This is a genomic window from Corallibacter vietnamensis (assembly GCF_039537875.1).
Taxonomy (GTDB): Bacteria; Bacteroidota; Bacteroidia; order Flavobacteriales; family Flavobacteriaceae; genus Corallibacter; species Corallibacter vietnamensis.
Genome location: NZ_BAABBI010000007.1, coordinates 1 through 54,869, shown reverse-complemented (window position 1 = coordinate 54,869; position 54,869 = coordinate 1). Strand labels below are relative to the sequence as shown.

The 54,869-nt window shown below is 32.2% G+C and carries 56 protein-coding genes and 1 other RNA gene; 31 read left to right on the top strand and 26 right to left on the bottom strand.

Annotated features, from left to right (window positions below; translation table 11 throughout):
• The 3 genes from ABD690_RS13175 to ABD690_RS13165 form a co-directional block, all read left to right on the top strand.
• Nucleotides 1-935: T9SS type B sorting domain-containing protein (locus tag ABD690_RS13175; RefSeq protein WP_344731065.1), on the top strand; the 935-nt coding region annotated here is incomplete at its 5' end.
• Nucleotides 936-946: 11 nt separating this feature from the next.
• Nucleotides 947-1,879 (top strand): PorP/SprF family type IX secretion system membrane protein, encoded by a 933-nt coding sequence (locus tag ABD690_RS13170; RefSeq protein WP_344731064.1) that lies wholly within the window; start codon nt 947-949, stop codon nt 1,877-1,879.
• Between the two features lie 12 nt (nt 1,880-1,891).
• The gene (locus ABD690_RS13165) at nt 1,892-3,805 is read left to right on the top strand and encodes an OmpA family protein (protein WP_344731063.1); all 1,914 of its coding nucleotides are present in this window, start codon (nt 1,892-1,894) and stop codon (nt 3,803-3,805) included.
• 125 nt (nt 3,806-3,930) lie between these two features.
• Here the strand turns inward: ABD690_RS13165 and ABD690_RS13160 are convergent, their stop codons facing one another.
• The 3 genes from ABD690_RS13160 to pdxH all read right to left on the bottom strand — a co-directional run bounded on the left by ABD690_RS13160 (nt 3,931) and on the right by pdxH (nt 5,856).
• Nucleotides 3,931-4,452 (bottom strand): CAP domain-containing protein, encoded by a 522-nt coding sequence (locus tag ABD690_RS13160; RefSeq protein ID WP_344731062.1) that lies wholly within the window; start codon nt 4,450-4,452, stop codon nt 3,931-3,933.
• Nucleotides 4,453-4,536: 84 nt separating this feature from the next.
• Nucleotides 4,537-5,043 carry a CAP domain-containing protein gene (locus ABD690_RS13155; RefSeq protein ID WP_344731061.1) on the bottom strand — a complete coding sequence of 169 codons (507 nt, stop codon included), beginning with the start codon at nt 5,041-5,043 and terminating at the stop codon, nt 4,537-4,539.
• A gap of 165 nt (nt 5,044-5,208) precedes the next feature.
• Nucleotides 5,209-5,856 carry a pyridoxamine 5'-phosphate oxidase gene (gene pdxH, locus ABD690_RS13150; RefSeq protein ID WP_344731060.1) on the bottom strand — a complete coding sequence of 216 codons (648 nt, stop codon included), beginning with the start codon at nt 5,854-5,856 and terminating at the stop codon, nt 5,209-5,211.
• A 94-nt stretch (nt 5,857-5,950) separates the two neighbouring features.
• On the opposite strand from pdxH, the gene ABD690_RS13145 reads away from it, so the two are divergent.
• The gene (locus ABD690_RS13145; RefSeq protein ID WP_344731059.1) at nt 5,951-6,364 is read left to right on the top strand and encodes a hypothetical protein; all 414 of its coding nucleotides are present in this window, start codon (nt 5,951-5,953) and stop codon (nt 6,362-6,364) included.
• On the opposite strand, the gene ABD690_RS13140 is transcribed toward ABD690_RS13145, so the two are convergent.
• The 8 genes from ABD690_RS13140 to lon all read right to left on the bottom strand — a co-directional run bounded on the left by ABD690_RS13140 (nt 6,357) and on the right by lon (nt 15,783).
• Nucleotides 6,357-7,265, bottom strand: coding sequence for a ribonuclease Z (locus tag ABD690_RS13140; RefSeq protein ID WP_344731056.1), 909 nt, complete (start codon nt 7,263-7,265; stop codon nt 6,357-6,359). The two genes, ABD690_RS13145 and ABD690_RS13140, sit on opposite strands and share 8 nt — an antisense overlap.
• Nucleotides 7,266-7,268: 3 nt before the next feature.
• Nucleotides 7,269-7,601 (bottom strand): ribonuclease Z, encoded by a 333-nt coding sequence (locus ABD690_RS13135; RefSeq protein WP_344731054.1) that lies wholly within the window; start codon nt 7,599-7,601, stop codon nt 7,269-7,271.
• A 12-nt stretch (nt 7,602-7,613) separates the two neighbouring features.
• Complete coding sequence (locus ABD690_RS13130) at nt 7,614-8,543, bottom strand: aspartate carbamoyltransferase catalytic subunit (protein WP_344731052.1); 930 nt, start codon at nt 8,541-8,543, stop codon at nt 7,614-7,616.
• A 10-nt stretch (nt 8,544-8,553) separates the two neighbouring features.
• Nucleotides 8,554-9,093, bottom strand: coding sequence for a bifunctional pyr operon transcriptional regulator/uracil phosphoribosyltransferase PyrR (pyrR, locus tag ABD690_RS13125; RefSeq protein ID WP_344731051.1), 540 nt, complete (start codon nt 9,091-9,093; stop codon nt 8,554-8,556).
• A 362-nt stretch (nt 9,094-9,455) separates the two neighbouring features.
• The gene (rpsA, locus tag ABD690_RS13120; RefSeq protein ID WP_344731050.1) at nt 9,456-11,285 is read right to left on the bottom strand and encodes a 30S ribosomal protein S1; all 1,830 of its coding nucleotides are present in this window, start codon (nt 11,283-11,285) and stop codon (nt 9,456-9,458) included.
• Between the two features lie 216 nt (nt 11,286-11,501).
• On the bottom strand, nt 11,502-12,197 hold the full coding sequence (gene cmk / locus ABD690_RS13115) for a (d)CMP kinase (protein WP_344731049.1): 696 nt from the start codon (nt 12,195-12,197) through the stop codon (nt 11,502-11,504).
• A complete protein-coding gene (gene porQ, locus ABD690_RS13110) occupies nt 12,198-13,217 on the bottom strand; it encodes a type IX secretion system protein PorQ (RefSeq protein ID WP_344731048.1) in 1,020 nt (339 codons plus the stop codon).
• A gap of 115 nt (nt 13,218-13,332) precedes the next feature.
• Nucleotides 13,333-15,783, bottom strand: a complete 2,451-nt coding sequence (lon, locus tag ABD690_RS13105) for an endopeptidase La (RefSeq protein ID WP_344731047.1) — start codon at nt 15,781-15,783, stop codon at nt 13,333-13,335.
• Nucleotides 15,784-16,025: 242 nt separating this feature from the next.
• Here lon and ABD690_RS13100 point away from each other — a divergent pair, with 242 nt between their 5' ends.
• Genes ABD690_RS13100 through ABD690_RS13085 form a run of 4 tightly spaced genes read left to right on the top strand, consistent with a single transcriptional unit; the run spans nt 16,026 to nt 18,989 of the window.
• Complete coding sequence (locus ABD690_RS13100) at nt 16,026-16,589, top strand: RNA polymerase sigma factor (protein ID WP_344731045.1); 564 nt, start codon at nt 16,026-16,028, stop codon at nt 16,587-16,589.
• 11 nt (nt 16,590-16,600) lie between these two features.
• Nucleotides 16,601-17,164 (top strand): hypothetical protein, encoded by a 564-nt coding sequence (locus ABD690_RS13095; RefSeq protein ID WP_344731044.1) that lies wholly within the window; start codon nt 16,601-16,603, stop codon nt 17,162-17,164.
• Complete coding sequence (locus tag ABD690_RS13090; RefSeq protein ID WP_344731043.1) at nt 17,142-18,239, top strand: hypothetical protein; 1,098 nt, start codon at nt 17,142-17,144, stop codon at nt 18,237-18,239. The genes ABD690_RS13095 and ABD690_RS13090 overlap by 23 nt, the downstream gene beginning before the upstream one ends.
• 24 nt (nt 18,240-18,263) lie before the next feature.
• Nucleotides 18,264-18,989 (top strand): head GIN domain-containing protein, encoded by a 726-nt coding sequence (locus ABD690_RS13085; protein ID WP_344731042.1) that lies wholly within the window; start codon nt 18,264-18,266, stop codon nt 18,987-18,989.
• Nucleotides 18,990-19,197: 208 nt separating this feature from the next.
• On the opposite strand, the gene ABD690_RS13080 is transcribed toward ABD690_RS13085, so the two are convergent.
• Both ABD690_RS13080 and ABD690_RS13075 read right to left on the bottom strand, forming a co-directional pair.
• Entirely contained in the window at nt 19,198-20,496 is a 1,299-nt protein-coding gene (locus ABD690_RS13080) for an MFS transporter (protein ID WP_344731041.1), read from the bottom strand.
• 76 nt (nt 20,497-20,572) lie between these two features.
• Nucleotides 20,573-21,406 carry a M48 family metallopeptidase gene (locus ABD690_RS13075; RefSeq protein WP_344731066.1) on the bottom strand — a complete coding sequence of 278 codons (834 nt, stop codon included), beginning with the start codon at nt 21,404-21,406 and terminating at the stop codon, nt 20,573-20,575.
• Nucleotides 21,407-21,555: 149 nt separating this feature from the next.
• Here ABD690_RS13075 and msrB point away from each other — a divergent pair, with 149 nt between their 5' ends.
• The 4 genes from msrB (at nt 21,556) to ABD690_RS13055 (ending at nt 24,775) form a co-directional block, all read left to right on the top strand.
• Complete coding sequence (msrB, locus tag ABD690_RS13070) at nt 21,556-22,032, top strand: peptide-methionine (R)-S-oxide reductase MsrB (protein ID WP_344731040.1); 477 nt, start codon at nt 21,556-21,558, stop codon at nt 22,030-22,032.
• Nucleotides 22,033-22,070: 38 nt separating this feature from the next.
• Nucleotides 22,071-22,625 (top strand): DUF1572 family protein, encoded by a 555-nt coding sequence (locus tag ABD690_RS13065; protein ID WP_344731039.1) that lies wholly within the window; start codon nt 22,071-22,073, stop codon nt 22,623-22,625.
• Between the two features lie 82 nt (nt 22,626-22,707).
• Nucleotides 22,708-24,084, top strand: coding sequence for a dihydrolipoyl dehydrogenase (gene lpdA / locus ABD690_RS13060; protein WP_344731038.1), 1,377 nt, complete (start codon nt 22,708-22,710; stop codon nt 24,082-24,084).
• A 58-nt stretch (nt 24,085-24,142) separates the two neighbouring features.
• The gene (locus ABD690_RS13055) at nt 24,143-24,775 is read left to right on the top strand and encodes a hypothetical protein (RefSeq protein ID WP_344731037.1); all 633 of its coding nucleotides are present in this window, start codon (nt 24,143-24,145) and stop codon (nt 24,773-24,775) included.
• A 14-nt stretch (nt 24,776-24,789) separates the two neighbouring features.
• On the opposite strand, the gene aroQ is transcribed toward ABD690_RS13055, so the two are convergent.
• The 3 genes from aroQ to ABD690_RS13040 all read right to left on the bottom strand — a co-directional run bounded on the left by aroQ (nt 24,790) and on the right by ABD690_RS13040 (nt 26,637).
• Complete coding sequence (aroQ, locus tag ABD690_RS13050; protein WP_344731036.1) at nt 24,790-25,206, bottom strand: type II 3-dehydroquinate dehydratase; 417 nt, start codon at nt 25,204-25,206, stop codon at nt 24,790-24,792.
• 62 nt (nt 25,207-25,268) lie between these two features.
• On the bottom strand, nt 25,269-25,820 hold the full coding sequence (locus ABD690_RS13045) for a hypothetical protein (RefSeq protein ID WP_344731035.1): 552 nt from the start codon (nt 25,818-25,820) through the stop codon (nt 25,269-25,271).
• 178 nt (nt 25,821-25,998) lie between these two features.
• Complete coding sequence (locus ABD690_RS13040; protein WP_344731034.1) at nt 25,999-26,637, bottom strand: porin family protein; 639 nt, start codon at nt 26,635-26,637, stop codon at nt 25,999-26,001.
• Nucleotides 26,638-26,807: 170 nt separating this feature from the next.
• Here ABD690_RS13040 and xerD point away from each other — a divergent pair, with 170 nt between their 5' ends.
• The gene (gene xerD, locus ABD690_RS13035) at nt 26,808-27,704 is read left to right on the top strand and encodes a site-specific tyrosine recombinase XerD (RefSeq protein WP_344731033.1); all 897 of its coding nucleotides are present in this window, start codon (nt 26,808-26,810) and stop codon (nt 27,702-27,704) included.
• A gap of 51 nt (nt 27,705-27,755) precedes the next feature.
• Here the strand turns inward: xerD and rny are convergent, their stop codons facing one another.
• The 4 genes from rny to ABD690_RS13015 form a co-directional block, all read right to left on the bottom strand.
• Nucleotides 27,756-29,330: a ribonuclease Y gene (gene rny / locus ABD690_RS13030; RefSeq protein WP_344731032.1), complete on the bottom strand. Its 1,575-nt coding sequence runs from the start codon at nt 29,328-29,330 to the stop codon at nt 27,756-27,758.
• Nucleotides 29,331-29,383: 53 nt separating this feature from the next.
• Nucleotides 29,384-29,492, bottom strand: a non-coding RNA gene (gene ssrS / locus ABD690_RS13025) — 6S RNA.
• Between the two features lie 54 nt (nt 29,493-29,546).
• Nucleotides 29,547-29,840: a cell division protein ZapA gene (locus ABD690_RS13020; protein WP_344731031.1), complete on the bottom strand. Its 294-nt coding sequence runs from the start codon at nt 29,838-29,840 to the stop codon at nt 29,547-29,549.
• A gap of 15 nt (nt 29,841-29,855) precedes the next feature.
• Complete coding sequence (locus tag ABD690_RS13015; protein ID WP_344731030.1) at nt 29,856-30,146, bottom strand: hypothetical protein; 291 nt, start codon at nt 30,144-30,146, stop codon at nt 29,856-29,858.
• Between the two features lie 170 nt (nt 30,147-30,316).
• Between ABD690_RS13015 and ABD690_RS13010 the strand changes: the two genes are divergently transcribed.
• Both ABD690_RS13010 and ABD690_RS13005 read left to right on the top strand, forming a co-directional pair.
• A complete protein-coding gene (locus tag ABD690_RS13010; RefSeq protein ID WP_344731029.1) occupies nt 30,317-32,008 on the top strand; it encodes a M23 family metallopeptidase in 1,692 nt (563 codons plus the stop codon).
• A 12-nt stretch (nt 32,009-32,020) separates the two neighbouring features.
• On the top strand, nt 32,021-34,483 hold the full coding sequence (locus ABD690_RS13005) for a TonB-dependent receptor (protein ID WP_344731028.1): 2,463 nt from the start codon (nt 32,021-32,023) through the stop codon (nt 34,481-34,483).
• Nucleotides 34,484-34,489: 6 nt separating this feature from the next.
• On the opposite strand, the gene ABD690_RS13000 is transcribed toward ABD690_RS13005, so the two are convergent.
• Nucleotides 34,490-35,929: a cell wall anchor protein gene (locus ABD690_RS13000; protein ID WP_344731027.1), complete on the bottom strand. Its 1,440-nt coding sequence runs from the start codon at nt 35,927-35,929 to the stop codon at nt 34,490-34,492.
• Between the two features lie 130 nt (nt 35,930-36,059).
• Nucleotides 36,060-37,205, bottom strand: a complete 1,146-nt coding sequence (locus ABD690_RS12995; RefSeq protein ID WP_344731026.1) for a cysteine desulfurase family protein — start codon at nt 37,203-37,205, stop codon at nt 36,060-36,062.
• A gap of 121 nt (nt 37,206-37,326) precedes the next feature.
• On the opposite strand from ABD690_RS12995, the gene ABD690_RS12990 reads away from it, so the two are divergent.
• Nucleotides 37,327-38,298, top strand: coding sequence for a hypothetical protein (locus ABD690_RS12990; RefSeq protein ID WP_344731025.1), 972 nt, complete (start codon nt 37,327-37,329; stop codon nt 38,296-38,298).
• On the opposite strand, the gene ABD690_RS12985 is transcribed toward ABD690_RS12990, so the two are convergent.
• Entirely contained in the window at nt 38,295-38,840 is a 546-nt protein-coding gene (locus ABD690_RS12985) for a Smr/MutS family protein (protein ID WP_344731024.1), read from the bottom strand. The genes ABD690_RS12990 and ABD690_RS12985 overlap by 4 nt on opposite strands.
• Nucleotides 38,833-39,036 (bottom strand): hypothetical protein, encoded by a 204-nt coding sequence (locus ABD690_RS12980; RefSeq protein WP_344731023.1) that lies wholly within the window; start codon nt 39,034-39,036, stop codon nt 38,833-38,835. The genes ABD690_RS12985 and ABD690_RS12980 overlap by 8 nt, the downstream gene beginning before the upstream one ends.
• Nucleotides 39,037-39,177: 141 nt before the next feature.
• Between ABD690_RS12980 and ABD690_RS12975 the strand changes: the two genes are divergently transcribed.
• From ABD690_RS12975 to ABD690_RS12965, 3 genes are all read left to right on the top strand, one after another.
• Entirely contained in the window at nt 39,178-41,061 is a 1,884-nt protein-coding gene (locus tag ABD690_RS12975; protein ID WP_344731022.1) for a T9SS type A sorting domain-containing protein, read from the top strand.
• A gap of 66 nt (nt 41,062-41,127) precedes the next feature.
• Nucleotides 41,128-41,403 (top strand): DUF2752 domain-containing protein, encoded by a 276-nt coding sequence (locus ABD690_RS12970; protein ID WP_344731021.1) that lies wholly within the window; start codon nt 41,128-41,130, stop codon nt 41,401-41,403.
• Between the two features lie 16 nt (nt 41,404-41,419).
• On the top strand, nt 41,420-41,758 hold the full coding sequence (locus ABD690_RS12965) for a CCC motif membrane protein (RefSeq protein WP_344731020.1): 339 nt from the start codon (nt 41,420-41,422) through the stop codon (nt 41,756-41,758).
• Between the two features lie 68 nt (nt 41,759-41,826).
• Here the strand turns inward: ABD690_RS12965 and rocD are convergent, their stop codons facing one another.
• Complete coding sequence (rocD, locus tag ABD690_RS12960; protein WP_344731019.1) at nt 41,827-43,071, bottom strand: ornithine--oxo-acid transaminase; 1,245 nt, start codon at nt 43,069-43,071, stop codon at nt 41,827-41,829.
• A 230-nt stretch (nt 43,072-43,301) separates the two neighbouring features.
• On the opposite strand from rocD, the gene rlmD reads away from it, so the two are divergent.
• Genes rlmD through ABD690_RS12945 form a run of 3 tightly spaced genes read left to right on the top strand, consistent with a single transcriptional unit; the run spans nt 43,302 to nt 46,027 of the window.
• On the top strand, nt 43,302-44,756 hold the full coding sequence (gene rlmD, locus ABD690_RS12955; protein WP_344731018.1) for a 23S rRNA (uracil(1939)-C(5))-methyltransferase RlmD: 1,455 nt from the start codon (nt 43,302-43,304) through the stop codon (nt 44,754-44,756).
• Between the two features lie 4 nt (nt 44,757-44,760).
• Nucleotides 44,761-45,321: a DUF6452 family protein gene (locus ABD690_RS12950; RefSeq protein WP_344731017.1), complete on the top strand. Its 561-nt coding sequence runs from the start codon at nt 44,761-44,763 to the stop codon at nt 45,319-45,321.
• Nucleotides 45,287-46,027 (top strand): DUF6048 family protein, encoded by a 741-nt coding sequence (locus tag ABD690_RS12945; protein WP_344731016.1) that lies wholly within the window; start codon nt 45,287-45,289, stop codon nt 46,025-46,027. The genes ABD690_RS12950 and ABD690_RS12945 overlap by 35 nt, the downstream gene beginning before the upstream one ends.
• A 10-nt stretch (nt 46,028-46,037) precedes the next feature.
• Here ABD690_RS12945 and ABD690_RS12940 read toward each other — a convergent pair whose 3' ends face one another.
• Nucleotides 46,038-47,195 carry a THUMP domain-containing class I SAM-dependent RNA methyltransferase gene (locus ABD690_RS12940; protein ID WP_344731015.1) on the bottom strand — a complete coding sequence of 386 codons (1,158 nt, stop codon included), beginning with the start codon at nt 47,193-47,195 and terminating at the stop codon, nt 46,038-46,040.
• A 207-nt stretch (nt 47,196-47,402) separates the two neighbouring features.
• On the opposite strand from ABD690_RS12940, the gene ABD690_RS12935 reads away from it, so the two are divergent.
• The 9 genes from ABD690_RS12935 to ABD690_RS12895 all read left to right on the top strand — a co-directional run bounded on the left by ABD690_RS12935 (nt 47,403) and on the right by ABD690_RS12895 (nt 54,568).
• Nucleotides 47,403-48,134, top strand: coding sequence for a class I SAM-dependent methyltransferase (locus tag ABD690_RS12935; protein ID WP_344731014.1), 732 nt, complete (start codon nt 47,403-47,405; stop codon nt 48,132-48,134).
• The gene (locus ABD690_RS12930) at nt 48,135-48,806 is read left to right on the top strand and encodes a ZIP family metal transporter (RefSeq protein ID WP_344731013.1); all 672 of its coding nucleotides are present in this window, start codon (nt 48,135-48,137) and stop codon (nt 48,804-48,806) included.
• A 5-nt stretch (nt 48,807-48,811) separates the two neighbouring features.
• Nucleotides 48,812-49,240, top strand: coding sequence for a DUF4268 domain-containing protein (locus ABD690_RS12925; RefSeq protein ID WP_344731012.1), 429 nt, complete (start codon nt 48,812-48,814; stop codon nt 49,238-49,240).
• A 39-nt stretch (nt 49,241-49,279) separates the two neighbouring features.
• The gene (locus tag ABD690_RS12920) at nt 49,280-49,831 is read left to right on the top strand and encodes a DUF4833 domain-containing protein (RefSeq protein WP_344731011.1); all 552 of its coding nucleotides are present in this window, start codon (nt 49,280-49,282) and stop codon (nt 49,829-49,831) included.
• A 709-nt stretch (nt 49,832-50,540) separates the two neighbouring features.
• Nucleotides 50,541-51,077: a hypothetical protein gene (locus ABD690_RS12915; protein WP_344731010.1), complete on the top strand. Its 537-nt coding sequence runs from the start codon at nt 50,541-50,543 to the stop codon at nt 51,075-51,077.
• Nucleotides 51,078-51,292: 215 nt separating this feature from the next.
• Nucleotides 51,293-51,889, top strand: a complete 597-nt coding sequence (locus ABD690_RS12910; RefSeq protein WP_344731009.1) for a hypothetical protein — start codon at nt 51,293-51,295, stop codon at nt 51,887-51,889.
• Nucleotides 51,890-52,598: 709 nt separating this feature from the next.
• Nucleotides 52,599-53,141: a hypothetical protein gene (locus tag ABD690_RS12905; protein WP_344731008.1), complete on the top strand. Its 543-nt coding sequence runs from the start codon at nt 52,599-52,601 to the stop codon at nt 53,139-53,141.
• A 419-nt stretch (nt 53,142-53,560) separates the two neighbouring features.
• Nucleotides 53,561-53,809: a hypothetical protein gene (locus ABD690_RS12900; protein ID WP_027127313.1), complete on the top strand. Its 249-nt coding sequence runs from the start codon at nt 53,561-53,563 to the stop codon at nt 53,807-53,809.
• A 201-nt stretch (nt 53,810-54,010) separates the two neighbouring features.
• Complete coding sequence (locus tag ABD690_RS12895) at nt 54,011-54,568, top strand: STM3941 family protein (RefSeq protein ID WP_344731007.1); 558 nt, start codon at nt 54,011-54,013, stop codon at nt 54,566-54,568.
• Nucleotides 54,569-54,869 lie beyond the last annotated feature (301 nt).

Below are 54,869 nucleotides of genomic sequence, written 5' to 3'. Positions count from 1 at the left end.
TTGGTACGGTAGAAGATATTACTGACGATACAAATCCTTGTAATGTCACTATTACACGTACTTGGACTTTTACTGATGCGTGCGATAATGCGTCGTCTGTTTCTCAAACGATTACTATTCAAGATACAACTGCGCCTGTTGTTACTAATGATTTATCTGATATTTTTGTTACTTGTAGTGAAGTTCCTGAAGCACCAACTTTAGTATTTGATGAGTGCTCTATTGGTGAACCTGAGGTTAACTTTACAGAAACAAGTTCTTTTGATGGCAGTAACAATGATTATGAAATTATTTGGAGTTGGGATATAACAGATAGCTGTGGAAATAGCACAACTGTAGAACAACATGTTTTTGTTTCAATTCTAAATTCTACTTCTGAAGTAAACACTGAAAAATGTTCAAATGATGGGTTGGTTGATTTATTTGACTATTATGATGGTTCAGATCTTAATGGAACTTGGGAAGTGATTTATGGAGACGCAACACTTGACGATGGAATTTTTGATCCTTCATTAGTTGATTTAGGAGACTACACATTTAGTTACACTTCTGTTGAAGGTAGTTGCCTTAACACGGTTGAAGTAAATATTAATGTAAACGATGACTGTATTGTATTACCAGCACCACAACCTTGTAGCAGAGAAAGTATTACTATTTCAAATGCTGTTACTCCAAATGGAGATCAATGGAATGAATTCTTTGAAATAAAAGGTGACGAAACATGTGGGTTTGTAAAAGAAATTAAAATATTTAACCGTTGGGGCGCTAAAATTTATGAGTCTAACAACTATACAAACAATTGGAATGGTACTTCTCATAAATCGTCTGTTGGTAATTCTGATAAAGTACCAAATGGAACATATTATTATATCATAAATTTAAAAAATAGTGGATTTGAACCTATAACTGGTTATTTCTACGTAGGAACCAAATAAATCTTTAACCTATGAAATCTATGAAACATTACATAGTTGTAGTAATTACATGCTTGAGCTTTACTTTTGGGGTTGCTCAACAATTACCTCAATTTACGCAATATATGTATAATACCATCTCTATAAACCCTGCTTATGCAGGAAGTAGAGAAACATTAAGCATTGTTGGACTGCACAGAAGTCAATGGGTTGGCTTTGATGGTGGACCAAGAACACAAACATTATCAATTCATTCACCTCTACGTAATGAAAAGATAGGTTTAGGAATGTCTTTTATAAATGACAAACTAGGTGATGAACGCTTTTCTTACCTCTATGCAGATGCATCTTATACGATTCAAACAGGAGAAAAAACAAAGCTTGCATTTGGTATAAAAGCAGGTTTTACGAGTTACAGCCTAGATGCTGACTTTAGAAATTCTCAAAGTGCTGACCCAAGTATTTACGGTATTGAAGATAGATGGTCTCCCAATATTGGAGCTGGACTGTTCTGGCATTCAAATAAATGGTATTTGGGACTATCTGCTCCAAGAATTTTAACAAATGACTATAACGAGAAAAGTCCAACTGGGCAAGATTATCAAGCGTTAGAGCGCGTTAGCTATTACTTTACTGGAGGTTATGTGTTTACTTTAAGTGATAACACAAAACTTAAACCAGCATTTTTAGTCAAAGCTACAAATGGAGCGCCTTTATCATATGATATTACCGCTAATTTTCTATTCTACGAAAAATTTTGGTTAGGAGGTGGCTATAGAATTAATGAATCTACTTCTGCCCTAGCTGGTATTGCCGATTTTCAAGTATCAAAACAACTACGAATTGGATATGCATACGAATATCCGCTTTCAGAAATTAATGATTACACAGGAGGTACTCATGAAATTCTACTGATGTTTGAAATATTTAAAGCTAAACGTATAAAATCTCCTAGATACTTCTAAAAATACTATCTTATGAAAACAAGAGTAATTTTTACATTAATTGCATTATATAGCTCCTTGATTTTTTCTCAAGAAAAAGTTGCTGATAAATTCTTTGAAAATTATGCTTACCTAAAAGCTGCTGAATTATATCAAGAGGCTGTAAAAAAAGGAAATGATAGTGAGCATGTGCTTACACGACTTGGAGACTGCTATTACAACAACTCTAACCCTAAACAAGCTGCTGTATGGTACAACAAAGCTTTAGAAAAATATGGAAATGATATAAGTCCCGAATATATTTATAAGTACATACAAACACAGCGTAGTTTACAAAACTTTACAGAAGCTGATAAATGGTTTGAAAAATTTAAATCAATACAAAATGATGATAGTAGAGCAAAAGAGTTTGAAGAAAGCAATATAGCGCTTTATGAAAAATTAGCATCTACAAGTGGTATGAATACCGTAATTGAGAATCTTTCTATTAACTCAAAATATTCTGACTTTGGTTCTTTTGTTTACGAAAACACATTATACTTTGCTTCATCTAGAAATACTGAAAATGATATTTATAAATGGAATAATGAACCGTATTTAGATATCTTTAAAGGAGAAATAAAGACTACTGAAGATAACGTTAAGCAAATAACAAATGTTACGCCTTTGGCTTTTGATGGCGTTGAGAGAAAAGATATTCATGATGCTAATGCCGTTCTTACAAAAGATGGAAAAACCATGTATTTCACAAGAGATAACGTTGGCAAAAGAAATAAACCACAATACGACAAAAAAGGAACAACACACTTAAAAATTTATAAAGCGACACTTGTAGATACTATTTGGTCTAACATTGTAGAACTTCCTTTTAATGATAATGTATTTTCAACTGGTCATCCTGCATTAAGCCCAGACAACAAAACGCTATATTTTGTTTCTGATAGAGATGGTGGTTATGGACAAACAGATATTTATAAAGTTGCTATAAATGACAACGGTTCCTATGGAGATCCTGTAAATTTAGGTGATAAAATAAATACTGAAGGACGTGAGGTATTCCCGTTTGTATCTCAAGATAGTACATTATACTTCTCTTCTGATGGATTTTTAAATTTAGGATTACTAGACATATTCAAATCTAACATTATAAAAGATGAAAATGCAGATCCTGAAAACCTTGGAGCTCCTTACAACAGTGGCTATGATGACTTTGCATACTTTATAGATCCAAAAGATAATTCTGGATATTTTTCATCTAATCGTCCAGACGGAAAAGGTAGTGATGACATTTATGGTTTTAACATAACTACATGTAAACAAACCATTTCAGGCGTTGTAAAAAACAATAAAACATTAGAAATTTTACCAGAAGCAACTGTTCAACTTATAGATGAATCGGGTAAAATTATAGAAGAAATTACAAGTGATAAGGATGGTGCATACTCTTTTGAAGTTGATTGTGATAAAAACTATAAAGTGCTCGCCTTTAAACCCGACTATAAAGATGATTGGAAAGAATTAGAAACTGATAATGAAAATGAAAAAGATAATACAGCTGATTTAAATCTTGTACCTCTTATTAACGATAACGAAATTGTTATTAACCCAATTTTCTTTGATTTTGATAAATGGAATATTAGACCAGATGCAGCTTATGAACTAGAAAATATAGTTGCTGTAATGAGAGCACACCCTGATATGGTTATTAAAATAGAATCACATACAGATAGTCGTGGTAGCGATAAATACAATATGAAATTATCTGACAGACGAGCAAAGTCTACAAGAGACTATTTATACTCTAGAAATATTGCCAAAGAAAGAATAGAAAGTGCTATAGGATACGGAGAAACGCAGTTACTTAACAAGTGCTCTAATGGTGTAAAATGCTCTAAAGAAGAACATCAGTTAAATAGACGTTCTAAATTTATAATCTTAAAACAATAGTTTTACTACCAACAATAAATGAGTGGTAAGATTTATTTTGATTTAATTATGCTTACACATATTTAAAACCTTCCTAACAATAATCTTATTTACTTAAAAAGCCACTTTTACAAGTGGCTTTTGTTTTATTGTATCTTTACAAAGATATTTGTGTAATACCAAATTCCATTTTCATCCTTTTTTGCTGTTATTTGAAAATGGGTAAAATTACCTTCAATGTTTCTTCTATGCCCTGGACTGTTTAGCCAAGCATTTACAACTGTTTCAGCATAAGAATAGCCGTAAGCTACATTTTCAGCAACAGAAACGGCCCCAGTAAAAGACTCTAAAAAAAACTGTCTATTTATAAAATTATCATGAGAAATCTTTTTATGATCTATCATATAGTTGGTATGAGTACTTGTTTGCGACTTGATAATATCCAAACTAGTATCTAATGCTTTCAAACCAATTTCTATTCTGTGATTGTTAATTAGTGAGAGAATCTCTGCTTCTATTGGTTTAGACTCGGGGATATTCACTTGAGTCTCAATAAAAGTTTGGTTTATATCTGTATTTAACTTTTCTGAATCTTGAGAACAAGACAAAGTTATGCATACAAAAATTGGCACCCACAAAAGTGAGTGCCACTTAAAAGTTAATTTCATTTTAGTTCTATTAGGGGCCGCAAAAATACGATTGAATACCTAATAAATTCTTAAAATAAAGTTAATGATAATTTAATTTAATAATTATCTAACAAAAATATTCGTGTAGTACCAATCTCCTTGAGAGTTTTGCTCTGCAGAAATATCAAAATATGCGTAATTACCTTCAATATTTTCTCTGTGAGCATCGCTATTTATCCATGCATTAACTACTGTTTCTGCCGAAGTAAAACCATAAGCTACATTTTCAGAAACGTAACTTGCTCCTGCATTATTAATTAAATAAGCTCTACGTTGGTTAAAATTGTCATGAGACACATTGTTAGTGTTTACCATATATTCTGTATGACTAAAAGCTTGAGATTTAATAATGTTTCTCTTATTCAACGGATTTAGTCCTTTTCCTATTCTATAATCATTAATTAAATCTAGAATATCATTTTCAATTGCTTTTGCTTCAGGAGCAACAACATTATCGTTTACAGTTGTTTGTGCTGCTTGATTCATATTATCATCAGAACTATCTGATGAACAAGATACTGTTAAGAAAGTAAGAATTACCACTAAAAATAAAATTGTAGGCTTTTTCATTGTTAGGTTGTATTAGATTTGGGATTGTAAATTTAAAACCTAATCTAAAAAACAATGTTAACAAAATGTTAAAATCGATAAAAAACATGTATTTCATCGATTTTAAATGTTTTTAAACGGTAAAAACAGCGTAAAACTGTTAAAATGATGTATTTAGTCGGTTATTTAGGGAGATAATCGATTTTTAATCCATAAACCCTCACTATCAGCAGCATACCTAACTCTATCATGCAGTCTATTAGGCCTTCCTTGCCAAAATTCAACCTCAAAAGGCTTTACAATATAACCTCCCCAAAATTGTGGGCGATCTATCTCTTTTCCTTCGTGTTTCTTTTCAAGCTTATTTAATTCCTCTTCTAAAAAAGCTCTATTTGGTATCACAGAACTCTGTTTTGACACTAGAGCGCCAAGCTGACTGCCTCTTGGTCTAGATTCAAAATAACCGTCACTTAAATTTTCTGCAATTTTTTCTGCTTTACCTTTAATAATGATTTGGCGCTCGGCACCTGCCCAAAAAAAAGATAGACAAACATTTGGATTGTTTGCAATAGCAATTCCTTTTTCACTATCATAATTGGTAAAAAAAATAAAGCCTTCGTAGGTAAACCTTTTTAATAAAACGATTCTACTTTTTGGGTAACCATCTAGACCTATTGTTGAAACGGTCATAGCATTTGTTTCATCTTCAGGAAAATTTTTATCTACGTCATGAAACCAATTTCTGAATAGCTCCATTGGGTTGTCTGGAGAATCTTTTAATGTTAATTCATCTTTACTATAAGATTTTCTGTAATTGCTTAAGTCTGTATTCATTATAAACAAATAGGTAAAAATTAATTTCTTTTTTCTAAAATTTTCTTTCTATCAACAACAATTTAACATAAATTTAGGCAATAATATATATATAATGAGATTTGAAGACAGTAAATATAGTACCATTTTAGACTATACTAAGGTAAGTTTTTCTTTTGGTTCATTTTACCTTTTAGATAAGTTTATTATATCAGAAATGAAAGAAGGAGTTCATTTTGATTGGCACAAAATACAACAGGTTATTACTGTTTTATTAGAACATTATGGGAACACAATAAAAATTGCTCATATCTCTAATAGGATTAACTCTTATTCTATTGAGCCACAATTATGGATTAAGTTTAATAAAGATTTTGGTTTTGTTATAGCAAGTGCTATTGTTTTTTACAGCGAAATTAACTATGTAAATGCAACTATTGAGAAGAGGTTTTCTGAAAATAGTATAAAAAGATGTCTCAATCTTGATGAGGCAATAAATTGGGTTTTAAACCTTAAAGAATTTAATTAATCTCGATGGTTTTTCCGTCTTTTGCTAATTCTACATCATTAAATATAGATTCGGCTTCAGTTTTGAAGGCTTTTAAGTCATCATAACGCGTTGAATAATGCCCTAATACTAATTTACCTACATTGGCAAGTTTTGCAATAGTAGCAGCTTGTTTTGCTGTACTATGCTTGGTAGGTGCTGCTAAACTTATGTGTTTTTCTAGAAATGTAGATTCGTGATATAATAAACTTACATGCTCTATTATAGGAATAATACGTTCGTTATACATGGTATCACTACAAAAAGCATAACTTTTAGGGTTTATTGGTGGCTTGGTTACTGTTTCATTTTTTATAAGTTTCCCTTTTTCATTAACAACATCAAATCCTTGTTTTAATTTTCTGTAATAAGAGACATCTATGTCAGCATTTAATACTGCATTCATATCTAGTTTTCTCTCTCCTTCTTTTTCTTTAAACAAAAATCCGTTTGTATAAATTCTATGATCTAAAGGAATAGTGTGCACTTCTACTTTATCATCCTCATAAATAAGTTCTGATTCTTTTGAGGTAAGCTCATGAAAAATAAGCTTATAATTTGTCCAAGAATCGGCCAATTTCATTTGTAATGTTATGACTTCTTTTAATCCTTTAGGACCGTAAATATGAAGATCGGTTTCTCTTGTAAGCAACCTAAATGTAGATATTAATCCTACTAAACCAAAGTAATGATCACCATGCAAGTGTGAGATAAATATGTGCTTTATCCTAGAAAACTTTACTTTATTTCTGCGTAACTCTACTTGCGTACCTTCTCCACAATCTATCAAAAACACATGGTTGTTTATTTCTAAAACTTGTGATGTGGGATTGGTATTAGTACGCGGTGTTGCACTATAGCAGCCTAAAATAGTTAGTTTCATAGTTTAAAACCCTAAATCACGCTCCATTTCTTCCATTTCTATAATATCATAGGCTTCTTGCATAGTTGGTACTACAACCAACTCATCTGGCATTTCATTAAGATTTACTTTGTCAGATACTATGACAAAAGAATGTTTTGCTTTTCTATGCGTATTTGAAATTTTAAGAAACTCTATTATTTCTTCTAGAGAAATTGGTTTTAAACTACTTAAATTAACAATAACATTATTGTTTTTGTAGCGTTCATAAAGAACATCTAATTTTTTTACAAGCTCTACAATAGATGCTTTTTCTTGAGTAATAACAGTTGTTGAGCCATTTTGATCTACAATCATAATCTAGTTTTATTACTGTTTAATTTTTGACGCTAATAAATATATTACTGCCATTCTTATAGCTACACCATTTTGAACTTGGTCTAGTATAATAGACTGGCTTGAATCTGCAACATCACTAGTAATTTCAACACCACGATTTATTGGTCCTGGGTGCATAATTGTTATTTCTTTGTCTAGAGAGTCTAACAAAGCTTTATTTACTCCAAACTGTTGTGTATATTCTCTAGATGACGGAAAATAACTTACACTCATACGCTCATTTTGTACACGTAACATATTGGCAACATCACACCAATTGAGAGCTTTTCTTAAATCTGTTTCTACAGTAACTCCTAAAGTATCAATATATTTAGGCATTAAAGTTTTTGGTCCACAAACCATAACATTTGCACCTTGTAACTTTAGAGCAAAAATATTTGATAAGGCTACGCGACTATGGAGTATATCACCAACAATAACCACATTTTTACCAGCTACATCTCCTAATCGTTCACGTATAGAATAAGAATCCAATAAAGCTTGAGTGGGATGCTCATGAGCACCATCTCCAGCGTTTATAATACTAGCATTAATATGTTTTGACAGAAATACACCAGCTCCAGGATTAGGGTGTCTCATAACAACCATATCTACTTTCATAGATAAAATATTATTTACAGTATCTATTAAAGTTTCTCCTTTTTTTACTGATGACTGTGCTGCTGAAAAATTTATAACATCAGCAGATAATCGCTTTTCAGCTAACTCAAAAGAAAGTTTTGTTCGTGTTGAGTTTTCAAAAAATAAATTTGCAATGGTAATGTCTCGAAGCGAAGGCACTTTTTTTATAGGTCTATTAATCACTTCCTTAAAATGATCTGCTGTTTCAAAAATAAGTTGAATATCTTTTTCGTTAAGATATTTTATGCCTAATAAGTGATCAACACTTAACTCGCTCATAATGCTGTTCTTAATTATTTATTAAATAAACTGAATCTTCTCCGTCATTTTCAACCCAGTTTACCTTAACTTTTTCATTGTTTATGGCATCTACCTGTCTACCTCTGTAATCGGGTTGTATTGGTAAATGCCTACTAAAACGTCTGTCTATTAATGTTAAAAGCTCTATTTCTTGAGGTCTACCAAAAGATTGTATTGCTGTTAAAGCAGCTCTAATACTACGACCTGTATATAATACATCGTCAATAAAAACTACATTTTTATCTTCTACAATAAAATCTATCTGTGTTGTGTTTGCCTCCAGAGTTTTCTCGCCTCTTCTAAAATCATCACGGTAAAACGTAATATCTAAATATCCTAATTTTAAATTCTTGATTTTGTAATCTTCATTTAAAATTTTGGCTAGTCTGTTTGCTAAATATTTGCCTCTAGGCTGAATACCTACTAGTACGGTATTTGTGAATTTATTATGTTTTTCTATGAGCTGACAAGCTAATCTATTAAGAATAATATTGACTTCTTTAGCATTAAGTAATACTTTTTGACTCATAATTTAATCTATCCAAACGTATTTAATTAACAAAGATAGTGCAAAATTTTACATTGGTTGTGCTGTTATTGAAACAAAAACAAAAAAAAGAAGCTATAAAGCTTCTTTTTAAATCAATATTACAGATAAGATCTAAAACAGATATTACTGACTGTAATATTTTCCCCCAAGAACTAATTTAAATTTTAGTAAAACTAAAAATTAACAGTTTTAATAAATAATTAACAATATTTACGAATTATATTTTATTTAATCAAAAATAAACACAAATAATCTGCAAAAAACACAAAATATTAACATTTCAACAAAAAAAAAGCCTTCAATCTCTTGAAGGCTTTTGAGTTATGTAGAACAGTTAAAAATTATTTTCCGTCCATTTTATCTTTAAGAGCTTGTAAAGCATCATTAGCATCACCTAAAGTTGGTTTTGCTTCTGCAGCAGCAGCTTGTGCCTTTTTAGCAGCAGCTTTTACATTAGCAGCTTCTTCTTCTCTGAAGATTGCTGTATGAGATGCAACTACACGTTTAAACTCTTTATTAAATTCAATGATTTTGAATTCAGCTTCTTCTCCTTTTTTAAGTTTCTTGCCGTCTTCCTTCTCTAAATGACGTGCTGGTACAAATGCAACGATATCTTCGTTAAATTCAATAGTAGCACCTTTATCTACGATTTCAGAGATTTCAGCTTTATGAACTGTATCTATAGCAAATTCAGCTTCGTACTTATCCCAAGGGTTTTCAGTAGTTTGTTTGTGACCTAAACTTAATTTACGTCCTTCAACATCTAACTCTAATACTACAACGTCTAGCTTATCACCTACGCTACAGAATTCACTTGGATGCTTAATCTTTTTAGTCCAAGATAAATCAGAGATATAAATTAATCCGTCGATACCTTCTTCTAATTCAACAAACACACCAAAGTTTGTAAAGTTTCTTACTGTTCCTGTATGGTTAGAACCAACTGGATATTTTGTAGTGATATCTGTCCATGGGTCTGGCGTTAATTGCTTAATACCAAGAGACATTTTACGCTCTTCTCTATCTAGAGTTAATATTTGAGCTTCAACTTCATCTCCTACAGAAACGAAATCTTGAGCTGAACGTAAGTGTGTAGACCATGACATTTCTGATACGTGAATTAATCCTTCAACTCCATCAGCTACTTCAATAAATGCACCGTAATCTGCAATTACAACAACTTTACCTTTTACTTTATCTCCAACTTTTACGTCTTCTCCTAAAGCATCCCAAGGATGTTTGCTTAATTGTTTTAATCCTAATTGGATTCTTGATTTGTTTTCATCAAAATCAAGGATTACAACGTTAAGTTTTTGGTCTAGTTCTACGATTTCGTTTGGATGATTAATTCTAGACCAAGAAAGATCTGTAATGTGAATTAATCCGTCAACGCCACCAAGATCAATAAATACACCGTAAGATGTGATGTTTTTAACAACACCTTCTAATACTTGACCTTTTTCTAATTGACCAATGATTTCTTTCTTTTGTTCTTCAATATCAGCCTCAATAAGTGCTTTATGAGAAACTACTACGTTTTTGAATTCGTGGTTGATTTTCACAACTTTAAATTCCATAGTTTTATTTACATATTGATCGTAATCTCTAATTGGCTTAACATCAATTTGAGAACCTGGTAAGAATGCTTCAATTCCGAAAACATCTACAATCATACCTCCTTTTGTTCTACACTTAACGAAACCATTAACGATTTCACCGCTATCATGAGCAGCATTTACACGATCCCACGCTTTAATTACACGTGCTTTTCTGTGAGATAATACTAATTGTCCTGTTGCGTCTTCACGAACGTCAATTAATACTTCTACTTTATCTCCAACTTTTAAATTTGGGTTGTAACGGAATTCGTTTAATGAAATTACACCTTCAGATTTTGCATTGATATCAATGATAGCATCACGATCTGTAATATGAATTACTTCTCCTTCTACTACTTCATCATCTAAAGTGTCTACGAAATTATCTGCTACTAATTTTTCAAATTCTTTTAATTGAGAATCTTCAACTTCATCAATACCTTCTTGGTAGTTGTGCCAGTTAAACTCTTTTAAGAATTTTTCAGGGTTTGCTTGTGCTTCAGATACTACTGGAGCTTCTGCTTGTTTTGCTTCTGTTGCTTCAACTTCAGCTTGCTTTGCTTTTTCAGCCATTTAATTTAAGTATTCAATGTTATTACGTTATAAATGAGCAACTAACATTGTGATTTGTATTCTGTATGATTACGGAAATTTTAAGCGACACACACAGAAGTGTTTATAAAAAATTGTTTTTCTTTCCTTTTATAATTCCGACTATTCGCTAAAAGGAGTGCAAAAATACTACTTTTTATTAAAAACACCTAATGTATTGCACTAAAAATTAAAGTTTTACTGATTAGCTTTTAGCGCTGTGTTTACAAGTTGAAGAATTTTATCAAATTGTTCTTGAAGTGATAAGTTAGAATTATCAATTTCTATAGCATCACTAGCTTTAACTAGTGGTGAGTCTGCTCTGTGAGAATCAATATAATCACGTTCTTTAACATTATGAAGTACCTCATCATACGAGACATTATCACCGCGTTCTGACAACTCTTTAAAACGACGTGTTGCACGAGTTTCGGCAGAGGCTGTCATAAATATTTTAAGCTCGGCTTCAGGAAAAACTACAGTTCCAATATCACGACCATCCATAACCACGCCTTTATCTTTACCCATTTTTTGCTGTTGCTTTACTAATTGATAACGGACTTCTGGAACAGTAGCAACTTGGCTCACAAATGATGAAACCTCAAGTGTACGAACTTCTTTTTCAATATTTATACCGTTTAAGTAAACTTCAGCAAAGCCTAAATTTTCATTAAACTTAAAGCTTATTCGAATATTATGGAGCGAAGTCACTAAAGCTTCTATATCAAAATGAGATTTATCAATATACTTGTTTTGCATGGCAAAATAAGTAACAGCACGATACATAGCGCCTGTGTCAACATAAATATAACCTAACTGTTTGGCTATTTGTTTGGCAACAGTACTTTTTCCTGTGGAAGAAAACCCATCTATGGCTATGGTTATTTTTTGCATTTATCGTAAATCTAATTGTAATCCGAAGAAGTTGGCGTTACTTGCGCTTGTATATCTTGCGTGTGTAAAACTAAAGCGCATTTTGTTAATTTTTAATCCAACACCTACTGAAATTCCTGAAAAATTACGTTGCTCAACAATACGAAGCTCTTCTGATCTTCTAAAGTTATAGCCTAATCTAATATTAAAGCCTTTATCAGGAAAAAGCTCTGCTCCTAGTATTGTATGCCTTAATACATTATTAAAAAAGCCTACTTTTTCTTGTGTTTGATTACCTTCTAAATCTGTTTCTGCTCTAGCAGGATTTGATACACCAATTGGCCATTCTTGTAAGTTTTCAAACGTTAAGTGCCAACGTAAAGGAATATGCTCTAATGTTTGAGACATTCCAAAAGCGACCTCAAAAGGCAATGGCTCATTTTGGCCTGCATAAGTGGTTATTTGTATTCCGGCATTTCTAACTACAAGTGTTGCTTGAAACTCTATATCCTCATCAATATATATAAGTCCTGCATCTACAGCTGCTCCAAACGATGTATACTGCTCTAGTTTGGAGGTTATTAACTTAACATTACCTCCTATGTAAAAATCTGAATATCCTATTTGTTTTGCATAACCAAATGATAATAATGCTTCGTTTCCTGAAAAAGAGTTTGTTGCATTACCTTGCTCATCATAACCTTCAAAACTACCGTAGTTTATATAAGTTACTCCCATGTGGTATGTTTGCACACGTCTATCCCAAGTATAAGCATAAGCTGCTGTACCATAATTGATACCTCCTAAATAACTTGAATAGTTTATTGCTAACTGGTTATCCATTTCAACATTAATAGTTGACGGATTGGTTAATGCTTGAGTAACATCATAATCTACATTGGTAAATACTTTACCTCCTAGCGCAGCTTGACGTGGTGAACTTACCAAATTAAGAAACTGGTATGTTGATTCTCCTCCTACTTGTGCAAATGCTGTAGAAGAAATTAGAAAAAAAAATAGCTTGGTAATGTTCTTTATCATAGAGTACACAAAGTAACTAAATCTATCTTAAAACGGTTGCAATTATAATTTATTTTTAAGTTATAAAAAAACCTCGAAAATAATTTCGAGGTTTTAATCTATGTAATGCTACTTTTTATAGTTTTTTGGCATCTTTAACCTTTTGATTTGTGAGTGCTAACTTAATAACATCTCTCATATCTGACACATAATGAAAGCTTAACCCTTTTAAATATTCTGGTTTAATTTCATCAATATCTCGTTTATTATCTTCACAAAGTAAAATTTCTTTTATGCGTGCTCGTTTTGCTGCAAGAATTTTTTCCTTAATTCCTCCAACTGGCAATACTTTACCTCGTAATGTTATTTCACCAGTCATTGCAATGTTTTTCTTGACTTTACGCTGCGTAAATAATGATACTAACGATGTAAGCATGGTAACTCCTGCACTAGGCCCATCTTTTGGAGTTGCACCTTCAGGCACATGAATGTGTACATTATACTTATCAAAAACTTCTGGGTTTATGCCAAACTCATCTGCATTTGCTTTAATATATTCCATCGCAATAGTAGCAGACTCTTTCATTACCTTACCTAGGTTTCCTGTAATACTTAAGCTACCCTTTCCTTTAGATAAGATTGATTCGATAAACAATATATCACCGCCAACCCGTGTCCAAGCCAACCCTGTAACAACTCCAGCAACATCATTGTTTTCATATTTGTCACGTTCCATCTTTGGACTACCAAGAACCTCAACAATATCATCGTTTGTTACTTTAATATTATAAGTTTCTTCCATAGCAATATTTTTTGCTGCATAACGCACCATTTTTGCTATTTGTTTTTCAAGTCCACGAACACCAGATTCTCTTGTATAGCCTTCAACTATTTTTTCTAATTGAGGTTTTGCAATTTTTAAAGCCTTATCATCCAAACCATGTTCTTCTAATTGTTTTGGTAATAAATGACGCTTTGCTATTTCTACTTTTTCTTCAATTGTATAACCAGTAACGTTTATAATTTCCATTCTATCTCTTAAGGCAGGCTGAATGGTATTTAAACTGTTTGATGTAGCAATGAACATGACTTTTGATAAATCAAACCCCATTTCAAGGAAATTATCATAAAATTCACTGTTTTGCTCCGGATCTAAAACCTCTAACATTGCAGATGAAGGATCACCTTGGTGAGAGTTTGATAATTTATCTATTTCATCTAAAACAAATACAGGGTTTGATGTTCCTGCTTTTTTAAGACTCTGAATAATACGTCCTGGCATAGCTCCTATGTATGTTTTTCTATGTCCGCGTATTTCTGCTTCGTCACGTAAACCTCCTAAAGAAATACGCACATACTCTCGCCCTAATGCTTCTGCTATAGATTTTCCTAATGATGTTTTACCAACGCCTGGAGGTCCATACAAACAAAGAATTGGTGATTTCATATCATTACGTAATTTCAATACTGCCAAGTACTCAATAATACGACGCTTTACATCATCTAAACCGTAATGGTCTTTATCTAAAATACGCTTAGCGCGTTTTAAATCGAATTTATCTTTGCTGAATTCATTCCAAGGTAAATCAAGGAATAAGTCTAGGTAATTACGCTGTATAGAATATTCTGCAACTTGCGGATTCATACGCTGCATTTTGGCTATTTCTTTATCAAAATGCTTCTTTACTTTGTCATCCCACTTCTTGCTCTTGGCACGTTCTTTCATTTCTTCCAACTCTTCATCATAGCTTACTCCACCAAGTTCTTCTTGAATGGTTTTCATTTGTTGGTGTAGAAAGTACTCTCGCTGCTGCTGATTCATATCACTTTGAACCTTGGATTGAATATCATTTTTAAGTTCCAATTTTTGAAACTCTATATTCATATACTTTAAAGTCTCTAAAGCACGTTCCTTAAGGTCATTAGTTTCAAGTAATCTTTGCTTTTCTTGAACAGACAAGTTCATATTTGACGATACAAAGTTTATCAAGAAAGAATCACTTTGGATATTTTTTATAGCAAAAGAAGCTTCGCTAGGAATGTTTGGACTATCCTGTATAATTTGTAATGCTAAATCTTTTATAGATTCTATAATAGCATTAAACTCTTTACTTTGACTTGCTGGTTTTGCTTCAGGAACTTCACGAATAGTCGCATTCATGTATGGCTCTTCAGTAATTACCTCGGCTACATTAAAGCGTTTTTTACCTTGAATAATAACGGTTGTGTTACCATCTGGCATTTTTAAAACTCGCAATATTCTAGCTACAGTACCTGTTTCATGAATATCTTTTGCTGTAGGATTTTCTATTGCTTCATCTTTTTGAGCAACAACACCTATTACTTTGCTTCCTTTGTTTGCGTCGTTTATCAATTTTATTGACTTATCGCGACCTGCTGTAATAGGAATTACAACACCAGGAAACAATACGGTATTTCTTAATGAAAGAATTGGCAAGGTTGCAGGCAATTCTTCATTATTTATCTCTTCTTCGTCTTCGGGAGTCATTAACGGAATTAACTCTGAATTTTCATCAAATTCCTGTAGTGACAAACTGTCAAGACTTAAAAAACTAGTTTTCTTCATAAATATATTTAGGTCATTCTGTCATTAATTCAGCTTAAAATCTGAATATAACATACTTTCTTAAGTTTTATTAAATTTAACAATGATTTGATTTACAGATATTTAATGAAAATCAAGTCATGTGTTACATTTATATAGGGACAATTAATATGCCATGATTTGAAAAAGAAATAAAACTTTTTTTTCAAAAAACTGTAACAAACGTTTTATACCTTCATCTTTATATTAACAATATGTTTTAATTGACACTAACCCACCAAAATATCGAGCAGCTTGTAGCGCTTTGTAAAACGAATAACCAGTTTGCGCAATTGGAGATTTATAATAGGTATTACAAAGCCATGTATAATGTCGCATTTAGAATAATAAAAGATTCTTATGAGGCTGAAGATATTATGCAGGATGCTTTTTTATCAGCTTTTACAAAGCTTGATAGCTTAAATGATACAGTGACTTTTGGTGCTTGGTTAAAACGCATTGTTGTTAATAAAAGTATTTATCATTTCAATAAAAATAATAAATACCAAAACGTTCCTTTTGATGATGTTGCTTTTAAAATGGAAGATGATAATCAAGGTATTCCTAGTGATTTTGACTATACCAGCTTAAAAGCTAAAGCAGTTTTAGAGACCATGAATTCTTTAAAAGATAGTTATAGAATTGCTTTAACCTTACATCTAATAGATGGATACGATTATGAAGAAATCAGTGATATTTTGAATGTTTCTTATGCAAATTGCCGCACAACAATATCAAGAGCAAAAGCTAGCTTGAGAGACAAATTACAACCTTTGGTTGAACAATAAAAAGTTTAATTATGAATAATAATATAGAAGACTTATTTGATCGCTTAAAACCCGATTTTGATACAGAGTTACCTAGCGAAAATCATGCAAAGCGTTTTGCCCAAAAACTTAACGTGAAACATGACACACATACAGTAAACCGATCTTTCTCTGTAAAAAAAATATGGAAACCTTTAGTTGGTATTGCCGCTACTGTAGCACTTATAGTAACATTTTTTATTACAAACAATCAAGAAACGATCACAAACGATTTAGCAAGTGTATCACCTGAAATGGCTGAAACCGAAAGCTTTTTTACATCAACCATTACTGTTGAGTTAAAAAAACTAAACCAAGCCGCAGATGCAGACACACAAATGCTAATCAAAGATGTTATGATACAAATGCGCAAACTTGAAAATGATTATGAGAACCTTAAATCAGATTTAGGACAAAGTGGTAACGATCAACGAGTAATTTATGCGATGATTACCAATTTTCAAAATAGAATTGATCTTCTTCAAAACGCTCTTAAACAAATAGAATTAGTTAAACAATTAAAAAACGTTTCAAATGAAAACACCCATACTATATAAAATTCTTTTTCTCTTAATATGGACGCCTACAATAATTCAAGCATCAAACTTATCTCCTATCAAAGAGAAACACACAAAAGAAAAAACAATAAAAAAATCTTTTAATGTTAATCCTAATGCTACATTCAATGTAACAAATCGTTATGGAAACATAAATGTTATTACTTGGAATGAAAACCGTATTGACATTGAAGTTTCAATAAAAGTTGAAGGAAACAACGAAGATAGACTAATCAGCAAACTAAACCAGCTAGATGTTGCGTTTCAGGCAGCACCAAATAAAGTTTCAGCCATTACGTCTTTTGATGGAAATAGTTATGATACCTCTTGGTGGAATAAAAGAGTAAGTAGCAATATAAAAATGGAAATTAACTATGTTGTAAAAATACCTATTACAAACAACGTGCAGCTGTTTAATGACTATGGAAATATTACTCTTGATAAACTTGAAGGTAATGCACTAATAAAATGTGACTACGGAAAAATTACTACGAAAGAGCTGATGGGAAACAAAAATGAGTTGCGCTTTGATTACACAAAAGACTGCTATTTTGAATACATAAAAACAGGAACTATTGATGCCGATTACAGCAGCTTTACAATTGCAAAAACAAACGACATTTCTATAAAAGCTGATTACACAAGTTCGCACATTGAAACCGCTGAAGACATAATCTACAACTGTGATTACGGCTCAATGAAAATTGACAGAGCCAACAATATAGATGGCCAAGGCGATTATCTTACACTCATTGTAGGAGATGTTTATAAAAACGTTTCAATAGATGCTGATTATGGTTCTATTAAAATAGATAAACTAAAAGAAAACACTGAAAATGTAGCTATAAAATCTGACTACACAGGTATTAAAATAGGTTACGAACCTAGCTTCAATTTTCAATTCGATATAACTTTAGAGTATGCTTCTTTAAGCGGCGATAGTGATTTTAATTTCTCTAAAAAACATATTGAATCTAGAAGCAAATATTACGCAGGATATCACGGTAACACAAACACCAATGGCAAAGTAACCATAGATTCTGACTACGGAAGTGTAACTTTTTATAAAAACTAATCATTAATCAAAAAAACGAATATTATGAAACCATCTCAAAAACAAGCAATCTTATTATTTACCTTTTTATTATGCATTACTAGTATATTCTCGCAACGCGTAAAAGGTAACGGAAAAATGACAACCGTAACAAGAACAACGGCCAGTTACGACGGTGTTTACTGTGGCGGATTTATGGATTTTGAATTGGTAAAAGGCAAAGAAGGATCTATAAAAATAGAAGGTGAAGAAAACTTAATAGACTACATAATTACTGAAGTAAAAGACAACAAGCTTATAGTTAAAACTAAAAAGAATGTGAATTTAAAAACTTCAATAAATAAAAGCATTAAAATCACAATTCCTTTTGAAGAAATTAATTTAGTTTCGCTAACAGGATCGGGAGATTTATGGACTAAAGATGTTTTAGACGCTAGCGACTTAAAAGTATCCTTGACAGGTTCTGGTGATATTAACTTAACCTCAAAAAACAAAACACTTGAAAGCCACTTAACAGGCTCTGGAGATATTATTTTTAAAGGAAGTACTAAAAATTTAAAAGTTATGATATCTGGCTCTGGTGATGTCAACGCTTCAAAGCTAATTTCAGATCACACTGTAGTAGCTATTTCGGGTTCTGGAGATGTTAGTGTTGTCAGTAATGAATCTCTAAAAGCTCATGTTTCTGGTTCTGGAGATATAGAGTATTCTGGAAACCCTAAAAAAGAAGAAACCAAAGTTGCAGGTTCAGGAAGCATTAGTAAGCGATAATCTTATAATACTTAATAAAAAAGCCACTCAAGTTTGAGTGGCTTTTTTATCATTATTCTAACTGCTGACCGTATCTAAATGCAACCTTTATTTTGTATAAGTATTTTTTTATGTAAGTCACATTAGAATTAAAATTAGTAGCTGTAGTATAATCTTCTGCATCACATCACCACTTAAGACATACTAACTTATGAGCTCTATTATAAAATTAATTATCATTTGATTTAGGAACTCTAAACAAGAGTAAAATCCCTATTAAAAAGAACGTTACCAAAAACAATATGGAGTTTCTCATACTTCCTGTAATTTGATCTATTGTTGCAAATATGCCCATTCCTATTACGATTCCTATTTTTTCAGCAACATCATAAAAACTAAAGTATGATGTGGTGTCTTCGGTTTCTGGTAAAAATTTTGAATATGTAGATCTCGCCAAACTCTGGATACCTCCCATTACTAATCCTACACAACTTGCTGCAATATAAAATTGCACTGGGGTTTCCATAAAATATGCGTAAATGCATAAAAACATCCAGATAAAGTTAACAACAATCAATGTTTTTATATTTCCAAATTTAGAAGATGCTCTTGATGTTATTACTGCTCCTATTATAGCTAGTAACTGTATCACCAAAATACTCACTATTAAGCCTTGTGTTTTAGCATCTGCATCTCCCCAAGCAATTTCTTCTTCTCCAAAATATACAGCAACAAGCATGATAGTTTGTACAGCCATGCTAAATACAAAAAACGCAATTAAATAGCGCTTAAGTCTTAAATCTTGCTTTAAGGCAAACCATACCTGTTTAAGCTCCTTCAACCCATTAAATAGTACGTTTTTAGTAACCCTTTGTCCAGATGAAGCTCCTTTTGGCAACACATAAAACGTGTATTGACTGAATAAAATCCACCAAACACCAACCATGACAAATGACCAACGCATCATAAGCATTTTGTCAGCACCATTCTCTTGACTCATTACCATCCCGAGGTTAATAAGTAATAAAATAACACTACCTACGTAACCTAAAGAAAATCCTTTGGCACTAATACGATCTTGCTGTTCAGGAAAAGCAATATCGGGTAAATAGGAATTGTAAAACACCAAACTTCCCCAATAACCTATAAGTCCCATAAAGTAAAACAGTAAACTTAAATGAATGTTCTCTAAACTAAACCAATATAAACCAATACAACCTAAACCACCGGTGTAACAAAAAAACTTCATAAACGTTTTTTTATTACCTACATAATCTGCTATTCCAGAAAGTATTGGAGATAAAATAGATACTACCAAAAAAGTAAAAGCTGTTACAAAAGTAATTAAAGCAGTACTCTTAAACTCGAAACCAAATGCTGTGACCTGTTTTATTTCAGAAATAAAAAGTGCCGAATAAAATATTGGAAATATTGAAGACGCAATGGTTAAAGTATAAACCGAGTTTGCCCAATCATAAAATGCCCATGCATTTAATAATTTTTTACTTCCTTTTTGAAGTGTTGCCATAGTTTTAAAAATAAAAAAGCTGTTCCAAAAATATAAGAACAGCTTTTAAAATACCTATTAATTTTTAATTAATTTCTTAAAACTTTCCAATTGGTCTAAATGATTTTATTCCAAATTTACTTGCTTCAGCCTTTGCTGTTGGTGCTAATGTGTTTAATTCTGCAATACGAGACTCATTTGAAGGGTGTGTACTTAAAATCTCTGGTGTAGATTTCCCACCGCTATGTGCGCTCATTCGCTTCCATAATTCAGCAGCTTCATCAGGATTATAACCTGCAATTGCCATTAAATACAACCCTATTCTATCTGCTTCAGATTCGTGACTTCTACTAAAAGGCAACATTCCAGCAACGTTTGATACAACGCCATAAGATTGATTAAAAATCCCTAAAGTTTGCTCATCTTTAGCTAAAGCAATATTACCAGCAACAGCTAATCCTTGTTGAATATAAGCAGCACTCATACGTTGTTGCCCGTGGTTTGCTAATGCGTGAGCTACTTCATGTCCCATAATTGCAGCAACACCTGTTTCACTTTGTGCTATTGGTAAAATCCCTGTGTAAAAAACAATTTTTCCTCCTGGCATACACCAAGCATTAACAGTAGCATCATCTATCAAGTTATATTCCCATTGATAATCTGTTAAGTAACCTTGATGTCCATTGGCATTTAGCCATCGTTCTGCTGCAACTGCAATTCTTTCTCCAACGCGCTTTATCATTTCAGCTCTAGCAGTTCCTTTTTCAACATTACTTTCAGAAAGTACTTGGTTATACTGCTGAAAAGATGTAGGAAATAATTGGTCATTACTTACAAACGCCATTGTTTGTTTTCCTGTAAACGGGTTTGTTGCACAAGACAAAAACAAACCAATAACACCTAATGTTATTATTCTACTTTTTAATTTCATTATAATTGATGGTTTTAATGTTGGTGTAAAATTACAAAAATCATTCATTTATTTGAGACACAAGTTATTCACAATACGTCACAATAAATTTAAACAATATGTTAGTTGATAGATTAAAGTACGACAAAAGTGACATAAACCCTATAATTATGAAACACATTTTATTAGTATTTATAGCAACTATGATATGTAGTTGTAATAGCAACGCTCAAAAAACCACTAATAAAACTCAAAATTTTTCTGTTTCAAAAACAGATAGTGAGTGGAAATCTCAATTAACCGATATTCAATATCATGTTTTAAGAAAAGCTGGAACAGAACGTGCTTTTAGCAGTCCATTAAATAACATAAAAGAGAAAGGTGTTTATGTTTGTGCCGGATGCGACACGCCACTTTTTAAAAGTGACCATAAATTTGATTCAGGAACTGGTTGGCCAAGTTTTTATCAAGAGATAACAGGTAATGTTGCTTTTGGTACAGATAGAGATTTAGGATATTCTAGAGATGAAGAACACTGTGCTACTTGTGGTGGCCATTTAGGACATGTATTTAATGATGGCCCTAAACCAACAGGAAAACGACACTGCATTAATGGCGCTGCACTAAAATTCATTCCTGAAAAATAAATAGCTTAAATTATCTTTAAATAAACTACCTTTATAGTATGGATAATTTACTTGTAACAAGTGCTATAAAACAGTTTAACTATTACAAAACTGTAGGCGATAAAACTATTGATCAACTCTCTTTTGAAGAATTAACTTGGCAACCCAACCAAGACACAAATAGTATTTCTATTATTGTGAAACATATGGTTGGTAACATGTTAAGTAGGTGGACCAACTTTTTAACTGAAGATGGCGAAAAAACATGGAGAGAACGCGATTTAGAGTTTGAAGCTAGCTACACAAATAAAGACGAATTAATTACCGCTTGGAAAACAGGTTGGGCGTGTTTATTTGATGCCATATCACCTTTAACCAACACTGATTTAGATAAAATTGTATACATACGCAACGAAGGACATTATGTCTCCGAAGCTATATTTAGACAATTAGGCCATTACCCATATCATATAGGGCAAATGGTTCAAATTGGTAAAACATTAAAAGGAAACAACTGGAAATCATTATCTATTCCTAAAGGAGAATCAAAAATATATAATAAAGAAAAGTTTGACAAACCTAAAGAGAAACGACACTTTACTGAGGATTTATAATAAAATAATATTACACTAGCATTTAATATTCAAATCCGATTTCGTAAATTCGTAGCTTCAAAAAACGATTAAAAATTTCACGATGAGTAAATACGATATTATTGTTCTTGGAAGTGGTCCTGGAGGCTACGTAACTGCTATTAGAGCGTCTCAATTAGGATTTAAAACCGCTGTTATTGAAAAAGAAAACCTTGGTGGTGTTTGTTTAAACTGGGGATGTATTCCTACTAAAGCCTTATTAAAATCGGCACAAGTATTTGAATACCTGAAACATGCTGAAGATTACGGTCTTTCTGTAAAAGATGCTGATAAAGACTTTACTGCTGTTGTAAAACGTAGTCGTGGTGTTGCTGAAGGCATGAGCAATGGTGTTAAGTTTTTAATGAAAAAGAACAAAATTGACGTTATTGAAGGGTTTGGAAAATTAAAACCTGGTAAAAAAGTTGACGTTGACGGTAAAGAATACAGTGCAGATCATATAATTGTTGCAACTGGAGCACGCTCTCGTGAATTACCTAGCTTACCACAAGATGGTAAAAAAGTTATAGGTTACCGTGAAGCAATGAGCCTAAAAGAACAACCTAAAAAAATGATTGTTGTAGGTTCTGGAGCAATTGGTGTTGAATTTGCTTACTTCTATAACTCAATGGGAACTGAAGTAACTGTTGTTGAATATTTACCAAATGTAGTACCTGTTGAAGATGAAGACGTTTCTAAACAATTAGAGCGCTCGTTCAAGAAAAGCGGTATAAAAGTAATGACATCATCTGAAGTTACTAAAGTAGACACATCTGGTGATGGCGTAAAAGCTACTGTAAAAACTAAAAAAGGAGAAGAAGTATTAGAAGCTGATATTATTTTATCTGCCGTAGGTATTAAAACAAATATTGAAAACATCGGATTAGAAGATGTAGGTATTGTTGTAGACCGTGATAAAATTTTAGTAAACGATTACTACCAAACAAACATTCCTGGATATTATGCTATAGGCGATGTTACTCCAGGACAAGCATTAGCTCACGTTGCATCTGCTGAAGGGATACTATGTGTTGAAAAAATTGCAGGTATGCATGTAGAAGCTTTAGATTACGGAAACATTCCTGGTTGTACTTATTGTACACCAGAAATCGCTTCAGTTGGTCTAACAGAAAAGCAAGCTAAAGAACAAGGTTACGATATTAAAGTTGGTAAATTCCCATTCTCGGCTTCAGGAAAAGCTAGCGCAGGTGGAAATAAAGACGGATTTGTAAAAGTAATTTTTGATGCTAAATATGGCGAATGGTTAGGTTGCCACATGATTGGTGCTGGAGTTACCGATATGATTGCTGAAGCTGTTTTAGGTAGAAAATTAGAAACTACTGGTCACGAAGTACTAAAAGCAGTACATCCTCACCCTACTATGAGTGAAGCGGTTATGGAAGCTGTTGCTGATGCTTACGACGAAGTGATCCACTTATAAATATATATATTAAAAAAAGCGATTCAAATTGAATCGCTTTTTTTTAACTCTTTGTATTATGAAACATTTCTTTATAGTAAATATTGCTTGTTTTTTCTTTTGTTTTACTTTCTCTCAAAACACAGTAACACCCAAACTAGCTACTATTAATAAATGTGAAAATCCTAAAATAAAAAGAAAAACTTATAATAAAATTAAAGAACCTATAGATTCTATTTTAATCATTCCGCAATTTTCAATGGTCCATTTTGGCTATGATATTGGCGTTTACAACAAACGCACACAACATATCATAAACAATTTAGATTCTATATCACATCGTGTTGCAAAGCAAATTATTATTAAATCTAAATTTGATAAAAAAGCAACGAGAAATGATGTTCATTATGTTAGCAGAATTATAGGAGATATTGGTCACAATTATTTTAAATCAACAAGAAATTTTCCGGAACAACTAACACAATTAAACCAACATAGATACCAGGCTACTATTTATTCTCAATTTTTCATAAATTTTCATAACACAAATAAAGACCATGGTTTTTTAGGCTTACTTGTCTTTGATAAAAAAGAAAAGAAAACGATTTACTTCGATAAATTAAAAATAGACAACTGTGATATTAGAAATTATGATAGTTATGAAAAAATCATTTTAAAACTTTATAAAAAGTTATATAAAAAATTAAATTAGTCTTTTTTAGTTCATTAAAAACTCTGAATAGCTAATTCATAGCTTTGTAATCCAAAACCAACAATAACACCTTTAGCATTGGGCGACACGTATGAGATATGCCTATACCCTTCTCTATCAAATGTATTAGATATATGTACTTCTACAACTGGTGTTTCAATAGCTGCTACAGCATCGCCAATTCCAACTGATGTATGCGTGTATGCTGCCGCATTTAAAATGATACCATCACAAGTACCAAACCCAGCTTCATGTAACTTATCAATTATTTCTCCTTCTATATTTGACTGATAATGGCTAATTTCTACTTCAGGATACTTATCTTTAAGTTCGTCTAAAAAATCAGTAAAAGACAAACTGCCATATATATTAGGTTCTCGTTTTCCTAATAAATTAAGATTAGGACCATTTATTATAAGAAGTTTTTTCATAAAAGTAAAGATAAAAAAAAGAGCGAATATCTTCGCTCTTTTAACTCTATGCTTATGGCTTTTTAATTTAAATTAAATGTTGCTCCTACACTTATTATTGAAAAAGTTCCGTTATACGCATAATTGTCATAATAATAATCGTCATAATAGTAATCGTAGTAACCATAATAGCCTAGACCTCTACCACTACCAAGTGCAACACCTATATAAGAGGCATTAACTTGAATTCTATCTGTGACATTATATGCAAATGTTGGTCTAAAATATACGCCACCATTATTACCATCATTAATACCTATAGCATAACCTAAATCTATACCTACTGTAAACATATCATTTATATTAAATCTTCCAGCTGCTGCAATTGGTATAAATTGAAATGCATCAAAGTTGTTTTCCCCAAAAGAATGAGAGAAACCCGTAGTGGGCCCTACACTAAATTTTTCACTTATCTCAAATAAGTAATTAGCATCAAAACCTAGTGACAGATTGGCTACATCACCTCCATCTGCAACAGGAATTCCTACATAAGCTCCTAAATTAAATCCTCCTTGGGCTTGAACATGTATGGTTGTTATAAATAAAACAGCCATCGCGATAATCGTTTTTTTCATAATTTGTTAAGTTTTTACAATTGATTAATTTAATTAATATACTAAAAATAAAGCACTTATACTACATCATATTTAGTATTTACCATTTAATGATTGAAAAACTGAAAAGGTTAACATTTATTAAAAAAAAAGACTGAAGCTATTAACTTCAGTCTTAAATCATGTTATATACTGTTGTTTAAAACATAAACCCTACGCCAAATTGCCAAACAAGGTTTCTTGCCTCAACATTTTGAAAAGGTGTATCATCTTTAAACATATCTGTTAAACCATGTGTAAATCTACCTGATACGAAAAAACCGTTATCAAATTTATATCCTGTACCTATAACTGCACTTGCATCAAAATCTCTAATGTAAGAATCATCGGCGTTTATAGGAATATCTCCATCATTATTATTAGGATTTGTATCAATCTCTTCATTTATTTTTACACCCAATTGTGGCCCACCTTCAACATAAAATCCTTTTATAATGTAAAATTTAGCCAAAACAGGAAATTGTAAATAGTCTAATTGATATTCTACATTATCATTGGTATCAAAAACATTGTCTTGATCTATTTCTCTTATATCAAAACCTTGACCAGAATAAAGCACCTCTGGTTGTAGAGACAATCTATTAGTTAAAGGAATTTCTGCTAATAGTCCTACGTTAAAACTTGTTCTTGCATCACGTTCATCAATATCATCTCCTGCAACTGTAGCAAAATTAACACCTCCTTTTACACCTAATTGAGGTCTTGCTTTATCATCTTGAGCACTTAATCCCAATACAAATACTAATGAGATTACCGTAATTAATACTAGTTTTTTCATAATTATATTCTTTTTAGTTAATTATTAATTCACTGTATTTACGGCTGCAGAAACCCTAATAGTTTACGGTGTTAACATAGTTTAACAGTAAAGTTCCTACTTTAACAATCCTTTTTAACTTTAATGTAATATGCTGTAAAATTATTTTTAATTATGTTAATTTTACATAAATGAAATGGACAAACGCCTTAAAAGACTATCAGCTATACTTAAAGATTGAACGCGGATTATCTCAAAATTCTATTGATAGCTACACCAGAGATGTGGAGAAACTACTATCTTACCTAGAAAGCCATGATATTAATGTGTCTCCCGTTACCATTACTACTGAAATAGTACAGCAGTTTATATATGAGATTGCCAAGATTTTGAATGCTAATTCTCAAGCGCGAATTATTTCTGGATTGAGAAGTTTTTTTAATTATTTAATTTTTGAAGACTATATAAAATTAAATCCACTAGAGCTTATTGAGTCTCCAAAAACTGGAAGAAAACTCCCAGATACGCTTAATGAAGCGGATATTAACAAGCTTATTGCCGCTATAGATTTAGGTAAACCAGAAGGCGAACGCAATAGAGCAATACTTGAAACGCTATACAGCTGTGGATTACGCGTAAGCGAATTAATTACTCTAAAAATATCTGATTTATTTTTTGATGAAGGTTTTATAAAAGTTACTGGTAAAGGAGATAAGCAACGTTTTGTTCCGATTGTGCCTTCTACACAGAAATACATTAATATTTACAGAAATGAAATTCGGTGTTTTTTAAACATTCAAAAAGATTACGAAGACACGCTTTTCTTAAATAGACGTGGAAAACAGCTCACAAGAGCTATGATATTCACTATTATAAAACAGCTTGCTGAAAAAACAGGTTTAAACAAACGTGTATCGCCTCATACTTTTAGACACTCCTTTGCGACACACTTACTAGAGAATGGCGCTGATTTAAGAGCTATACAGCTCATGTTAGGTCATGAAAGCATAACAACCACAGAAATATATATGCACGTTGATAAAACTCACTTAAAACACGTTATAAATAGTTTTCATCCTAGACAATAAAAAAAGCACCTTCAAAAAGGTGCTTTTGCGTATTTTATACTGTTTATATTATTATTTAGCAATATTAACTGCACGTGTTTCTCTAATCACCGTGACTTTCACTTGTCCTGGATACGTCATGTCAGTTTGTATTTTTTGAGAAATATTGAATGACAAATCAGCTGCTTTTTGATCATCAACCTTTTCGCTTTCAACAATAACTCTTAATTCTCTACCAGCTTGAATTGCATACGCTTTTTTAACACCTCCAAAACCAAAAGCAATGTCTTCAAGATCTTTTAAACGCTGAATGTAGCTATCTAATACTTGACGTCTAGCGCCTGGACGTGCTCCTGAAATAGCATCACAAACCTGAATGATTGGCGCTAGTAATGATTTCATTTCTATTTCATCATGGTGAGCACCTATGGCATTACAAACATCATCTTTTTCACCATATTTTTCAGCCCATTGCATTCCTAATATAGCGTGAGGAGTTTCCATATCTACTTCTGCATCTGGCACTTTTCCTATATCATGTAATAGGCCTGCGCGTTTTGCTAATTTTGGATTTAATCCTAATTCGGCAGCCATTACACCACAAAGTTTTGCTACTTCTCTAGAATGCTGTAATAAGTTTTGTCCGTAAGAAGAACGGTACTTCATTCTACCTACCATTTTCACCAATTCAGGGTGTAAATTATGTATTCCTAAATCTATAATAGTACGCTTTCCTACTTCAATAATTTCTTGTTCTATTTGTTTTGTTGTCTTTTTTACAACTTCTTCAATTCTTGCTGGGTGTATTCTTCCATCAGTTACTAATTTATGTAAAGATAGCCTAGCAATTTCTCTACGTACAGAGTCAAAACAAGATAAAATAATTGCTTCTGGTGTATCATCAACAATAATTTCAACACCTGTTGCTGCTTCTATGGCTCGTATATTTCTTCCTTCACGACCAATGATACGACCTTTTACATCATCAGATTCTATATTGAATACAGATACACAATTATCTACAGCTTCTTCAGTACCTATACGTTGTATAGTATTTATTATAACTTTTCTTGCTTCTTGTTGAGCGGTTAGTTTTGCTTCTTCTATGGTACTTTGTACAAATGCCATTGCATCATTTTTTGCTTCTCCTTTTAGAGATTCAATAAGCTGAGTTTTGGCATCATCTGCAGATAGACTTGATATGACTTCTAATTGTTGAACTTGGTTTTTGTGCAACCTGTCTAGTTCTTCTTGTTTTTTCTCAAATATATCAACTCTATGGTTGTAGTCTTTTATTTTATCTTCTAGACTTTGAGATAGTTTTTTGTTTTTAGAAAGCTCGCTAGATACTTGAGACTCTTTATCTCTTGTTCTTTTTTCGGCTTCGGCAATTTTTTTGTCTCTAGACAATATTACTTTTTCGTGTTCAGCTTTAAGCTCTATAAATTTTTCTTTTGCCTGTAGTATTTTATCTTTTTTTATAGATTCGCCTTCAGTTTTAGCTTCTTTTACTATTGAAGCTGCTGTTTTTTTTGCGTTTGCAATAAGTTTTGATGCATTATTTTTTTCTAATGCTTTGGCCACAATATACCCGATGATTGCGCCTGCTAGTATTCCTCCTATAATTAATATAATTGGGTTGTCCATGTTTGTTAGTTTATATATATAAAAAAAGCCTACACCAGTATAAAGTTTTGTATAAACTCCTTAAAAACAAGTTTAGGGCTAACAAATTGATCAAGTATCTGTTCTAAAGACAGCTCGCTTTTACAATTTAAACTCACCCTTTTTAAAGAATTCGTGTTGAGTTTATCAAAAAAAATAACTAATGTAGGCAGTAACCTTTGTTTATTTTAAAGAACGTTAAGAGTTTAAATGTGAATGCAACAAATCGTTTAAAGCTTTTAACTTTTGCTCAACTTGCTCATTTACATTGTTCTTATCTATTGTTTTTTGTTCAGCTTGAGAAGCAAACTGTAAAGCACACATGGCCAATACATCTTGCTTATCTCTCACAGAATAGCTTTCTTCAAACTGCGTAATCATAGCATCAATATTCTTTGCCGCTTTCCTTAACCCTTCTTCTTGACTAGGAAAAATAGTTAAAGGATATACTCTATTTGCTATAGATAGCTTTATTTTTAGCTTTTCAGACATTAAAAACTATGAGTTTTATTCAGATAATTGCGCAATACAATGGTCAATATCTCTGATTAATGCATTTATTTTAAGCTTTGTTTCTCTTTTATTGTTGTCACTGCCAAGTATTGTATTTGCAATTTTGAGCGCTTCATATTTTTCTTCCCAAAAAATTAATTTCTCATTTTGTTCCTGAAGCTTCTTTTCTGATAATTGTAATTGATTGTGTAATTTTAAATTGGTTTGCTTTAAAACCTCTTGCTTGTGTAAAATTTTGCTAATTTTATTCTCAAGAGAATCTACAATTTCTTCAATATTACTCATTTACAATTTCAATACTTATCTCACAAAGTTAGTATACCTTATGATAAATAGCAATTGTTTTTTAATAAAATTTATAAATTACACATTATCAACTTATATTAATATATCACTTACATTAAAATCTTTGTTAATGTTTAACTTATTAATATTTTAGCAATAATTACGTTTTTATGTATAAATTACTATTACTATTCATACTCCCTGTTGTATTTTGTCAAGCACAACAAGATATTTATCCACAAGATTACTTCAGAGATCCTTTGGATATTCCTTTGCTATTAGCTGGTACTTTTGGAGAGCTTCGTTCTAATCATTTTCATGCTGGTATTGATATAAAAACGCAACAAAGAGAAGGTTTAAAGGTTTATGCTATTGCTGACGGTTTTGTAAGCCGTATAAAAATTTCTCACTATGGCTATGGAAAGGCACTTTACATAACACATCCCAATGGATACACAAGTGTTTATGCGCACTTACAACGTTTTTCTCCTGAAATTGAAGCTTATATTAAAAATATTCAATATGAAAAAGAAACCTATGAAATTGAAGTGTTTCCTACTGCCATAGCAATGCAAGTAAAAAAAGGAGATGTTGTTGCATACAGCGGTAATACAGGCAGCTCTGGCGGACCTCATTTACATTTTGAAATAAGAGATAATAAAGAACACCCTATAAACCCGATGTATTTTGGTATTGATATTAAAGACACTACCAAGCCTTATATTTCTCAAATATATGCTTACCCAATTACTGATAGCGCTCACGTTAACAGATCAAACGAAAAGCAAAAACTACGACTTATTGCCTTAAAAAATGGCGATTACACTGCTGAAAACATTGAGGCCTTTGGTAAAATTGGTTTTGGTATTGAAACCAATGACAGACAAGATTATACATCTAACAAAAATGGAGTTGCCTCTATTCAAACATTTTTTAATGGAAATCCCAATTTTGAAATAGATTTTAAACGTTTTTCTTTTGATGAGACAAATCATTTAAACAGACTAATTGATTACGAGCACTATATTACCAATAAAGAACGTATTCAAAAATTGTTTGTTGAGGAAAATAATCCGTTAAGTATGTATAAAAATTTAAATGACAATGGTTATTTATCAATTCTAGACAGTACAAATTCTGTTTACAAAATACGTGTTAAAGATTTTAAAAACAATGATGCATGGATTACTCTAAATATAGTAGGTAAAAAGCAAGACACAATAAAACCTAAACAAATACAAAAAACAGAGCATTATTTATATGCAAACCAAGACACTAAACTATCATCTAAAAATGTGAGCGTAAACATACCTAGAAACACCTTTTATGATGACTTTTATATAGATTTTAATGTAAAAAACGACACACTCACATTACATGACAACACTATTCCTGCAAATAAATATTTTAAAATAGATTACGATATAAGTCACTACAATAACCCTGATCGGGATAAATTATACATCGCAAGGTTAGTTGGTTATTATAAGTATCCTGTGTACTCAAAAACCTATAAAAGTGAAAACCGTTTATCTACTTCTACAAAGTATTTAGGCACTTATGCTTTAGTATCAGACACAATAAGCCCTACTATAAAGCCTAAAAATTTCACTGATGGCAAATGGTTAAGTAACTACCATTTTTTAAAAATAGTTATTGACGATAAAGAATCTGGTATTTCAAATTATAGAGCCACCATAAACGGACAATGGATTTTAATGGAATATGAATACAAAACCAAAACGCTTACCTATAATTTTAGCGATAAGATTTTGAACGAAACAAAAAATAATTTAAAGCTAATAGTAACTGATAATGTTGGAAATAGTTCTACATTTGAAGCTACGTTTTATAGAAAATAAAAAATATACAAATTGAATAAAAAACTAAATTTCGTCTTAATACTACTGTTTGTTATTCCCTTCTTTGGGTTTTCACAAACCGGAACTATAAAAGGTATTATACTTAACGAATCTAACCTACCGGTTTCAAACGTTAATATTTCAACAGGTAATAATGGAACAACTACAAATGAAAATGGTTTTTTTGAGCTTCAAATACCTGCAAACGAAAATATATCTGTAGAGTTTACACACCTATCTCACAAACGCATTGTAGCAACTTTTAATCTTAAAAACGGAGAAGCTATAGAGTTTAATCCCGTAATGAAAGAAGCCATAGAACAAATTTCTACAGTAGTAATATCAAGTAAACAGCGTAAAGATGTTGAAGGTATTGTAACACTAGAACCAAAAGCTATAAGACGAATACCTGGTGCAAATGCAGGTGTAGAAAACTTATTAAAAACGCTTCCAGGTGTAAGTAGCAACAATGAATTAAGCACACAATACTCGGTAAGAGGCGGAAACTTTGATGAAAACCTTATTTATGTAAATGGCATAGAAGTTTACAGACCTTTTTTAGTAAGATCTGGACAACAAGAAGGTTTAAGCTTTGTAAATACTGATTTGGTTCAGAATGTTAATTTTTCAGCTGGTGGTTTTCAAGCTAAATATGGCGATAAACTATCTTCTGTGTTAGATATTACCTATCGTAACCCAGATAGTTTTGCAGTTAATACAGATTTAAGTTTATTAGGAGGAAGTTTATCTGTTGAAGGAAAAAGCAAAAATTCAAAATTAAGTGGAATTGTTGGTGTAAGATATCGTGACAATAGCTTACTTGTTAAAGCTAAAGAAACAGAAACTAATTACGACCCTAAATTTGCTGATGTTCAGGCATTTGTTACTTATAAATTTTCTAATAAATTTCATTTAAGCTTTTTAGGAAACGCCTCAATAAACAAGTATAATTACGAACCTCAAAAAAGGCAAACTAATTTTGGTACCTTACAAGATCCTTTAGCCCTATTAGTTTTTTATGAAGGGCAAGAAAAAGATCAATATCAAACATATTTTGGAGCATTAAAAGGAACATATTTTGCCAATGAAAACCTAACTCTAGATCTTGTGGCTTCTACCTATCACACTTTAGAAGAAGAATACTTTGATATTTTGGCTGAATATAGACTTGGTGAAGTAAACACCAACATTGGTGATGAAGATTTAGGAGAAGTTGAATTTAGTGAAGGTATTGGTGGTCAATTAAATCATGGTAGAAATGATATTGATGCATTAATTACTAACATTGAACAAAAAGGAACTTATACTCTAGATGAAAATGAATTTAAATGGTCTGTTAAATATACAAATGAAGATATTAGAGACCGATTGGTAGAATGGGAAGTTATTGACTCTGCTGGTTTTTCTATAAACCCACCAACTGTAGATGCTTTTAACGAACAACCTTATGCGCCTTACGACGGCCCATTAACTCCTTTTCAAAACGTTAGAGCAACAAATAAAACACAAATTCAAAGACTGCAAGCTTACTTACAATGGAGCAAACGAGCTTCACTAGGAGAAAACGACATATGGTTTAATATAGGTGGTCGTATACATAACTGGAATGTAAGTGGCGATGGCATTCAAAGCAACTCTCAAACAGTTATTAGTCCAAGAGGTCAGTTTGCAATAAAACCTAATTGGGATAAAGACATGCTTTTTAGAATTGGTGCTGGTTTATACTATCAACCACCATTTTATAGAGAATTGCGCGATTCTTTAGGTATTGTAAACCCTAATGTAAAAGCTCAACAATCTGTACATATAGTTTTAGGAAATGATTATAGCTTTAAAATGTGGGATCGCCCTTTTAAGTTAACAACAGAAGCATATTACAAGAAAATAAATGACGTAAATCCATATACTGTAGAGAATGTTCGTATCAGGTATAGAGCAAAAAATAATGCTGAAGCTTATGCGTATGGTTTAGACATGCGATTAAATGGTGAATTTGTTCCTGGTACTGAATCTTGGTTTAGTTTTGGCTACTTAAAAACAGAAGAAAACATAGATAACCGTGGTTATATTGCAAGACCTACAGATCAACGATTAAAGTTTGCCGCATTATTTCAAGATTATGTGCCTAACTTACCTAAAATGAAAATGTATTTAAACTTAGTTTATAATACAGGTTTACCAGGAGGCTCTCCTAGTTATGCAGACCCTTACGAATATCAAAACCGCTTACCAGATTACAAACGTGCTGATGCTGGTTTCCAGTATGTTATTGTAGATGATAAAGACAACTACACATCTGGCTGGAGAAAACCTTTTAAGTATTTATCGTTAGGCATTGAAATTTTCAACCTATTTGACACTCAAAACTCAATTACAAACACATGGGTTAGAGATGTTTATAGTAAACGCCAATATGGTATCCCTAACTACTTAACTCCAAGAGTTTTTAACGTAAGAACTACAATGAAATTTTAAGTAGTTTTATTTAGCAATTAAGTTAAGAGAAACAGTTAATAAATTTCCATTACCGCTGTATCGTTCAGCCCAAACCTCTATATAATCTGTAGGAGCCAATTCTATGGTTCCTATAACTGCTACAGCTCCTATATCATTATTAGACCCTATTTCTCTGTAAACACGAGTTTCTTCAACTACAGAGCCGTTTTTGGCTAAATAGAATACAAAAATAGCATTGTTGTTACTACCTCTAAAAGATAAACTTGTTGATATATTAAAGTATCTGCTCTTGCTACCTTCATAAACAATTCGGTTGTTTCCAGATCTTGAAAACCTAAATAAATTATTTGATGTTGTATCACCTAATAACTTTAATCTACTTGCCGTTCCTGTTCCTGTAAAAGTTGTTGTAGCACCAAAACCTATTGGGTAATTTAAATTAATATCACCTGTGGCATTACTATCTTTTTCAAGAGGAACACCTGAACAATTCACATCCCAATCAGTAGAAAAATTATAACCAGAATACGTGTTTGCAGTGTAACCTTTTATACGTTCTCCATCTCCTGCAAAGCTAATCTCTGACAATGATCCTGAAATATTTATTGTTGGGTTTAAGCTCACATCAATTCCTATTTCATTAATATCTGTCACTACTCTACCATTAGCCATTTGAAAATTATCAAATTCTCCTGATACATCTAGAAATGTTCCTTCATTAGCTTCTGTCCAAAAAACATTTTGAACAAAAAATGATTTTATATCGGAAATGTCAAGCCCATCAGATGTATTTACCACTTGTAATACAGAGAAGAAAACAACGTTTAAGTTACTTAACACACCCAAAGAAGAAGCTCCAGTAATAACAACACTATAACCTATTATATTTTCTGATGGACCTCCGGTTATATCAAATACTTGCTGATTATTACCGTTTATTAAAACATCTTTTAATCGTCCGCCTTTGGTACCGCTAAATAAGGCTGTGCCTGAATTATTAACTAGTATATCTTCACCTGTATCATGTCCTTCAATATAAGCACCGTTTAAATCAATAGGAAAATCAAATAAAATAGTACCATTAATCTCGTACATATAATCGCTATTCAAAATATACTTAGAACCGCCTCCTACAGCTAATTCGTCTGCTAAATCTGCAACAGATTTCACTAACTTATAATTGTCACGCTTTTCAGCTCCTTTTACTGGTAACCAACTAGTACCATCATAGAAGTAAAATACAGATTCATTGTTATCAAAAACGAGTAATCCTTTAGCTGGATCTGTAATTGCTAAACGTTGTGCTGTAGACATTCTTGGTGCTAAAAGACCTTGTGTTGTTGATGATACATCTAACAATGCAGACTCATCTGGTGATGTTGTTCCAATACCTACTTGAGAATACCCATAAGTAGATATAAACAGAACAACTACCAAAAAAAAGTAGTTTTTCTTGAATTTCATAATAAGGTTAAGTTTTAAGTGAATGTGGCTGGTTTGGGGTTATTCACTTTTGGTTGCTATTAATTAGCTTAAAGTTACAAAAAAATGCTATTCACTCCAATTTTTTTAAGAGGCAAAAGCTAAAAAACTGTTAACCAACAAATTCTTGTAACACACTAACAACGTAATCAATTTCTTCTTTAGTATTAAATTTACTAAAAGAAAATCTCACAGATGGTTTCTGTTGATCTTCTTCATTCAATATGTGCATTAAAACATGAGAGCCTTTTCCGCTTCCACTTTGACAAGCACTTCCTTTAGAGCAAGCTATTCCTTTTAAATCTAATTGAAACTGTAAGGTTAGCGCCTTTTCAGGAGACATAGGCAAGCATACATTTATTAACGTATAAGTGCTTTTTACCTTATCATCGCAATTACCATTGAATTTCACATTAGGAATTGCAAATTTTAAAGCTTCTTTAAAGTAATCTTTCAATTCTTGCACATAAGCACGTTCTTCATCCAAATTTTGATAAGCTAACACAAACGCAGTTTCTAAACCTTTAATGTTATGTACAGGTTCAGTTCCGGCTCTAAAGCCACGCTCTTGAGAGCCTCCAAAAATAAGTGGTTTTAAATTGCTATTCTTTCTTATAAAGGCAAACCCTATACCTTTAGGTCCGTGAAATTTATGTGCCGCAGCTGTCATAAAATCTATGGGAACATCTTGAACATCCCATTCAAAATGTCCTATTGATTGTACAGTATCACTATGAAATAACGCATTGTTACTTTTACATAATGTTGCCACTTTTTTTATGTCTAAAATATTTCCTATTTCATTATTTACATGCATTAAGCTTACTAATTTACGCTCATCATTTGCAGTAAGCAAACGCTCTAAATCTTCATAGTCTGGTGTTCCGCAATCTTGAAGTTTAACAAACTCTACAGTAACATCATATTCATTACGTAATTCTTCAACAGTATGTAAAACAGCATGATGTTCTATAGGCGACGTAATAATAGTAGTAACATTTGCATCTCTTACAGCACAACGTAAAATCATGTTGTCAGCTTCAGTACCTCCAGAAGTAAAAATAATTTCTTGAGGTAAAGCGTTTAATTGCTTTGCTATTGTTTTTCTTGTAGTCTCAATTATAGTTTTTGCTGAACGACCAAAGGCATGTGTTGATGATGGATTACCATAACACTCGGTTAAAACTTTTTGCATAGAGTCAACAACTTCTTGTCTTACTTGTGTGGTTGCAGCACTATCAAAATATACAGTCTTCATAAGTTTTAAGTTAGCTTTTATTATAAACGGTGTGCAAAAATACTTCAAATAAAATTATTTACAAGAAGCCTCGTTATATATTTGGTAAATCTTTTATTTTTGTGACATATAAAAATTGACTATGCGTAACCTTATATATATTTTATCTTGTTTGTTATTACTTACTGCTTGTGATGATGGCGATGTTATAACAGTAGAAATAGAGTTTGATGATACTTTTGAATCTTGTGGTGACATAGTTTTTTACAAAACAAAATCTAATCCGCCTGAATCGTTATCGCTTCAAGTTACATCTCCGGCGCTTACTTTTGAAGATTTAATTGAGGTTGAACCTATTGAAGACGGTTCTACAATTATGCAAGTTTCAAACCCAGTAACAGATGTTGAGATTAACGGTGTAACAAATTTATTTAATTACCGAACATATAACGTAGACCCTAGTAATTTTTTCTGTAACGATATACCTCCTGCTAACATTTTAATTACTCAAGATTTATCAAGTGCAGGCGGAACAGCTTTAATAATGGTTGAATTAATAGAAGACGATAATGATGGTGTTCCTGCTGAACTAGAGGATATAAACGGCAACGGTGATTTAACAGATGATGACACGGATGGTGATGGTATTCCTAACTACCTAGATGAAGATGATGATGGAGACAATGTGCTTACCATAACAGAATTGAGTGACAATGACCTCGTAGATGCTAATGGTGATGGTGATTTTGATGATGATATAGATGGAGACCCACTTACAAATGTAGTTGATACCGATGGCGACGGTATTCCTAATTATTTAGATAATGACGATGATGGTGATGGCGTTTTAACAATTGATGAAGAAAATCTAATTCAAGATGAAAATCCAGCTAACGACTTTACCAACCCTGATGTAGCTGATTACTTAAATGCTGATGTAGCTGAAACCGTTCCTGCAACAGCCTATAGAGAACATACTATTTATCAAGAATTTGAAGTTAGTGTTGAGATAAACGGTGTTAGTTTCCCTACAATTACTCAAGAATTTTTCGACTTTGGAACATTAGAAAACACAAATTTATCAACTGAAAGAAATATAACACCAGATTTTTAATTAGGTGAAACATTTTGATAAATATAAACCTCTGTGGCTCCTAATCCATATTTTTGATAGTTAGCCTCATAAAATTTCACATTGTTATAACGACCAAATAAATATTCTAGTTCTGTTTTAAGAACGCCTTGGCCAACACCGTGAATAAACACAACTTTTTGAATACGTTTGCTAATAGCAAAATCAAGCTGTCTTCTTGCAGTATCTAACTGCAACGTTAACATGTCGTGATTATTCATACCTCTAGTTGAATTTGTTAATTGGTGTATATGCAAATCAACCTCCATAGTTGGTTGGTACTTCTCTTTTGCCTTTCGTGTTGGTTGTTTCCTCTTTTTTGGGGTTTCTTTTTCTTTTATTATATCAGAAATAGGAATATGGTTTACAGGCAAGGCCTCTTTTAGCACAACAAGCTCATGACTATCAAAATCAAGTTCAAATCCATCAGCAGTTTCTATAGTTATTGTAGTCCCATTAACTTTTACAACATGACCAATCATATCATCATCAAGAACTGCTACTTGTTGCCCTTTTTTAAACATGATTATCTGGATTTGTATCGTTATTCTTATCCGACTTACTTGGGATATCTCTAGAAATCCTATAAATACCCAACATTAAAATTACAATTCCTGTTATTAAAACATATGTATTCTGCTCATCACCTGCTTTAGAGTATATAGCCACAAAAGCTCCTATTAAAATTAATATATAATCTAAAATATGCTTGTTTTTCATAGTTATATCGACATTTTATACCATAAATCGAAAATACTATTAATTGTCTATTCAATAAATTTATATCCTCTTTTTTTTAATTAAATTTGCATTTTGTATATTTAAGTACCCCACTTAATTTATTTACCAATATTTTGAGCTATGAAAAAAACCTACATATTTATCGTCATTGTATTTATTTTTAATACTGCATTTTCCCAAGATTTATATATTAATAATAACAGCTATTTGTATGCTAAAGATGTGCCATTATTTGTTAATAATGATATTAGAATGGAAACAAATACATCAAATCTATATTTGAGAGGAAATGCACAATTAATTCAAAATAACGACGTAAAAAATTCAGATGCAGGAAATCTTTCTGTATACCAACAACAAACAACTGGAGTTTATGAATATAATTATTGGGCTTCACCTGTAGGAGAAAGTATTGATGGAACAACAAAAGCAAACGTACCTTTTAACGGTTCTAATATATTTGATCCACAAGATGAAACAGATATAAAAAACGTAAACGCCACACCTTATGCGTTTACAAATTCATACAACGCAACTCCTTCTGCGCTTGCAAGCTACTGGTTATTTACTATGGAAAGCGGTGGCGGCTATGCAGATTGGGTACAAATAAGAAACACAGGCGATGCAGCACCTGGTTATGGTTTTTCTCTAAAAGGAAGCCCTAATGCAAATAACACATTAGATTTTAGAGGTCGTCCTAATACCGGAGATATTACTGTAAACTGTTATTTTAATGGTACAGATTCTGATCCGCAATCTGGATCTAGCAATCAAGTTGAAACACTGACTGGAAACCCTTATCCATCTGCGCTTGACCTAAAGCTATTTTTTGTGAATAACGTTGATAATCAAAATAGATTAGATGGAAATATTTACTTCTGGGAGCAAAAACAAGTAAACTCTCATGCTTTGCTTGATTATGAAGGTGGTTACGCCGTGTATACTCCAGGTGATTTAAATGATTTATATGATGATGGTACTTATACTGTTGCTACTTTTGAAAGTTATGATAACCATGGTGGTAATCCTACGCCTACTGCTGGTACAAGTCCAGATTATAAAGACAACCACAAAAGACGTTATGCTGCTGTAGGTCAAGGATTTGTAATAAGCAGTGCTGATAATGGTGGCGCTCCTGCTGGTGGCGTTATTACATTTAGTAACTCTATGCGTTTATATTTACCAGAAGATTCTACAACTGATGGTAGTGGCGCTATATTTGGTAGGTCAGAAAATACGAACTCTAATGAACAAACAGTTGCAATGTCTCATAATGGGTTAGATTACATGGACATTTTAAACAACACAACTATAATTCCAGAAATTCGTATTCACACAAGAATAAACAATACATATTATAAAGAAAGTGTTATAGCTTTTAGACAAAACGCTGATTTAAACTATAATAAATTCTCTGACGCTAAAAATGCTTCAGTTCTTCCTAATGACAACTATTTAATGGCTGGTAGTAACGAATTATCTATCAAATCAATTAATTATAGTCCAGACGCTCGTATTCCTTTTGGTTTTGAATCTCAAGGGCAAAACACAACATATAGTGTCACTGTAAATAGCTTAAAAGATGTTCCTGAAGATGTTAATGTATATGTTTTTGATAAAACTACAGGTGTTTATACAAACATTAAGACAGGAACTTTTGAAATTTCTCTTCCTACTGGAACATATAATAACCGTTTTGAAATCACATTTGATTCACAAACACTTTCAACAAATGATGATGTTATAGCATTAAATGATTTTAAGATTTTACAAAACAACAACAATTCTCAGCTTGTATTAATTAACCCAAAGCAATTAGCTGTTAAGAGTGTAACGCTTTTTGACATCAGCGGAAAACGTGTTTTAAATGAAGTAGATTTAGACACTAAAGATCGTTATAGTTTTTCTACAAAAAACTTAAGCGAAGGTGTTTACATTGCTAAAGTTCTTTTTGAATCTAATCAAGAAACTACAAAAAAGGTTATTATATCAAATAAAAAATAATACTTAAAAAGCATCTTTTTTTATAACTTTGGTTTGTACTGATATTAAAGTTATACAATCTCACTTATGGAAGAATACATGCTACCTTGTCTAAACAAAAAAATTTTCGGATTTGATTGTTTAGGGTGCGGTTTGCAGCGTGCTGCAGCATTATTAATTCGTGGAGAATTTGTTGAGGCTTTTTATATGTATCCTGCTATTTATACACTAACCCCTTTGTTTTTAGTTATTGGCTTAAATTTTTTCTTTAAATTTAAACACGCTAGCAAAATTATAAATACACTAGCTATACTTACAGTTGCAATTATTATTGTAAGTTTTACTATTAAAATTATTAATTAAACAACCAACTTATTACATGGAACAACAAAAATTAAACCCAACAATTGTTTACGTACTTGCTATTTTAGGCCTTTTATGTTGCTGCTTTGCTGGTTTTGGATTTATTTTATCTGGAATTGCTTTTTTTATTGCTACATCTAAACTAAAAGAAGCAAAAGCAAATCCAGAAAACTATGAGCCTGCAAGTATTAAAGCTATGGACACGGCAAAAATTATAGCTATGGTTATTTTTATCATAAACATACTATATTTAGCTTGGTCTATCTATCAAATTTTTGCTATTGGTGGTTGGGATGCTTATATGGAGCAAGTTCAAGACACAATGCAACAAATACAAGAACAACAAGGCAATTAAGCCTGATACATGAAATAAAAAAGCGACCAATTTAGGTCGCTTTTTTTATTTACTATTATTGAAACGTTTTACTTTTCAAAAGCTTTTAATGTTTTAGTAATAATAGATACACAATCTAATAATTGTTCCTTTGTCATAACTAACGGCGGAGCAAATCTAATAATGTTACCGTGTGTTGGTTTTGCTAATAATCCGTTATCACGCAATGCTAAACAAATATTCCAAGCTGTATCACTGTCTTCATCATCATTAATAACAATGGCATTCAACAAGCCTTTTCCTCTTACAAGATTTACCGTATTACTTGTTTCTATATATTTATTTAATTCACTTCTGAATAAGTTCCCTAAATCTTCAGCTTTTTCAGCCAATTGCTCGTCTCTAACAACTTCTAAAGCAGCAATTGCAACCGCAGCAGCAACAGGATTACCGCCAAAAGTACTTCCGTGGTTTCCTGGCTTGATAACATTCATAACATTATCATTGGCTAAAACAGCACTTACAGGGTATGCTCCACCACTTAAGGCTTTTCCTAAAATTAGTACATCTGGTTTTACATTTTCATGATCTACGGCTAGTAATTTTCCTGTTCTAGCAATACCTGTTTGCACTTCATCTGCAATAAATAATACATTGTATTTTTCGCAAAGTGCTTTTGCTTTTGCTAAATAGCCTTCGCTTGGCACATAAACACCAGCTTCACCTTGTATAGGTTCTGCCATAAAACCTGCTACATTCGGGTTACTTTTTAATTCAGCTTCTAGAGCTTCTAAATTGTCATAAGCTATTTTTACAAACCCTTTAGTATATGGTCCAAAATGCTCACGAGCTACAGGATCATTAGAAAACGAAATAATTGTCGTAGTACGTCCATGAAAATTGTTTTCACAAACAATAATATCAGCTTCATTTTCATCTATTCCTTTTACTTCATATGCCCATTTTCTACAAAGTTTTAAAGCAGTTTCAACAGCTTCAGCGCCTGTATTCATAGGTAATAACTTATCAAAACCAAACATCTCTGTGGCAAACTTCTCATATTTACCTAGCATATCGTTATAAAATGCTCTAGATGTTAAGGTTAGTGTTTTTGCTTGAGACACCATAGCGTCTACAATTTTAGGGTGGCAATGTCCTTGGTTTACCGCAGAGTAAGCCGACAGGAAATCATAATATTGTTTTCCTTCTACATCCCATACATGCACGCCTTCACCTTTACTTAATACTACTGGTAATGGGTGATAATTATGTGCGCCATACTTGTTTTCTAAATCCATCGCTTCTTGCGATGTTAATTGGTCTAAAACAGCCATTTTTATAAATTTTTAAAGTGAAAAAAAAATAACCATTCCTTATCTACCTTTATCCTTCCGAAAAGTCTCGGAAATTCAGCGTGGGAAAGAAATCATCCCTAGAGGCTGCAAATTACTAAATATTACAGCCGATTAAAAACAATTTAGTTCATTTTTAACGTAGACTACTTTTTTAGTAAAATTTCAAACTGATCGTTTAAAATAGTCATAGCTTTGATTACTTTTGCAGCATGCCAAGAAGAGATAGAAATAAGTTTGTAAGACGTGGTCAGCTAATTGAATTAGATATTGTTGACTATGCATTTGGTGGCAAAGGAATTGCCAGAATTAATAACGAATTGGGTAACTTTGTGCTTTTTGTACCTAACACGTTGCCAGGTCAAAAAGTTACAGCACGTGTGGTGAAATCTAAAAAAAATTATGCCGAATGTAAATTGATAGATGTTTTACAAAAATCGGTTGATGAAGTTGACTTAAACTATCATGAAATTTCTGGTGCGCCTTACATTAATTTACCTATTGAAAAACAACACCAATACAAGTACACCAGTACGATGGACTTGTTTAAAAAGATTGGAAAAGTAACCGATATAGAAGATTATTTTGATGAGTTTGTAGCCTCTCCTAACCTATTTCACTACCGAAATAAAATGGAATATAGTTTCTCGGCAATTGGATACGATCATGACAAAAAAACCGATGTTGATGAGTTTACGCTTGGTTTTAAACGTCGTGGTACATGGTGGATTGGTGACAACCTTGATAAAGACAGTGGTATTTTTGATAAACAATTAGAGGATAGTTTGATTAAAATTAAAAACTATTGTGAAGCAACTGGTCTTGCGCCTTGGCACGCACCAAAACGTGAAGGTTTTTTCAGATATCTTGTTGTAAGAAAATCGTTTAAAACCAATCAATTATTATTTAATCTCGTTACAACATCGCATCAATTATCAACATTTGACTTAAATGCATTTGCGCAATTTTTAGTGGCTTTATTTGGAGATCGTGTTGCAGGATTACTCCATACCATAAATGACGAACAAGGCGATCGTACTATTGCAACTACAGGCAGTATAACACTTATTTATGGCGAAGACAAGATTGTTGAAGAACTACTTGGACTAAACTTTGAAATAAGTATGAAAAGCTTTTTTCAAACCAATCCAAAATCGGCAGAGAAACTATATTCTAAAGTAGTTGATTATGCTTTAGAAGATAAGGATGCCGTAGATAACTCGGTTGTTTTAGACTTATTTTGTGGTACAGGAACTATTGGGCAAATTATTGCATCAAAAAGCAACAACACCAAAATTGTAGGTGTAGATATTATTGCATCGGCCATAGAAGATGCCAAACTAAATGCCAAACGAAATAATATTGAAGGACTTGAATTTTACGCAGAAGATGTTGGTAAGTTTTTAAGCAAATACCCACAGTACAAGAACAAAATACAAACAATAATTCTAGATCCGGCTCGTTCTGGAATTGCTCCTAAAACCCTAAATAAAATCATAAATTTAAACGCAAAACGTATGGTTTATGTATCTTGTAATCCTGCAACACAAGCAAGAGATACAGAAACTTTAATGAATGCAGGCTTTAAATTGAAAAAAATAAGTTTAGTAGATCAGTTTCCACATACATCACATATAGAAACTGTTGTACTTTTTGAAAAACAATAAATACATGAAAAAACTATTTGGTTTTTGCTTTCTTTTACTTTTCACAATAAGTTGTGAACGTGATGATATTTGCCCTGAAACAACCATAACAACACCACGACTTTCAGTTGCTTTTTACGATATTAATATACAAGATGAAGACACTGCAAAAAATGTAGGCAAATGCCGTATACAAGGTGTTGGTAATGATGCGCCATTATCTGGTTATGAAGGTTCTTCTGCAAAGAATACTGTTTTATTACCTCTTAAGACCACAACAGATAACCCTGATGGTATAACCCATACGACACAATATAGCATTATAAAAGGTTACAACTATAATGACAATGGCACGCCTGATGATACTAGTGACGATATTGTAACTGGTAATGAAGATATTATAACCATTACTTACACAACAGAACAACAATATGTATCTCGTGCTTGTGGCTACAAAACAGTTTTTAACAACGTGAGAATAAGTGTTGAAAACGACAGTGATAACTGGATACAATTAACTCAAGCTGTAACAGATAACCTAACAATTCAAAATGAATTATCAGTACATTACAAAATTTACCATTAATATTACCATTGCATTATTTAGCCTAACGGCTTTGTCTCAAAATGATAGTATACCATCCGAAACTGTTACAGAAACTGTTGCGGACTCTATAAAGCATAAACAAAAATATGGTTTACGTTTAGGTGGTGACGTAAGTAAATTAATACGTTCATTTATTGATGATGACTATAAAGGCTTTGAGATAAACGGTGATTTTAGGATTACCAAACGATGGTATTTAGCCGGAGAAATAGGCACCGAAGAAAAAACTACCAAAAACGATTACCTTACTGCTACCGCAAGTGGTACCTATTTTAAAGCAGGAGCTGATTACAATGCATATGATAACTGGTATGGCATGCACAACATGATATATGGTGGTTTTCGTGTTGCTGCAAGTACTTTTAGCCAAACAAGAGATAGCTTTTCATCTTATTCTCAAGACCAATATTGGTCGCCACAGTATAGCTCTACTATAAGTGAAAAATTTAGTGGTTTATCGGCTATATGGTTAGAATTTATTGCTGGTTTAAAGGTAGAAGTTTTAAGAAATTTATATCTAGGCGCTAATATTCAATTTAAATATGTAGTAAGCCAAGATCAACCTGATAACTTTGAAAACCTTTATATACCTGGTTATAACAAAACTTACGATAGCGGTAAGTTTGGTTTTGGTTATGGATATAATATCTCTTACTTAATTCCTATTTTTAAAAAGAATAAGTAGCCTTTTGAGACTACTTATTGTATTTTGCTTTTTTACTGCCCTCATACATCACATATTTTACTAAACGTGATTCTAACTTGGCATTGTAAAGTTGTATTTTTCTTGATGGTCTTAAGCCTACATGTTTTAATGCACCTAGGTTTGATGTAATAAACCAAGCGTCTGTACCTGGATAGTTTTGCTTAAGCGTATCTCCTATACTTGCATAAAACTTTTCCATATCAATATCTAAACGCTCACCGTAAGGCGGATTAAACACCATATGTAGTTTGTTTTCTCCGGCTTTTTGGGTTTTAAAGAAGTCTTCGTGTTGTATGGTTATGAATTCATCTAAATGTGCGTTTTTGATGTTGTCTTGTGCTTTTCTTACGGCGCTAGGTGACTTGTCATATCCTATTATTTCATGATGAAAGTCTCTTGTTTTCTTTAATAGAGACTCTTCTATTTTTTCAAATAAATCTACATCCCAATCTTGCCAGCGCTCAAAGGCAAATTCTTTACGCATTAGGTTGGGTGGAATGTTACAGGCAATCATTGCGGCTTCGGCAAGTATGGTACCACTACCACACATAGGGTCCATGAAATCACTTTGTCCGTCCCAGCCTGATAGCATTATGATACCTGCTGCAAGCACCTCGTTTATTGGAGCTATGTTTGTTGCCATTTTATAACCACGCCTGTGTAGTGATTCTCCTGAAGTATCTAAAGAGATGGTACACTGATTTCTATCTATATGTACGTTTATTTTTAAATCTGGGAAACGCAAATCTACATTAGGGCGCTCTTTTGTGGTATCTCTAAATTTATCTACAATGGCATCTTTGGTTTTTAGGGCAATGTACTTTGAGTGTGTAAATACTTTTGAGTGTACAGTAGCATCTATGGCTAGAGAGCCTGTGGGTTTTATATAGTTTTCCCATGGCATTTTGTAAACTTGGTCATAAAGGTCTTGCTCACTAATAACCTTGAAGGTTTTAATGGGTTTTAGTATTTTTATAGCTGTACGCAATGCTAAATTTGCTTTGTACATAAACCCTTTATCACCAACAAAGCTTACATTCCTAACACCTGTTTTTACATCTTGGGCACCTAGTTGTATTAATTCTTTTTCTAATAATGCCTCAAAGCCAAATAAGGTTTTGGCAACCATTTTAAAATTATTCTCCATTGTAGATATTAAATAGATTACAAAAATACAGTATTTTTGTGGCAACTAAAATGAAATGGGTTAAGGATTGAGCAATTGTTGAAGCTCTTTTTATTGTGCTATGGCACAAATAAAAAAGCGACTTGCGAAAGCCTGACGCTAAGCGCAGTATGCAGCTAAGCGTAACCCCCTAAAAAATAATATTCTGGTTATAATCTGGATATTGCTATGACAAAAGATACAACGCAGTGGTATGCTTCTTGGTTTGACACGCCATATTACCATATTTTATATAAGGATAGAGACTATAAGGAGGCGCAACAGTTTATGGATACGCTTACGCAGTATTTGAACTTGCCTGAACAGGCTAGTGTATTAGACCTAGCTTGTGGTAAAGGTAGGCACTCGTTATACTTGAATACTTTAGGGTATGATGTTACTGGTGTAGATTTGTCTGAAAATAGTATTGCTTATGCCAAGCAGTATGAAAATGATAGTTTGCGCTTTGAGGTTCATGATATGTGCAAACCGTTTAATAAAACCTTTGATGCGGTGTTTAACTTATTTACTAGTTTTGGATATTTTGAGCATGAAGCAGATAACTTACGTACTATAGAGGCTATAAAGGCCAACTTGAATACGTATGGTTTTGGCGTGATAGATTTTATGAATACAGATTATGTCATTGATAATCTTGTGACTAAAGATGTAAAAACTGTAGCAGGTATTGATTTTTGCCAAGAACGTTATGTAAAGGATGGCTATATTATAAAGGATATTTCTTTTACTGATGCTGGTAAGGATTATAGTTTTCAGGAGCGTGTAAAGGCCTTGACGTTATCAGACTTTATGGAGCTTTTTGATAAGGCTGGTGTTTACCTATTGGATGTTTTTGGTGATTATAAATTACATAGTTTTGACAAGCAAAGCTCGGAACGATTAGTGATGATATTTAAATAAATGAAGCAATACCTATTACCTATACTCGCAGTTGTTTTTGGGGTTATTATTGTAATACTTACCAAAAGAAAAAATATAATAAACACTAGGTTGCTACTAGCTTTTAGTGGTGCTTTTTTATTGGCTCTTACGCTTTTTGAATTGTTGCCAGAGGTGTATCATCATCTTGATGCTAAACAAACGGGCTTGTTTATCATGCTTGGTATTCTTATTCAGGTTACGCTAGAGTTTTTCTCTAAAGGTGCAGAACATGGCCATGTGCATTACCATAACAACCAGCAGTTTCCTTGGGCTATTTTTATTAGTTTATGTATTCATAGTTTTTTAGAAGGTTTTCCTATACATCATCATAATGATATGGTTTATGGTATTTTGGTTCATAAGATACCTATTGCGGCTGTTGTTACTGGTTTTTTGCTAAATGCGCATTGTAATAAATGGTATGTAGCACTTTTTCTTATTGTGTTTGCATCTATGACACCCTTGGGGACTTTTATATCAAATCATGTAGCTGTTATGGCTGATTATGTTGATATTGTTAATGCTATTGTAATTGGTATATTTTTACATATATCTACCACTATTTTGTTTGAAAGCAGCGAGGGACACAAGTTTAATTTGACCAAGTTACTTACCATTATACTGGGAGTAGCTATTGCATATTTTATATAAAGCGTATGTTTAGTAAAGAGGCTTCACGAGAGCTTAAACAATTGTTTTGGACAAGCTTTGGGAAATCTTTTCCGAGGAAATGGATTTTGTATAACACAAAAATAAAGGGCGTAAGTTTTAAGTTTTATTTTGACACAAAAAAGGCACTTGTGACTCTAGACCTAGAGGATGATTTAGAAAACCGCATTACATACTGGGAGCGCTTGGAGTCACTAAAAAGCTTGCTACTGAATGATTTTTTACCTAATGCTATATTTGAAGATACTTATTTTTTAGATAACGGTAAAGAGATATCGCGTATATATGTGCCTTATAACCATAAGGTTTCTATACATAATAAGGATACTTGGCAAGAGGTTATGGTGTTTTTTAATGAGACTATGAGTGCTTTTGAGGATTTTTATATGACGTATGAAGATGTTATAAAACCCTAATTTTATTTATATTTATAAGCAAACAAACATCAGGTCACGTTGCGCATATATTTTTATAACTTCCGGTTTAAGGCATGTTTTCTTTTTGTAGTATTTGTATTTGGTTATGGTTTTTGCCAAACGGATTACCCTACGCCTCCTATTACTACCTCTACGCTATTTTACATACAGCATAGTAACAACTACAACACTTATATGTATGATGCCCGCATGCAAGATGGTGTTATATTGCCTGAAAACCCTGTAGAGGCTTACCGTATTGTGTATACCGAAGGTGGTATAAAAAAACCACTTACAGAAATACAAAAGCGCCTTGCTTATGGTATACGCTATACTAAACTGACCACAAATTTTTATGAGTTAGAGCTTGCTGCACAAAAACAAACGCCGCTTTTTCTTGTTCTGGATGATAGCGGCACACCAAAGGTTTATACAACTATAAACAAGCGCAAGATGTTTATAAACAATATGTTTATACAACTAAAGAATAAAAATCCGTTGCTTGGTTTTGAAGTAAGGTATATTCGTTTTGAAGGTACTGATTATTATACTGGTGCTACTACTAAAGAGGTTTTGCTTATTGAGAATTGAAAATTGCTAATGGGCTATTGATAATGCATGGCCAATAACTGAAAGAACATGGCCAATAACTGAAAGAACATGGTCAATAACTGAAAGAACATGGTCAATAACTAAAAGAACATGGTCAATAACTGAAAGAACATGGTCAATAACTGAAAGAACATGGTCAATAACTGAAAGAACATGGTCAATAACTGAAAGAACATGGCCAATAACTAAAAGAACATGGTCAATAACTAAAAGAACATGGGCAATAACTGAAAGAACATGGTCAATAACTGAAAGAACATGGTCAATAACTGAAAGAACATGGTCAATAACTAAAAGAACATGGGCAATAACTGAAAGAACATGGTCAATAACTAAAAGAACATGGTCAATAACTGAAAGAACATGGTCAATAACTAAAAGAACATGGTCAATAACTAAAAGAACATGGTCAATAACTGAAAGAACATGGTCAATAACTGTATATGAGTAGTGAGTAGTGAGTAGTGAGAGGTTGATTGCGCGCTCCTACTTTACTATGTTATTTTTAATTGTTTGTTTTTGTGTGAGATAAAGAGGCATGAATTTATGTTTATATGACAAAAAGTGGCTTTGTTTTATAAAAAATCTGTTAGATTTGTAGGTGTATATATAATAAAAATAAACACACTAGTGTGTTTATCCACATGTTGTGTGTAATTTAAGAAAACCGAATAGAAATCAAAGTTTGATGAAAAAACTATACTTAATCCTATTGATTTTCTTTGTTCTTAGCTGTAAGGAAAAACAAAAAAAGAATATCTCCGAAAAGCAAGAACAAATTGAAATTGATTTAAAAGAAGTAAAAACTAAAAAGACTGAATTAAATCGCACAGATTCAATTACAGATGTAGCTATAAAATTCATTAATGACTACGTTTCTAATTCTAACAAAATGAAAGAGCAGATTGGAATTATTGAATTTGTTAATGCTCATCCAAATGTTAGCACTGAATTTAAAACAGAACTCAAAAGAATGATTGAAGAGGCAGAAAAATCTGAACCAGAATATGGATTAGGTTTTGACCCAATTTTTGACGCTCAAGATTACCCTGATAATGGATTCAAACTTTCAGAATTTGACTCAAACACAAATTATTTAACTGTGGAAGGTATAAACTGGAAAGAATTTACAATAACAATGAAAATTAAGGAACTTGATAGTAAATGGTTTGTAACAGGCTGTGGAGTGATAAACATTCCAAAAGACAAACAAGCAAAACGATAAAAACTACACACAACACAGTGTATAAAACATAGCTAATAAGTGCTTAACCGAAAGGATTGTTTATATTTAGAAAGTCCGCCAAATTTTTAATTTGGCTTTTAAAAAGAGAAAAAATTAAAAACAAAATATAAAAATTCGGCTCTGTGTTAACCCGAAGAGTTAGTGTCTTTTTGCACGCTACGTTTCATACACAAGTCCGTTGCCTGTAATTTGAAATGAACCTCTGGAAATCCATAAAGAACATTCTAAAAAGTCCAAAAGAGGACAAATGGACAGCTGAAAAAGACGCAGTTTATTTTCACGAGGACTCATACAGACAGGTTGAGATATGTCCTTTCGAAAATTTGAGCTATTTAAAAAAGCAGAATTTTGAAATTGGACAATTTGCGGAAAATCATTCTGACGGAATTGGATATACAGAAATCTATGAAAGAGAGGAAAATCCGATTTCTATTTATGATAAAAACATTCCATTTTCGGAATTAGATGAATTACTAATTTCACTCGGATTTAAGAAAAAAATAAAAGTCTATGAAGGCTATGGCTCAACAAGCTGGAGATGCGAAAACACTTTTGCTTATGAAATGAATCGAGCTTTAATTTTTGTCTATCCTGAAGGCGAATTTGTGAAAGACTTTTGGATAGATAATTTCCGTTTCGAAGAGGATAAAGAAATTATAGAAAAATTAAAAAACGGATTATTGAAAATTGGAACTGAATATGATTTAGTCCTAAACGATTGGAATTTGACAATGGTTTTTGACTTAAGAAACGAATCAGAAATTGAACAATATCTATGTGCAGATTTATAAAAACTACAGGCAACAACGGCTATAATTCATTGCGGTTGAATTCCTTATCGGAATTCAACGCTTATTTGCTATCTTTCGGCTACGGCGGAAAGAATCCTGCGGATTTTTCCGCAACGAAATCATAGCCAAAACGTTAGCGGGCATTGCGCAACTCGCGTAAAAAAAACCTCACGCTACCGCCAAAAAAGAATTCCACACAAGCGCATAAAAAAGACGCACCAAACCGCTCAAATTTTGAAAATTAAAATAGCCGTGTTTACGTGGCGGTTAAAATTTAGAAAACGCTCCGCAATCGCAACGCACGACTTTTAAAAAGTGGTGTGTAAAAGTTGGGCGTAAAAACTGCACAGAAAAAACAAAATGTTGCGGCTGGTTTGCGCAAATCTGACCGTTAAAAACGCGCAGAAAAAAAGTAAAAACGACCCGCTAACAAAACCTAAAATTCATGCGGGGTTTAGGGTTTGCCCGTTGGTTTGTTTTTGTAAATTTCGTCACGGTTGACTTGGACTGCGTCCGCGTCAAGCCGCACGAAATTTTAGCTGAACGTTATGCCACATTAAACCAATCATTACGGTCAAAACGGACTGACCATCCAAAATAGTCGAATTAATTTTGTAACGACTTAAAAAAATATTACATTCGAGTACTGAAAATAATGAAAGACTTAAAATCGTAAAAAGTAAGTCTATTAATAATTAAAACAATTTTTATGAACAAATCAATAAATTTATTATCTATTTTATTATTGGTTTTATTCTTGTCAGTTTCCTGCACAAGTGATGAAACCATTAAAAATGACGATAATGCCGAAAAAACTGAATTTCAAAAAATATCAAATTTAAAGTTAAATTTGAATATAAAATTTGAAACAGGAAAAGAATATCCGATAGAAGAAGATGAATTATCAAATTTTATTTCAGAAAACTATGAAGAAATAAATAAAATTGAAAAAGGTTTTGCCCTTACTTTTAAAAAAATAAAAAAGCAAATAGTTTATTCTATAGATAATTTAGAGACATTGCAATCAAAATTGGATGGAGACCCTCCAGGTTTTTGGTCTGAAGGTGATGGTTTAAACTGTACGAAATGTAGGAATCAAGATTGTGTAAAAAGCGCTTTAACAGATGCCGCAGGAGATGGTTCTTCTCAAGTATTTATCTCAATGACTCCGAATTACACATTAGGAGTTCAGACATCTTTAACCGTATGTTATGGATCTCTTGCCGATATTATAGCAGAATTCGAACCGTGAAAAAAATATTATAACGTGGCATAACAAAGTATATAAAAAATAGCAGTTAAGAGCTAAGCTTAAAAGTTTATTTCTTTTCTGCTATCTTTGTTTTATGATGCGAAAATAATTTCGTCTAAATCTGCTACTTCTCATATACAAAGCTGTTGGCATTCATTGAGCAGAACCGTTAAAAATGACAATTATGAGTAATTTAAAAGACATTAAATCGGAAATTGAAAAATATGCGAATGACTCAAATCTGACTGAATTGAACATAAAGAATATAAAAAATCCTAATGAACATAAATTCAACATCTGAATTTAACTCGTTTGTGGAATTGAAAACTGAATTGAAAACCAAAACCCGAATTGAATGCGGAATTTAGCATATTGCGGAATTGCTCACTTAATTGGAATTGAAAACTAAAAAGTAGAATATGAAAAACATCTTTATTTATTACTTGACAATTTTAACGCCACTTGCAATTATAATTTGGCTGAACAAAACCGAATCTATAAATTCCACATATTTTGTGGGACTTTTATTTTTCTATTTATTAATTTTTAGAACTTATATAGATGGAAAAAGACTGTCTGACAAAAATGTAATTCCTAAAAAAGATATTTGGAAAATGATAATTCCAGGAAAACACATTGAGTATTTTAAAGAACTATATCTGAAATAAGATAAGAACTAAAAATATAGCGGAATAAAAACAACGAAATGCCAACACTGTATATAATTTATTGCTAGTTCTAGCCTACTTACGAAAATCCTCGCGGATTTTCTATTTGGTTTGTATTTGCTAAATTAGGTGCTTAAGACACGCAACAAACCATATACAACAACGTTACCCAACATTTGAACTCACTCAAAATCAGACAAATTGAATAACAGAATTGAAATACAAATAAGCAAAAAGAAAATAATCTTATTATTAATAGCTTCAATTGGATTTGTTATTTGCGGAATAATGTTTGTCTACGACCCACAAAATTTTGTATCCGAATACTTAATTAGATACAGAATGTTTAATAATCCAGAAATGATTAGAATAATTGGTTTTGTTGCAATTGTTTTTTTCGGAATAATTGGATTTTATGGAATTAAGAAGCTATTTGATAAAAAAGTAGGACTAATTATTGACTCAAGCGGAATTACTGACAACTCAAACGCTTCGAGTATCGGGCTCATAGAATGGAATGATATTTTAGACATCAGGACAGAGCAAGTTGTGTCGACAAAGTTTCTGCTGATTGACATTGAGAACCCTGAAAAATATATTGGAAAAGCAAAAAGCAGAATGAAAGCCAAACTTATGCGGTCGAATATGAAAATGTACGGAACACCACTTTCGATTACATCCAATACCTTAAAATATAATTTTAGAGAACTTCAAAAATTAATGCAAACTGAATTTAAACGAAATAAAAACGTTGGGTAACAATGTATAACCGCAATTACGGCGGATTCGACTACGTCCGAATCCACTCGGAATTGCTAAAGCCTGCGCTAAACCGAAAATCATTAACTTTAATCCCGTAACTGACGGTTATACGTATTCCAAGGTAAAAAACAAGCCTTAATTCAATAATTTGTTGCGGCTATATTTACAAAAGGTGTACCTCTTTTAATTACTGCAAAACTGCGTGCTAAAATTTTATTTCTAACGTTGTTTAAAGCTATCATTTTGTGTTTGCCTTCGTCTAGTTTTCTTTGATAGTATTTTTTTAATTCCTGATCTG

Coding starts and splice junctions, on each gene's coding strand:
- ABD690_RS13170 (WP_344731064.1), top strand. CDS start 947: ATGAAATCTATGAAACATTACATAGTTGTAGTAATTACATGCTTGAGC.
- ABD690_RS13165 (WP_344731063.1), top strand. CDS start 1,892: ATGAAAACAAGAGTAATTTTTACATTAATTGCATTATATAGCTCCTTG.
- ABD690_RS13160 (WP_344731062.1), bottom strand. CDS start 4,452: ATGAAATTAACTTTTAAGTGGCACTCACTTTTGTGGGTGCCAATTTTT.
- ABD690_RS13155 (WP_344731061.1), bottom strand. CDS start 5,043: ATGAAAAAGCCTACAATTTTATTTTTAGTGGTAATTCTTACTTTCTTA.
- pdxH (WP_344731060.1), bottom strand. CDS start 5,856: ATGAATACAGACTTAAGCAATTACAGAAAATCTTATAGTAAAGATGAA.
- ABD690_RS13145 (WP_344731059.1), top strand. CDS start 5,951: ATGAGATTTGAAGACAGTAAATATAGTACCATTTTAGACTATACTAAG.
- ABD690_RS13140 (WP_344731056.1), bottom strand. CDS start 7,265: ATGAAACTAACTATTTTAGGCTGCTATAGTGCAACACCGCGTACTAAT.
- ABD690_RS13135 (WP_344731054.1), bottom strand. CDS start 7,601: ATGATTGTAGATCAAAATGGCTCAACAACTGTTATTACTCAAGAAAAA.
- ABD690_RS13130 (WP_344731052.1), bottom strand. CDS start 8,543: ATGAGCGAGTTAAGTGTTGATCACTTATTAGGCATAAAATATCTTAAC.
- pyrR (WP_344731051.1), bottom strand. CDS start 9,093: ATGAGTCAAAAAGTATTACTTAATGCTAAAGAAGTCAATATTATTCTT.
- rpsA (WP_344731050.1), bottom strand. CDS start 11,285: ATGGCTGAAAAAGCAAAGCAAGCTGAAGTTGAAGCAACAGAAGCAAAA.
- cmk (WP_344731049.1), bottom strand. CDS start 12,197: ATGCAAAAAATAACCATAGCCATAGATGGGTTTTCTTCCACAGGAAAA.
- porQ (WP_344731048.1), bottom strand. CDS start 13,217: ATGATAAAGAACATTACCAAGCTATTTTTTTTTCTAATTTCTTCTACA.
- lon (WP_344731047.1), bottom strand. CDS start 15,783: ATGAAGAAAACTAGTTTTTTAAGTCTTGACAGTTTGTCACTACAGGAA.
- ABD690_RS13095 (WP_344731044.1), top strand. CDS start 16,601: ATGAATAATAATATAGAAGACTTATTTGATCGCTTAAAACCCGATTTT.
- ABD690_RS13090 (WP_344731043.1), top strand. CDS start 17,142: ATGAAAACACCCATACTATATAAAATTCTTTTTCTCTTAATATGGACG.
- ABD690_RS13085 (WP_344731042.1), top strand. CDS start 18,264: ATGAAACCATCTCAAAAACAAGCAATCTTATTATTTACCTTTTTATTA.
- ABD690_RS13080 (WP_344731041.1), bottom strand. CDS start 20,496: ATGGCAACACTTCAAAAAGGAAGTAAAAAATTATTAAATGCATGGGCA.
- ABD690_RS13075 (WP_344731066.1), bottom strand. CDS start 21,406: ATGAAATTAAAAAGTAGAATAATAACATTAGGTGTTATTGGTTTGTTT.
- msrB (WP_344731040.1), top strand. CDS start 21,556: ATGAAACACATTTTATTAGTATTTATAGCAACTATGATATGTAGTTGT.
- ABD690_RS13065 (WP_344731039.1), top strand. CDS start 22,071: ATGGATAATTTACTTGTAACAAGTGCTATAAAACAGTTTAACTATTAC.
- lpdA (WP_344731038.1), top strand. CDS start 22,708: ATGAGTAAATACGATATTATTGTTCTTGGAAGTGGTCCTGGAGGCTAC.
- ABD690_RS13055 (WP_344731037.1), top strand. CDS start 24,143: ATGAAACATTTCTTTATAGTAAATATTGCTTGTTTTTTCTTTTGTTTT.
- aroQ (WP_344731036.1), bottom strand. CDS start 25,206: ATGAAAAAACTTCTTATAATAAATGGTCCTAATCTTAATTTATTAGGA.
- ABD690_RS13045 (WP_344731035.1), bottom strand. CDS start 25,820: ATGAAAAAAACGATTATCGCGATGGCTGTTTTATTTATAACAACCATA.
- ABD690_RS13040 (WP_344731034.1), bottom strand. CDS start 26,637: ATGAAAAAACTAGTATTAATTACGGTAATCTCATTAGTATTTGTATTG.
- xerD (WP_344731033.1), top strand. CDS start 26,808: ATGAAATGGACAAACGCCTTAAAAGACTATCAGCTATACTTAAAGATT.
- rny (WP_344731032.1), bottom strand. CDS start 29,330: ATGGACAACCCAATTATATTAATTATAGGAGGAATACTAGCAGGCGCA.
- ABD690_RS13020 (WP_344731031.1), bottom strand. CDS start 29,840: ATGTCTGAAAAGCTAAAAATAAAGCTATCTATAGCAAATAGAGTATAT.
- ABD690_RS13015 (WP_344731030.1), bottom strand. CDS start 30,146: ATGAGTAATATTGAAGAAATTGTAGATTCTCTTGAGAATAAAATTAGC.
- ABD690_RS13010 (WP_344731029.1), top strand. CDS start 30,317: ATGTATAAATTACTATTACTATTCATACTCCCTGTTGTATTTTGTCAA.
- ABD690_RS13000 (WP_344731027.1), bottom strand. CDS start 35,929: ATGAAATTCAAGAAAAACTACTTTTTTTTGGTAGTTGTTCTGTTTATA.
- ABD690_RS12995 (WP_344731026.1), bottom strand. CDS start 37,205: ATGAAGACTGTATATTTTGATAGTGCTGCAACCACACAAGTAAGACAA.
- ABD690_RS12990 (WP_344731025.1), top strand. CDS start 37,327: ATGCGTAACCTTATATATATTTTATCTTGTTTGTTATTACTTACTGCT.
- ABD690_RS12985 (WP_344731024.1), bottom strand. CDS start 38,840: ATGTTTAAAAAAGGGCAACAAGTAGCAGTTCTTGATGATGATATGATT.
- ABD690_RS12980 (WP_344731023.1), bottom strand. CDS start 39,036: ATGAAAAACAAGCATATTTTAGATTATATATTAATTTTAATAGGAGCT.
- ABD690_RS12975 (WP_344731022.1), top strand. CDS start 39,178: ATGAAAAAAACCTACATATTTATCGTCATTGTATTTATTTTTAATACT.
- ABD690_RS12970 (WP_344731021.1), top strand. CDS start 41,128: ATGGAAGAATACATGCTACCTTGTCTAAACAAAAAAATTTTCGGATTT.
- ABD690_RS12965 (WP_344731020.1), top strand. CDS start 41,420: ATGGAACAACAAAAATTAAACCCAACAATTGTTTACGTACTTGCTATT.
- rocD (WP_344731019.1), bottom strand. CDS start 43,071: ATGGCTGTTTTAGACCAATTAACATCGCAAGAAGCGATGGATTTAGAA.
- rlmD (WP_344731018.1), top strand. CDS start 43,302: ATGCCAAGAAGAGATAGAAATAAGTTTGTAAGACGTGGTCAGCTAATT.
- ABD690_RS12950 (WP_344731017.1), top strand. CDS start 44,761: ATGAAAAAACTATTTGGTTTTTGCTTTCTTTTACTTTTCACAATAAGT.
- ABD690_RS12945 (WP_344731016.1), top strand. CDS start 45,287: ATGAATTATCAGTACATTACAAAATTTACCATTAATATTACCATTGCA.
- ABD690_RS12940 (WP_344731015.1), bottom strand. CDS start 47,195: ATGGAGAATAATTTTAAAATGGTTGCCAAAACCTTATTTGGCTTTGAG.
- ABD690_RS12935 (WP_344731014.1), top strand. CDS start 47,403: ATGACAAAAGATACAACGCAGTGGTATGCTTCTTGGTTTGACACGCCA.
- ABD690_RS12930 (WP_344731013.1), top strand. CDS start 48,135: ATGAAGCAATACCTATTACCTATACTCGCAGTTGTTTTTGGGGTTATT.
- ABD690_RS12925 (WP_344731012.1), top strand. CDS start 48,812: ATGTTTAGTAAAGAGGCTTCACGAGAGCTTAAACAATTGTTTTGGACA.
- ABD690_RS12915 (WP_344731010.1), top strand. CDS start 50,541: ATGAAAAAACTATACTTAATCCTATTGATTTTCTTTGTTCTTAGCTGT.
- ABD690_RS12910 (WP_344731009.1), top strand. CDS start 51,293: ATGAACCTCTGGAAATCCATAAAGAACATTCTAAAAAGTCCAAAAGAG.
- ABD690_RS12905 (WP_344731008.1), top strand. CDS start 52,599: ATGAACAAATCAATAAATTTATTATCTATTTTATTATTGGTTTTATTC.
- ABD690_RS12900 (WP_027127313.1), top strand. CDS start 53,561: ATGAAAAACATCTTTATTTATTACTTGACAATTTTAACGCCACTTGCA.